This is a genomic window from Arthrobacter sp. 01T428 (genome assembly GCF_056398685.1).
This window is the reverse complement of record NZ_JBFTPW010000006.1, coordinates 57,672-114,216: the sequence shown is the minus strand read 5'-3', so window position 1 is coordinate 114,216 and position 56,545 is coordinate 57,672. Positions and strand designations below refer to the sequence as shown.

General features: G+C 64.7%; 53 protein-coding genes and 1 pseudogene (2 of these 54 only partly in view). 27 read left to right on the top strand and 27 right to left on the bottom strand.

The window, feature by feature from the left end; genetic code table 11:
* From AC1DJB_RS09175 to coaE, 5 genes are all read right to left on the bottom strand, one after another.
* Positions 1–5: the 5' end (the start) of an MFS transporter gene (locus AC1DJB_RS09175; protein ID WP_441437867.1), read on the bottom strand. It extends 1,351 nt beyond the left edge of the window; the window shows 5 of its 1,356 coding nt (coding positions 1–5); it begins with the start codon at positions 3–5; the stop codon falls past the left edge of the window.
* An 82-nt stretch (positions 6–87) separates the two neighbouring features.
* On the bottom strand, positions 88–1,122 hold the full coding sequence (locus AC1DJB_RS09170; protein ID WP_059389293.1) for a TerC family protein: 1,035 nt from the start codon (positions 1,120–1,122) through the stop codon (positions 88–90).
* Between the two features lie 179 nt (positions 1,123–1,301).
* Entirely contained in the window at positions 1,302–3,389 is a 2,088-nt protein-coding gene (uvrB, locus tag AC1DJB_RS09165) for an excinuclease ABC subunit UvrB (RefSeq protein ID WP_059389294.1), read from the bottom strand.
* A 41-nt stretch (positions 3,390–3,430) separates the two neighbouring features.
* On the bottom strand, positions 3,431–3,748 hold the full coding sequence (locus tag AC1DJB_RS09160; RefSeq protein ID WP_476910154.1) for a hypothetical protein: 318 nt from the start codon (positions 3,746–3,748) through the stop codon (positions 3,431–3,433).
* 2 nt (positions 3,749–3,750) lie between these two features.
* Positions 3,751–4,971: a dephospho-CoA kinase gene (coaE, locus tag AC1DJB_RS09155; RefSeq protein ID WP_441437866.1), complete on the bottom strand. Its 1,221-nt coding sequence runs from the start codon at positions 4,969–4,971 to the stop codon at positions 3,751–3,753.
* Between the two features lie 22 nt (positions 4,972–4,993).
* Between coaE and AC1DJB_RS09150 the strand changes: the two genes are divergently transcribed.
* Entirely contained in the window at positions 4,994–5,683 is a 690-nt protein-coding gene (locus tag AC1DJB_RS09150; protein WP_284988237.1) for an IMPACT family protein, read from the top strand.
* A gap of 181 nt (positions 5,684–5,864) precedes the next feature.
* On the opposite strand, the gene rpsA is transcribed toward AC1DJB_RS09150, so the two are convergent.
* The 4 genes from rpsA to polA form a co-directional block, all read right to left on the bottom strand.
* On the bottom strand, positions 5,865–7,340 hold the full coding sequence (rpsA, locus tag AC1DJB_RS09145; protein ID WP_284988238.1) for a 30S ribosomal protein S1: 1,476 nt from the start codon (positions 7,338–7,340) through the stop codon (positions 5,865–5,867).
* A 167-nt stretch (positions 7,341–7,507) separates the two neighbouring features.
* Positions 7,508–8,440 (bottom strand): polysaccharide deacetylase family protein, encoded by a 933-nt coding sequence (locus AC1DJB_RS09140; RefSeq protein ID WP_284988239.1) that lies wholly within the window; start codon positions 8,438–8,440, stop codon positions 7,508–7,510.
* A 45-nt stretch (positions 8,441–8,485) separates the two neighbouring features.
* Positions 8,486–9,790 (bottom strand): GNAT family N-acetyltransferase, encoded by a 1,305-nt coding sequence (locus AC1DJB_RS09135; RefSeq protein ID WP_307053002.1) that lies wholly within the window; start codon positions 9,788–9,790, stop codon positions 8,486–8,488.
* An 89-nt stretch (positions 9,791–9,879) separates the two neighbouring features.
* Positions 9,880–12,522, bottom strand: coding sequence for a DNA polymerase I (gene polA, locus AC1DJB_RS09130; protein ID WP_441437912.1), 2,643 nt, complete (start codon positions 12,520–12,522; stop codon positions 9,880–9,882).
* Positions 12,523–12,703: 181 nt separating this feature from the next.
* Here polA and AC1DJB_RS09125 point away from each other — a divergent pair, with 181 nt between their 5' ends.
* A complete protein-coding gene (locus AC1DJB_RS09125; protein WP_059389301.1) occupies positions 12,704–13,171 on the top strand; it encodes a hotdog fold thioesterase in 468 nt (155 codons plus the stop codon).
* Here AC1DJB_RS09125 and AC1DJB_RS09120 read toward each other — a convergent pair.
* The 4 genes from AC1DJB_RS09120 to AC1DJB_RS09105 all read right to left on the bottom strand — a co-directional run bounded on the left by AC1DJB_RS09120 (position 13,124) and on the right by AC1DJB_RS09105 (position 15,856).
* Positions 13,124–13,720 (bottom strand): dihydrofolate reductase family protein, encoded by a 597-nt coding sequence (locus AC1DJB_RS09120; protein WP_284988242.1) that lies wholly within the window; start codon positions 13,718–13,720, stop codon positions 13,124–13,126. The genes AC1DJB_RS09125 and AC1DJB_RS09120 overlap by 48 nt on opposite strands.
* A 36-nt stretch (positions 13,721–13,756) precedes the next feature.
* Positions 13,757–13,978, bottom strand: coding sequence for a hypothetical protein (locus tag AC1DJB_RS09115; protein ID WP_059389296.1), 222 nt, complete (start codon positions 13,976–13,978; stop codon positions 13,757–13,759).
* Positions 13,975–15,189: an inorganic phosphate transporter gene (locus AC1DJB_RS09110; RefSeq protein ID WP_059389297.1), complete on the bottom strand. Its 1,215-nt coding sequence runs from the start codon at positions 15,187–15,189 to the stop codon at positions 13,975–13,977. Before AC1DJB_RS09110 ends, AC1DJB_RS09115 begins: the two co-directional genes overlap by 4 nt.
* A gap of 169 nt (positions 15,190–15,358) precedes the next feature.
* Complete coding sequence (locus tag AC1DJB_RS09105; RefSeq protein ID WP_441437864.1) at positions 15,359–15,856, bottom strand: HAD domain-containing protein; 498 nt, start codon at positions 15,854–15,856, stop codon at positions 15,359–15,361.
* 119 nt (positions 15,857–15,975) lie between these two features.
* On the opposite strand from AC1DJB_RS09105, the gene kynA reads away from it, so the two are divergent.
* From kynA to AC1DJB_RS09065, 8 genes are all read left to right on the top strand, one after another.
* Positions 15,976–16,860 carry a tryptophan 2,3-dioxygenase gene (kynA, locus tag AC1DJB_RS09100; protein ID WP_441437863.1) on the top strand — a complete coding sequence of 295 codons (885 nt, stop codon included), beginning with the start codon at positions 15,976–15,978 and terminating at the stop codon, positions 16,858–16,860.
* Positions 16,861–16,903: 43 nt separating this feature from the next.
* Positions 16,904–18,142, top strand: coding sequence for a kynureninase (kynU, locus tag AC1DJB_RS09095; protein WP_284988245.1), 1,239 nt, complete (start codon positions 16,904–16,906; stop codon positions 18,140–18,142).
* A complete protein-coding gene (locus AC1DJB_RS09090) occupies positions 18,139–18,993 on the top strand; it encodes a PaaX family transcriptional regulator (RefSeq protein WP_332602104.1) in 855 nt (284 codons plus the stop codon). Before kynU ends, AC1DJB_RS09090 begins: the two co-directional genes overlap by 4 nt.
* Positions 18,994–19,079: 86 nt before the next feature.
* Entirely contained in the window at positions 19,080–20,165 is a 1,086-nt protein-coding gene (locus AC1DJB_RS09085; protein WP_441437862.1) for a LolA family protein, read from the top strand.
* The gene (locus AC1DJB_RS09080) at positions 20,162–21,148 is read left to right on the top strand and encodes an ABC transporter ATP-binding protein (protein ID WP_332602102.1); all 987 of its coding nucleotides are present in this window, start codon (positions 20,162–20,164) and stop codon (positions 21,146–21,148) included. The genes AC1DJB_RS09085 and AC1DJB_RS09080 overlap by 4 nt, the downstream gene beginning before the upstream one ends.
* 61 nt (positions 21,149–21,209) lie before the next feature.
* Positions 21,210–22,010: an ABC transporter permease gene (locus tag AC1DJB_RS09075; RefSeq protein ID WP_306959564.1), complete on the top strand. Its 801-nt coding sequence runs from the start codon at positions 21,210–21,212 to the stop codon at positions 22,008–22,010.
* A gap of 27 nt (positions 22,011–22,037) precedes the next feature.
* Complete coding sequence (locus AC1DJB_RS09070) at positions 22,038–22,658, top strand: L-threonylcarbamoyladenylate synthase (protein WP_059389303.1); 621 nt, start codon at positions 22,038–22,040, stop codon at positions 22,656–22,658.
* Between the two features lie 2 nt (positions 22,659–22,660).
* Positions 22,661–23,326 (top strand): alpha/beta hydrolase family protein, encoded by a 666-nt coding sequence (locus AC1DJB_RS09065; protein WP_441437861.1) that lies wholly within the window; start codon positions 22,661–22,663, stop codon positions 23,324–23,326.
* 21 nt (positions 23,327–23,347) lie between these two features.
* Here the strand turns inward: AC1DJB_RS09065 and AC1DJB_RS09060 are convergent, their stop codons facing one another.
* From AC1DJB_RS09060 to hrpB, 3 genes and pseudogenes are all read right to left on the bottom strand, one after another.
* Positions 23,348–25,525 (bottom strand): elongation factor G-like protein EF-G2, encoded by a 2,178-nt coding sequence (locus AC1DJB_RS09060; RefSeq protein WP_441437860.1) that lies wholly within the window; start codon positions 25,523–25,525, stop codon positions 23,348–23,350.
* A 113-nt stretch (positions 25,526–25,638) separates the two neighbouring features.
* Entirely contained in the window at positions 25,639–26,391 is a 753-nt protein-coding gene (locus AC1DJB_RS09055) for a M50 family metallopeptidase (protein ID WP_476910174.1), read from the bottom strand.
* 69 nt (positions 26,392–26,460) lie between these two features.
* A pseudogene (gene hrpB, locus AC1DJB_RS09050) lies at positions 26,461–29,176 on the bottom strand (ATP-dependent helicase HrpB).
* Between the two features lie 98 nt (positions 29,177–29,274).
* Between hrpB and AC1DJB_RS09045 the strand changes: the two are divergent.
* From AC1DJB_RS09045 to AC1DJB_RS09030, 4 genes are all read left to right on the top strand, one after another.
* Positions 29,275–29,460 carry a hypothetical protein gene (locus AC1DJB_RS09045; RefSeq protein ID WP_059389306.1) on the top strand — a complete coding sequence of 62 codons (186 nt, stop codon included), beginning with the start codon at positions 29,275–29,277 and terminating at the stop codon, positions 29,458–29,460.
* A gap of 207 nt (positions 29,461–29,667) precedes the next feature.
* Complete coding sequence (locus tag AC1DJB_RS09040) at positions 29,668–30,495, top strand: slipin family protein (protein WP_059389307.1); 828 nt, start codon at positions 29,668–29,670, stop codon at positions 30,493–30,495.
* Positions 30,496–30,589: 94 nt separating this feature from the next.
* On the top strand, positions 30,590–30,730 hold the full coding sequence (locus AC1DJB_RS09035; RefSeq protein ID WP_476910153.1) for a hypothetical protein: 141 nt from the start codon (positions 30,590–30,592) through the stop codon (positions 30,728–30,730).
* Positions 30,731–31,156: 426 nt separating this feature from the next.
* On the top strand, positions 31,157–31,768 hold the full coding sequence (locus tag AC1DJB_RS09030) for a DUF305 domain-containing protein (RefSeq protein ID WP_441437857.1): 612 nt from the start codon (positions 31,157–31,159) through the stop codon (positions 31,766–31,768).
* 90 nt (positions 31,769–31,858) lie between these two features.
* Here AC1DJB_RS09030 and AC1DJB_RS09025 read toward each other — a convergent pair whose 3' ends face one another.
* The gene (locus tag AC1DJB_RS09025; RefSeq protein ID WP_306959553.1) at positions 31,859–32,101 is read right to left on the bottom strand and encodes a hypothetical protein; all 243 of its coding nucleotides are present in this window, start codon (positions 32,099–32,101) and stop codon (positions 31,859–31,861) included.
* A 232-nt stretch (positions 32,102–32,333) separates the two neighbouring features.
* Here AC1DJB_RS09025 and AC1DJB_RS09020 point away from each other — a divergent pair, with 232 nt between their 5' ends.
* From AC1DJB_RS09020 to AC1DJB_RS09010, 3 genes are all read left to right on the top strand, one after another.
* Positions 32,334–33,896: a CehA/McbA family metallohydrolase gene (locus AC1DJB_RS09020; protein ID WP_476910152.1), complete on the top strand. Its 1,563-nt coding sequence runs from the start codon at positions 32,334–32,336 to the stop codon at positions 33,894–33,896.
* Between the two features lie 125 nt (positions 33,897–34,021).
* A complete protein-coding gene (locus tag AC1DJB_RS09015; RefSeq protein ID WP_476910151.1) occupies positions 34,022–35,065 on the top strand; it encodes an NAD(P)-dependent alcohol dehydrogenase in 1,044 nt (347 codons plus the stop codon).
* Between the two features lie 73 nt (positions 35,066–35,138).
* The gene (locus AC1DJB_RS09010) at positions 35,139–35,735 is read left to right on the top strand and encodes a TMEM175 family protein (RefSeq protein WP_332602098.1); all 597 of its coding nucleotides are present in this window, start codon (positions 35,139–35,141) and stop codon (positions 35,733–35,735) included.
* A gap of 12 nt (positions 35,736–35,747) precedes the next feature.
* Here AC1DJB_RS09010 and AC1DJB_RS09005 read toward each other — a convergent pair whose 3' ends face one another.
* Positions 35,748–36,506: a DeoR/GlpR family DNA-binding transcription regulator gene (locus tag AC1DJB_RS09005; RefSeq protein ID WP_059389314.1), complete on the bottom strand. Its 759-nt coding sequence runs from the start codon at positions 36,504–36,506 to the stop codon at positions 35,748–35,750.
* Between the two features lie 46 nt (positions 36,507–36,552).
* Between AC1DJB_RS09005 and AC1DJB_RS09000 the strand changes: the two genes are divergently transcribed.
* The gene (locus tag AC1DJB_RS09000) at positions 36,553–37,245 is read left to right on the top strand and encodes an NUDIX domain-containing protein (protein ID WP_476910150.1); all 693 of its coding nucleotides are present in this window, start codon (positions 36,553–36,555) and stop codon (positions 37,243–37,245) included.
* Positions 37,246–37,276: 31 nt separating this feature from the next.
* Here the strand turns inward: AC1DJB_RS09000 and AC1DJB_RS08995 are convergent, their stop codons facing one another.
* Positions 37,277–37,795, bottom strand: coding sequence for an N-acetyltransferase family protein (locus AC1DJB_RS08995; protein WP_476910149.1), 519 nt, complete (start codon positions 37,793–37,795; stop codon positions 37,277–37,279).
* Positions 37,796–37,861: 66 nt separating this feature from the next.
* Between AC1DJB_RS08995 and trxB the strand changes: the two genes are divergently transcribed.
* The 3 genes from trxB (at position 37,862) to AC1DJB_RS08980 (ending at position 41,514) form a co-directional block, all read left to right on the top strand.
* Positions 37,862–38,839 (top strand): thioredoxin-disulfide reductase, encoded by a 978-nt coding sequence (gene trxB, locus AC1DJB_RS08990; RefSeq protein ID WP_306959540.1) that lies wholly within the window; start codon positions 37,862–37,864, stop codon positions 38,837–38,839.
* Positions 38,840–39,011: 172 nt separating this feature from the next.
* Entirely contained in the window at positions 39,012–40,262 is a 1,251-nt protein-coding gene (locus AC1DJB_RS08985) for an Nramp family divalent metal transporter (RefSeq protein ID WP_059389316.1), read from the top strand.
* A 4-nt stretch (positions 40,263–40,266) separates the two neighbouring features.
* Positions 40,267–41,514, top strand: coding sequence for an APC family permease (locus AC1DJB_RS08980; protein ID WP_476910148.1), 1,248 nt, complete (start codon positions 40,267–40,269; stop codon positions 41,512–41,514).
* Here the strand turns inward: AC1DJB_RS08980 and AC1DJB_RS08975 are convergent.
* The gene (locus AC1DJB_RS08975; RefSeq protein WP_441438072.1) at positions 41,504–42,703 is read right to left on the bottom strand and encodes an MFS transporter; all 1,200 of its coding nucleotides are present in this window, start codon (positions 42,701–42,703) and stop codon (positions 41,504–41,506) included. The genes AC1DJB_RS08980 and AC1DJB_RS08975 overlap by 11 nt on opposite strands.
* 205 nt (positions 42,704–42,908) lie before the next feature.
* Here AC1DJB_RS08975 and AC1DJB_RS08970 point away from each other — a divergent pair, with 205 nt between their 5' ends.
* Together AC1DJB_RS08970 and AC1DJB_RS08965 are read left to right on the top strand one after the other, a co-directional pair.
* Complete coding sequence (locus AC1DJB_RS08970) at positions 42,909–43,298, top strand: hypothetical protein (RefSeq protein WP_059389318.1); 390 nt, start codon at positions 42,909–42,911, stop codon at positions 43,296–43,298.
* 126 nt (positions 43,299–43,424) lie between these two features.
* Positions 43,425–43,682, top strand: coding sequence for a mycoredoxin (locus tag AC1DJB_RS08965; protein WP_059389319.1), 258 nt, complete (start codon positions 43,425–43,427; stop codon positions 43,680–43,682).
* 29 nt (positions 43,683–43,711) lie between these two features.
* Here AC1DJB_RS08965 and AC1DJB_RS08960 read toward each other — a convergent pair whose 3' ends face one another.
* From AC1DJB_RS08960 to AC1DJB_RS08940, 5 genes are all read right to left on the bottom strand, one after another.
* Complete coding sequence (locus AC1DJB_RS08960) at positions 43,712–46,012, bottom strand: FdhF/YdeP family oxidoreductase (RefSeq protein ID WP_441438073.1); 2,301 nt, start codon at positions 46,010–46,012, stop codon at positions 43,712–43,714.
* A gap of 56 nt (positions 46,013–46,068) precedes the next feature.
* On the bottom strand, positions 46,069–46,845 hold the full coding sequence (locus AC1DJB_RS08955) for a lipoate--protein ligase family protein (protein WP_441438074.1): 777 nt from the start codon (positions 46,843–46,845) through the stop codon (positions 46,069–46,071).
* On the bottom strand, positions 46,845–47,648 hold the full coding sequence (locus AC1DJB_RS08950) for a thioesterase family protein (RefSeq protein ID WP_059389321.1): 804 nt from the start codon (positions 47,646–47,648) through the stop codon (positions 46,845–46,847). The genes AC1DJB_RS08955 and AC1DJB_RS08950 overlap by 1 nt, the downstream gene beginning before the upstream one ends.
* Positions 47,649–47,680: 32 nt before the next feature.
* Complete coding sequence (locus AC1DJB_RS08945; protein ID WP_476910147.1) at positions 47,681–48,169, bottom strand: DedA family protein; 489 nt, start codon at positions 48,167–48,169, stop codon at positions 47,681–47,683.
* A 72-nt stretch (positions 48,170–48,241) separates the two neighbouring features.
* A complete protein-coding gene (locus AC1DJB_RS08940; protein ID WP_059389323.1) occupies positions 48,242–48,436 on the bottom strand; it encodes a DUF1918 domain-containing protein in 195 nt (64 codons plus the stop codon).
* Positions 48,437–48,651: 215 nt separating this feature from the next.
* Between AC1DJB_RS08940 and AC1DJB_RS08935 the strand changes: the two genes are divergently transcribed.
* Positions 48,652–49,806 carry a PDDEXK nuclease domain-containing protein gene (locus AC1DJB_RS08935; protein WP_306959526.1) on the top strand — a complete coding sequence of 385 codons (1,155 nt, stop codon included), beginning with the start codon at positions 48,652–48,654 and terminating at the stop codon, positions 49,804–49,806.
* 61 nt (positions 49,807–49,867) lie between these two features.
* Here the strand turns inward: AC1DJB_RS08935 and AC1DJB_RS08930 are convergent, their stop codons facing one another.
* Together AC1DJB_RS08930 and AC1DJB_RS08925 are read right to left on the bottom strand one after the other, a co-directional pair.
* Positions 49,868–50,524: a DNA alkylation repair protein gene (locus AC1DJB_RS08930; protein ID WP_441438076.1), complete on the bottom strand. Its 657-nt coding sequence runs from the start codon at positions 50,522–50,524 to the stop codon at positions 49,868–49,870.
* A gap of 28 nt (positions 50,525–50,552) precedes the next feature.
* Positions 50,553–51,527 (bottom strand): dienelactone hydrolase family protein, encoded by a 975-nt coding sequence (locus AC1DJB_RS08925; protein WP_441438077.1) that lies wholly within the window; start codon positions 51,525–51,527, stop codon positions 50,553–50,555.
* Between the two features lie 105 nt (positions 51,528–51,632).
* Between AC1DJB_RS08925 and AC1DJB_RS08920 the strand changes: the two genes are divergently transcribed.
* The 3 genes from AC1DJB_RS08920 to AC1DJB_RS08910 all read left to right on the top strand — a co-directional run.
* Entirely contained in the window at positions 51,633–52,523 is an 891-nt protein-coding gene (locus AC1DJB_RS08920; protein WP_441438078.1) for a ribonuclease Z, read from the top strand.
* 31 nt (positions 52,524–52,554) lie between these two features.
* Positions 52,555–55,320: a PAS domain S-box protein gene (locus tag AC1DJB_RS08915; RefSeq protein ID WP_476910146.1), complete on the top strand. Its 2,766-nt coding sequence runs from the start codon at positions 52,555–52,557 to the stop codon at positions 55,318–55,320.
* 404 nt (positions 55,321–55,724) lie between these two features.
* Positions 55,725–56,545, top strand: partial view of a hypothetical protein gene (locus tag AC1DJB_RS08910; RefSeq protein WP_284988270.1) — the 5' portion only. The gene runs 172 nt beyond the window's last position; the window shows 821 of its 993 coding nt (coding positions 1–821); the start codon lies at positions 55,725–55,727; the stop codon falls past the right edge of the window.

Below are 56,545 nucleotides of genomic sequence, written 5' to 3'. Positions count from 1 at the left end.
GCCATGCCAAGAGCATATCTCCGCCAAACGCTGAGCCCCGGCCACAGTAAGGGCCGGGGCTCCGAAACGTTCCGCAGTTGACCCGTGTTAGTTGCCGCTGACTTTGTTCATGCTCTTGCGGGAATCTTCTTCGAGCCGGGCATCCAGCTTGGACTTGCTGCCCGCCGGGGTCAGGAGGCTCGCGACAACCGCCACGACGATGGTGCCGAGGATGACCGCGAGGGACACATAGGTCGGGATCTCCGGAGCCCATTCGATGTGGTGGCCGCCGTTGATGAAGGGCAGTTCGTTGACGTGCATGGCGTGCAGGACCAGCTTGACGCCGATGAAGGCGAGGATGATCGACAATGCGTGCTTGAGGTAGATCAGCCGGCTCATGAGTCCGCCAAGCAGGAAGTACAGCTGGCGCAGGCCCATGAGGGCGAAGATGTTGGCGGTGAAGACGATGAAGGCGCTCTGCGTCAGTCCGAAGATGGCCGGAATGGAGTCCACGGCGAACAGGAGGTCCGTCATGCCGATGGTCACGAAGACGATCAGCATGGGAGTGAACAGTTTCTTGCCGTTGACCGTTGTCCGAAGCTTGCCGCCGTCGAACTTCTCCGACATCGGGACAACTTTGCGGATACGGGCGATCAGCGGGTTTTCGGCACCGTCTTCCTCGTCTTCGCCGTTGTCCGTGGCTTGCTTCCACGCGGTCCAGAGCAGGAACGCGCCGAAGATGTAGAAGACCCAACTGAACTGCTCAATCACCACGGCACCCAGGGCAATGAAGATACCGCGCAGGACGAGGGCGATGATGATGCCCACCATGAGCACTTCCTGCTGGTACTTACGGGGCACCGAGAACCGCGCCATGATGATGATGAAGACAAAGAGGTTGTCGATACTCAGGCTGTATTCGGTCACCCAACCGGCGATGAACTGGCTGCCATGCTCCGGGCCGGCAAAGGCGAACATCGCTCCGGCGAACACCAAGGCGAGGGTGACGTAGAAAGCGACCCAGAGGCCTGCTTCCTTCATGGAGGGTTCGTGCGGACGCTTGACCACCAGGAGAAGGTCGACAAGGAGGATGATTCCGAGAACGACGAAGGAGCCGATCTCAAACCAGGCGGGGAGTTGCATCTAAAATGCCTTTCGCAGGTACGCCAAAACGGCGTAAGTCTCTCCGACCTGCCTGCGTCTCCATGCCCGAAGGCAACAACGCTCAAACGGCGATCCGCTAGGCCCGGCGAGGCGTCTGTGCCTTGCGTGTTGACGGACGTAGCGCTTGGGATACTCCCCTACGTAGCCCCAACTTTACCCTAAGCGTGCCCGGCGGACTGCATTTGGCGGAGTTCGCGCTTGAGGTCGCCCACCTCGTCACGGATCCTCGCAGCGATCTCGAATTGGAGCTCAGCGGCAGCCGCGTGCATCTGCTCGGTCAGCTGTTCGATCAGGCCCACGAGGTCTTCGGCCGGCGCCGCGGCCAGGCCATCTTGCCGGACCTTCGAAGCGCCCTTGCCCTTACCGGTCCGGCCGCCCTTTCCGGCTGCGGCCAACAACTCGCGGGTGTCGGCGTCTTCGCGGGCAAGCTGATCGGTGATATCTGCGATCTTCTTGCGCAACGGCTGTGGATCGACCCCGTTGTCCGTGTTGTACTTGACCTGGATTTCCCGGCGGCGGTTGGTTTCCTCAATGGCCTTCGCCATCGAGTCCGTGATCCGATCGGCGTACATGTGGACCTGGCCCGAGACGTTTCGGGCGGCGCGCCCGATGGTCTGGATGAGGGAGGTGGCCGAGCGGAGGAATCCTTCCTTGTCGGCGTCGAGGATGCTGACAAGTGACACTTCGGGCAGGTCGAGGCCCTCTCGGAGCAGGTTGATGCCCACCAGGACGTCGAAGCTGCCCATGCGGAGCTCCCGGAGCAGTTCCACGCGACGGAGGGTATCGACGTCGGAGTGCAGGTATTGGACCTTGACCCCATGGCCCAGCAGGTAGTCGGTCAGGTCCTCGGCCATGCGCTTGGTCAAGGTGGTGACCAGGACGCGTTCGTCGCGCTCCACGCGCGTCCTGATTTCGCCAAGGAGGTCGTCGATCTGGCCTTTGGTCGGCTTCACGATGACTTCGGGATCGATCAGTCCGGTAGGGCGGATAATCTGTTGGACGAACCCGTCGGCCTTGCCCAGCTCGTACTTGCCGGGGGTCGCGGAAAGATAGACGGTCTGGCCCACCCGTTCCAGGAATTCATCCCATTTGAGCGGCCTGTTGTCCATGGCCGAAGGAAGCCGGAAACCGTGGTCCACGAGTGTGCGCTTGCGCGACATGTCGCCCTCGTACATGGCGCCGATCTGTGGAACCGTGACATGGGATTCGTCAATGACCAGCAGGAAGTCGTCCGGGAAGTAGTCGATGAGGCAGTGCGGGGCCGTGCCGGAGCCGCGGCCATCGATGTGGCGTGAGTAGTTCTCGATGCCGTTGCAGAAACCCATTTGTTGCATCATCTCGAGATCGTAGGTGGTGCGCATGCGCAGCCTCTGGGCCTCCACCAGCTTGTTCTGGCCTTCGAGGACCTTGAGCCGCTCCCCGAGCTCGTTCTCGATGGCGGTAATGGCGCGGGACATGCGTTCCGGACCGGCGACATAGTGCGAGGCCGGGAAGATGTACATCTCGGTTTCCTCGCGGATGACGTCGCCCGTTACCGGATGCAGAGTATAGATGTTCTCGATCTCGTCGCCGAAGAACTCGATGCGCAGGGCCAGCTCTTCGTACATGGGGATGATCTCCACGGTATCTCCGCGGACCCGGAACGTGCCGCGGTGGAAGTCCATGTCGTTGCGGGTGTACTGCATGCCGACAAACTTGCGCAGGAGATCGTCCCGGTTCATTTCGGCGCCCTTGGTGAGCGTGACCATCCCGGCGATGTATTCTTCCGGGGTGCCCAGGCCGTAGATGCACGACACGGTAGCCACAACGATGACATCCCTGCGGGTCAGCAGCGCGTTGGTGGCCGAGTGCCGCAGCCGCTCCACCTCCTCATTCACGGAGGAGTCCTTCTCGATGAAGGTATCCGTCTGGGGGACGTAGGCTTCAGGCTGGTAGTAATCGTAATAGGAAACGAAGTACTCCACCGCGTTGTTGGGCAGCAGCTCCCGGAACTCGTTGGCGAGCTGCGCGGCCAAGGTCTTGTTTTGGACCATCACCAAGGTGGGCCGCTGCACTTGTTCGATCAACCAGGCGGTGGTGGCACTCTTGCCCGTACCGGTGGCGCCGAGCAGGACGACGTCTTTCTCGCCGTTGTTGATCCTTTCGGTCAGCTCGGCGATTGCGGCCGGCTGGTCACCTGCCGGCTTGAATTCGCTGATGACCTCAAAAGGCGCGACCACACGGTTGATCTCCTGGGCAAGACTCATGAATCCAATGTACCCCCGCCCGCGGACAGTTACTGTCCGCGTTATCCGGTGGAACCGTCACCTCCGCCTGGCCTGGTCCAACCGTCGTCGAGTCGCCCCATGATGGAACGGAACATCTTGACGGCGAACCACACTCCTGCCCCAAGCCAGGCGGTCCATGCCAACCAGAAAGCTGTGCCCGGCACGAGGACGCGCCACGTCGCCGGCTGCGTTCCAGCGACGAACTCCTCGCGGCCGCCGGCAAGGAACCACAGCAGCGCGGCCCCGGCAATGAGGACGACGCCGCCCCACGCCAACGCACGAACGGCGCCGAGCCGCTGTCCCTCAAGGTGCGGCGTGATTCTCCGTTTCGGGGCCATGCCTAGCCTTGCGCCATGGAGTACGACGGCGGCTGCCAACCGCTGCTGCTGGCCCAGGCATCCATGAGCGGCCACGCGACCTCGGTGAACCAGGGCTCCTTGGCTTCCGCATACGCCAGGGTCCGGCCGTCACCGGCGTACTGCGCGGCAAGCTCTTGCTTCAGGGCCGCATACATTGCCACGGCCTCGGGGTTGGCGCGGAGCCAATCCCGGAACAACAACGCATAACGCCAGCCCGGGCTTCCAAGCACCCGGACATGGACATTGGCTGCCCGCCCGGGGTCCGCGTTGGCATGGAAGCGCTTTTGCCAAGCCGATGGATCCAAGTCCGGTGGCTTGGGTGTGTCACGGGCAGAGGCCTCCCGCAACGGGAATCCTGCCTCACCCAAGACCCCCGCTATCCGGTCTGCGGCCTCAAGCGAGGACACATTGACCTGCAGGTCGATGATGTCTTTTGCAAGAAGGCCGGGTACCGACGTCGAACCGATGTGGTCTGCGCCCAACACCTCCGGGGATGCCCGCCGGATCCGGGCAAGCAGCCGCCCGGCCTGGGCCGGCCAGTCGGGGTTTGGCGGCCGCAATACAGGTCCGCCGGCTCGTGGGGCCGGACGGCCCGCCGCGAGGTTGCGGGCAAACGGCACCAATCGTTCTTCCCAGAGGGTTTCCACCAGCTCGGTGACTTCCTCCACGGTTCCGGAGTTTTCCAACACGATGTCGGCCGCGGCCAGCCGTTCCTCCCGGCTGGCTTGCGCGGCCATCCGGGACACCGCGTCCTCCGCTGTCATGCCTCGGATCTCCGTCATGCGCCGGATCCGTTCCTCGTCCGGCGCATCGACGACGAGCACCAGGTGGAAGCTGCTGCCCTGCCCGGTTTCGACCAGGAGTGGAATATCCTGGACGACGATGTCGCCGGGTTTCGCGGTCGCGAGCATCGCCGCAGCCTTCTCCCTGACCCGGGGATGGATGATCGCGTTGAGCGCTTCGCGGCGATCCAGCTCGGCGAAGACGATCGCGCCGAGGCGTGCCCGGTCAAGGCGCCCCTCGGCGTCGACGATGTCTTTACCGAACTCGGCCACGACGTCCGCCAAGCCCGGAGTGCCCGGCTCCACGACCTCGCGGGCCAGCGCGTCGGCGTCGATCAAGACAGCGCCCAACTCCCTCAGCCGGGCGGACACGAGCGATTTGCCGGAGGCGATCCCGCCGGTAAGTCCAATCTTCAGCACCCCTCCACACTAGACTGGGTCGGTGGCAGAACAGGAAGAAAGCCGGGCGACCGCGTACACAACATTGGCGCCGGGAGACGATTTCCGCCACGAACTCGAGATCAAACGTTCGCGCTTCATCACGGTGCTGCGCCGCGCTTCCGACGAGGACGCCGCCCGCGCCCTGGTGGCGGAATTGCGCAAGGAATTCCATGACGCCCGGCACCACTGCTCGGCATTCGTCCTCGGTCCGGACCGCGTCATCCAGCGGTCCAACGACGACGGCGAACCCTCCGGAACAGCTGGCATCCCCATGCTTGAGGCGCTCATCAAACGCGAGACCTTGCCTGGGGTGGCTGACCTCAGCGACGTGAGCGCCGTCGTCGTGCGCTATTTCGGTGGGATCCTCCTGGGCGCGGGCGGACTGGTCCGTGCGTACTCCGAATCGATCTCGGCCGCGCTGGACTCCGCTCCCCTGGTCCAGCGCCGCCGCCTGCGGATGTGCGACATCCCCGTGCCCCACCAAGCGGCCGGGAGGCTGGAAAACGATCTGCGCTCCGCGGGCTACGTCATGGCCGAAACTAGCTACGAGCCCTCGGAGACAATCCTGCGCGTGGCGCTACCCGATGATCCTGGCGCAATCGCGGACGCCGGTGAGCGGCTGGCATCCCTGACCGGCGGCGCCTCGGGCCTCCAGTTGCGGGGAACGGAATGGGTCGACGTCCAGGCCTGAGCACTCGCGCTAGGGACATGCCCTCCCCTGTCCCGTGGGGAGCCGGGCAAGAGGGACGCGGGTGAGAGGCACAGGCAAGCAGGCAACCAGTGCAAGGGGGTTAAACAAAACGGCTCCTGCGATTCGTGAATGAATCGCAGGAGCCGTTTTGATCCGGCCCGGAAACCCGGGCCAGTGGCAATTAGTTGCCGGTCAGCTTCTCGCGCAGAGCGGCGAGTGCCTCGTCGGATGCCAGGGTGCCCGCGTTGGACTCGGTGGCAGCCGGCTCGGAGGAGTAGCTGGTGGTGCCGGAGTCGCTCTCGCCGGAAGCGGCAGCAGCGGCGTCGTCAGCAGCGTGCTGGGAAACCTGCTTCTTGTGAGCCTCCCAACGTGCCTGGGCGTCAGCGTACTGCTGCTCCCAAGCGGCGCGCTGCGTCTCGTAGCCCTCGAGCCATTCGTTCGACTCGGGGTCGAAGCCCTCGGGGTACTTGTAGTTGCCCTCTTCGTCGTACTCGGCGGCCATGCCGTACAGAGCCGGGTCGAACTCGGTGCTCTCAGCGTCAACGCCCTCGTTAGCCTGCTTGAGGGAGAGCGAGATGCGGCGGCGCTCGAGGTCGATGTCGATGACCTTGACGAAGAGCTCGTCGCCAACGGAGACGACCTGCTCAGCAAGCTCAACGTGGCGGACAGCCAGTTCGGAGATGTGAACGAGGCCTTCGATGCCGTCTTCGACGCGGACGAACGCACCGAACGGAACCAGCTTGGTGACCTTACCCGGAACAACCTGGCCGAGGGCGTGGGTGCGGGCGAAGGTCTGCCACGGGTCTTCCTGCGTGGCCTTGAGGGACAGGGACACGCGCTCGCGGTCCAGATCCACTTCGAGAACCTCGACGGTGACTTCCTGGCCAACCTCCACAACCTCGGACGGGTGGTCGATGTGCTTCCAGGACAGCTCGGAAACGTGAACGAGGCCGTCTACGCCGCCAAGGTCCACGAATGCACCGAAGTTGACGATGGAGGAAACGACGCCGGGACGAACCTGGCCCTTTTCCAGCTTGTTGAGGAACGTGGAGCGAACCTCGGACTGGGTCTGCTCGAGCCATGCACGGCGGGAAAGAACAACGTTGTTGCGGTTCTTGTCCAGCTCGATGATCTTGGCTTCGATCTGCTGACCGATGTACGGAGCAAGGTCGCGGACGCGGCGCATCTCGACGAGGGATGCGGGCAGGAAGCCGCGCAGGCCGATGTCGAGGATAAGACCACCCTTGACAACCTCGATGACGGTACCGGTGACAACACCGTCTTCTTCCTTGACCTTCTCGATGTCGCCCCAGGCACGCTCGTACTGAGCACGCTTCTTGGAGAGGATCAGTCGGCCTTCTTTGTCTTCCTTGGTGAGCACCAGGGCTTCGACCTGATCGCCAACGGAGACGACGTCCCCGGGGTCAACGTCGTGCTTGATGGAAAGCTCGCGGGAAGGGATGACACCTTCGGTCTTGTAACCGATGTCGAGCAGAACTTCGTCGCGGTCAACCTTGACGACGATACCTTCGACGAGGTCTCCGTCGTTGAAGTACTTGATGGTGGCGTCGACAGCTGCGAGGAAGTCCTCAGCGGTACCGATGTCGTTGATCGCGACTACGGGGGTACCGGGCTTCTCGGTGGAGGTGATGGTCATGTAGTAGGGGCTCCGTTGTGGATAGAGTATCGGTCAGGCAAACCGCCCGCTTCCCGTTGCCGGTCCGCAGGACACGGCAAAACGCCGGGTCATCCTGAATTGTGGATTGTAAATTTGCGCGCACGTAGTATGCGCCCGTTCATTCTAGTCGTTTGCCTCAAGGAGGGTCAAAGCGGCAGCGTGTCACCAAGCCGCGCGAACGTCACGCCACGGTCCAGCAGGCCCGGAAGGGCGCGGGCATAGCCCTCCGCGGTACCGCCGGCGGGCTGGTTGAAATGCGAGATCACAATCTGGCCGGCGCCGTGACCTGCGGCAATTTTCCCCACTTCGCCCGCGACCGTCGGTGCCGGGAAGGTCGCGCCGCCGTCGCCGTTCACCGTGAAGCTCACGGGTACCAGTCCGAGGGCATTGGTGATCGCCGCCGCGACGTCGTCGTAGTAGGCGGTTCCGGCCCGGAAGAAGCGTGGGGCTTTGCCGGAAAGCCGCTCCATGACCTCTTGGTTGCCCATGATTTCGTCATACACTTCACCCGCATTGGCGGTGCCCGGGATTCCGTACGCCGAGCGTCCGTTGACCGATAGGGGCTGGTGCCGGAAGCCGTGGTTGCCGAGCTCGAACAAAGGATCGGCCGCGAGCTCGGCCGCCAGCCCGGGATTGGCCTTGATCCACCGGCCATTGACGAACAAGGTGGCGGGAACGTTGAGCTTGCGGAGGGTCTTGAGCAATCGTTGATCGCAGTCCGAGCCTTGGGGGCCACCGCAAGCATCGAACGTGAGGACCGCATGCGTCGACGCCGTTTTCGAGACCACGCCGGGGACCCCAAGACCCCATTCGACGGGCTTGCGCGCGGAAAATTCAGCTACAACCTGGGACCTCGACGGCGGCACCGGCCGCGTTTCGGGCACCACCGGATTCTGGCCGGCCTCGTCCACGACCGGCGTTGAAACCGTTGCGGGGCGTGGCGCGGGGGCGGCTGCCGGTTGTTGGGCGCAGGCCGCCAGGCCGGTCATCGCGAGTCCGGCGGCAGCCGCCAGCAAGGACCGCCGGCCCGGCAGCCCTGATGGGCCGGAGGAGTGGCCCCCCGGCTGGAATTCCCCCATGGAATCCTCTTCTGTTGTAGATCGAGTGTGTGGGTGGAGATGCGCCTAGAAGTGCGTCAGGCAATGGGCTGGACGTTCGACGGCGAACATGTGCCGGGCAGCCAATGCTGCTCCTGCCGTGTGCTCGCGGATCCGGCCAGCCGAAGCCAAGGTTACAGGATTGACGGCACCCAAATAGACAGACCCCAAATCGGTGACGTCCATGCTCAGGTCAGGGCTCCCGCCATCCGCCGCATTGACGGTGACAACGCCGCCGTCGGACGTCAATTCCCAGGTACCGTCGGCAAAACCGAGCGCATCCCGGATCTGCAGGACCAACCGTCCATCGGCGCCGTAGCGGCGGGCTGACAAGGCTGCAGGGACGTCCAGGACGCGCAACCACAACATGTCGCGGTAGTCGGAAGACGCAATGCAGCGTCCGTCCTCGAGCGCCCATACGAGGGGGTCTTCAACGGGAGCGTCGGGCCAGGAGACCTGTTCGACGAGATCGATGCTGCCCAGGAATTGCCACAGTTCCAGGTACGCGGAGTCCGTCGCGGCGACAAGGTCCACGATTTCCACCGTGTACGGCTTGGTGTCCCAGCCGGCGAACTTGTATGACACGTAGCCGTCGATGATGCCGTCCGGTGCATAGTGGAGCGCACATTTGATGGCCTTGTCTTCGCTGCCGTCGCGAGTCATCGCCCCGGACACGTGATGGCGGTAGGAGTCCTGCCTCACGATGGACCCCGGCGTACGGTGGTGGACCTGTTCGAATACCTCGGGCGCTAGGTCCAGGAGGACGCGTGGATCGGCGATCTCCACCCGGCCAACGGGCTCATGACGGATGCGGAACTTCGGACCGGTGTCCACCTTGATGCTTCGCTCGAAGGTCGCGACGCCGAAACCGAAGCGGCCGTAAATGGACGCTTCGGATGCGGTCAGTGCGGCCATGGCGAAGCCGCCGTCCTTGGCATCGGCGAGGTCGGCGGTCATCATCCCGCGCAGGATCCCATGCCGCCGGTGCGTTCCGCGCACGGTGACCGCGGTGATCTGGCGCGTCCGCAGCTCTTCGCCGAAGCCAACATTCAGCTTGTTTTCCAGCGTTCCAAATGTCGCCACCGGAAATCCCGGGTTGAGCGCATGCAACGGAGGTTCTTCGTTGACGTAAACACCGGTCAACTCACGGTTGTCCGCTTGGTACATCGCGAGAATCTTGTCGATGAGCTCATCGCTACGCTGCTCGTCATGGAATCCGAAGCCGACGGCGCGGAGCCAATCACGGGCTTGTCCGTAGTCCGGGTTCTCCTTGCCGACGGAACGAAAGCGCTTGACGTTGTACTTTTCGTTTGTTTCCTTGGGATCAGCCACCTCCCGAGCCTAGCCAGACAGCATGGGGGCACGCCACCATATCGGCGGCGTGCCCCCATGCAGAACGGCTATAGAGGCCGGCGGGCCCGCTAGTGCCCGGCGTCGTACCAGCTGGAGCCGACGCCTACCTGCACGTCGAGCGGTACCGTGAGCTGGGCCGCCGTCCCCATTTGTTCGGTGACGAGCTTTTCGACGGCTTCGCGTTCGCCGTGGGCGACCTCGAGGACGAGTTCGTCGTGGACCTGCAGCAGCATCCTGGACTTCAGCCCCTGGCTGGTCAACTCGGCCGAAACGCCGAGCATGGCCCGCTTCATGAGGTCCGCCGCCGAACCCTGGATCGGCGAGTTCAGTGCAATGCGCTCGGCGATCTCGCGGTGCTGGCGGTCCGTGCTGGTCAGGTCCGGAAGATAGCGACGGCGGCCTTCGATCGTGGCGGTGTAGCCGTCGATCCGGGCCTGCTCCACCACGCCGCGCAGATAGTCGCGCACGGCGCCGAAGCGGTCGAAGTAGTCCTTCATGAGGGTCCTGGCTTCGTCGACCGAGATTTCCAGTTGCTTGGACAGGCCGAACGAGGTCAGTCCGTAGGCCAACCCATAGGACATGGCCTTGACCTTGGAGCGCATGGCACTAGTGACGTCTTCCGGTGCCACGTTGAAAATGTGCGAGCCCACATAGCGGTGCAGGTCCTCGCCGTCCTTGTACGCCTGGATGAGGCCTTCATCGCCGGACAGGTGGGCCATGATGCGCATTTCAATCTGCGAGTAGTCGGCAGACAGCAGGCATTCGTAGCCCTCACTGACAACGAAGATTCCGCGGACCCGCCGGCCTTCCTCGCTGCGCACCGGGATGTTCTGCAGATTGGGGTTGTTCGAGGAAATACGCCCCGTGGCCGCGACGTTCTGCGCGTACGTGGTGTGGATGCGGCCGTCCTCAGCCACCGATTTCTTGAGGGTCTCCAGCATTTGGGCCAGCTTGGAGGATTCCCGGTGGGCCATGAGCTGCACCAGGAACTCGTGGCCGGTCTTCTCCAATAGGGCCTTCAGCGAGGCGGCGTCCGTCGTATAGCCGGACTTGATCTTCTTGGTCTTCGGCAGGCCGAGCTCTTCGAAGAGGACGGTCTGGAGCTGCTTGGGCGAGCCAAGATTGACCTCGTGGCCGATCGCGGCAAATGCTTGCTCCTGGGCGTTGTCGATCACCTTCGCCAGGTCCGCGAGCTGTTCGTTCAGGCGTTCCGTGGAGATGGCAATGCCCGACAGTTCCATCTGGGCCAGGACCCGTGCGACCGGCAGCTCCAAGGTGGTCAGGAGCGCCTCGGCCTTGCGTTCGGCGAGCTCGCTTTCGAAGTGCTTGCTCAGTGTGTGCACGACGGCGGCCTGCTGGACGAGCGCGCTGGCGGCGGCCCCGTCCGGCCCATCACCAAGATCGAGTTCCAGCTGGCCGGCTTGTACAGCCGCAGCCGCGACGGTGATCCTCAGGTGGTGCTGGGCGAGCTCGGCGAGTTCGTAGCTGCGGCGGTCCGGCTGGATCAGGTAGCCCGAAATGGCAGTGTCGTCCACCACGCCTTCCAGGCCGAGTCCACGGTGGTTCAGGGCCTTCAACGCGTCCTTGAACTCGTGCATGACCTTGGCTTCTTCGGGGTCTTGAAGCCACTTGGCAAGGACGGCATCGGCCGCCGCGTCCAAGGATGACAACTCGATGTAGGCCGCCCCGTTGGCACGCACGATGGCGAGGGCAGAGGCGTCGTCACCGATCCGCCCGGGAACCAACTGCACGGCGACGGCGGCACGGCTCCCCGTACCGGCGGCGAAGAACTCCTCCAGGGCGGCGGCGTCGTCCAGGATCTTGTAGTCGGGCGCGTCGATGGTTTCGGGGGGCGCGCCAGCGGTGTCGTCGCCATAGAGTGCGAACAGCCGGGCGCGGAGGGTCTTGAATTCAAGGGTGTCGAAGAGAGTCTCGACCTCCTGGCGGTTCGGGCGCGGCTCCTCGAGTTCCGCGAGCGTCACAGGGAGCTCAAGGTCTTTGAGCAGCTGGTTGAGGCGGCGGTTCCGCTTGACGGCGTCGATGTTTTCCCTGAGGGCTCCACCGACTTTGCCGCCGATCGAATCCAGATTCTCCAGAATCCCTTCGAGGCCGCCGTACAGGTTGATCCACTTGGCCGCGGTCTTGGGGCCGACGCCGGGAACGCCGGCGAGGTTGTCGGCGGACTCCCCTACCAGCGCGGCGAGATCGGAGTAGCGGGACGGGGGAACGAAGTACTTTTCTTCGATCGCTGCCGCGTCCATGCGGGGAATATTGGAAACACCCTGTTTCGGGTACAGGACGAACACGTTGTCCGTGATGAGCTGGAAAGCGTCACGGTCCCCTGAAACCAGGAGGACTTCGTAACCTGCGGCCTCTCCCCGGGCCGCGAGTGTGGCAAGAATGTCGTCTGCCTCGTACCCGGGCATCTTGATGGTCTTGATGCCCCACGCTTCCATGACTTGGTCGATGAGATCGATCTGCCCGCGGAATTCCTGCGGCGTCTCGTTGCGGCCACCTTTGTATTCGCTGTACTCCGCCTTGCGGAACGTCGTGTCGTCCGAGACGTCGAAGGCCACCGCAACGTGGGTGGGCTTCTGGTCCTTGATGAGGTTGATCAACATCGAGGTGAAGCCATGCACGGCGTTGGTGTGCTGGCCCGAGGATGTGGCGAAGTTCTCCGCCGGCAGGGCATAGAACGCCCGGAACGCCATCGAGTGACCGTCGAGGACCAGGAGCCTCGGCCGGCCACCGGCCGCCGTGCCCGCAGTGGTTGTTGAAGGGTCTGGTGCCGTTGCGGTGGCAGTTGACACTGCGCTTGCGGTTGCCGTTGACGTTGCCGTTGGAACTGAGTCCGGTTTGGTTGTTTCGCTCACAGGTGCCAGCCTAGTTGCCATGATGGACAATTTCACGCCGGGCCCGTTCACCGACGAACTCAATGCGGCCGGCGTTCCGCAAGAGTTGCATGGTTGGCTTTCCCGCTATGGCGTGGGTTCCCTCGTAACGAAGATGGGCATCAAGTTCCTGGAACTGAGCCCTGAACGGACCGTTGCCACCATGCCGGTCGAAGGCAATACCCAGGTTGCCGGCATCCTCCACGGCGGAGCCCACGTGGTCCTCGCCGAAACCCTGGGCTCCTTCGCGGCAGCCCTGCATGCCGGAGCCGGGCGCCACGTGGTGGGAATCGAGGTGGGCGCAACCCACCATCGCTCCATTGCGAGCGGCCTGGTCACCGGCACTTGCACGGCCATCCACTTGGGCGGCACGCTCGCCACCCATGAAATTGTCATGACCGACGATCACGGCCGGCGACTCTCAACTGCCCGGATCACCAACATGATCCGGGAGAACAGGGCCCGCTGAACCGGCACGCGCGGGGAACCTGTAGCGCACCTCTACTGCCGCGCTACCCAGGGTGCGGGAGGAGACCAACTCGAGCGGCGCCGTCGGGCTTTCAACAGGCAACAAGCGCTTGCCGGAACCCAAAGCGACCGGGATCAGGGTGACAATCATCTCGTCCAGCAGGCCGGCCTTGGCGAACTGGGCCACGAGGTTACCGCCGCCAACCAGCCACACGTTCTTGTCGCCGGCGTCGGCAATCAGGTCCGGCGCGAATTCCTCAACCTCGCCACGGACGAATGTGACGTCCGCGCCGGGCGGCGCGGCGTATTCGCGGTGGGTGAAGATCCAGCATGGAACACCTTGGTAGGGCCACTTGCCCGGTTCGTGTTCCATGAGCCAGCGGTACGTTTGGCCGCCCATGACAATGCAGCCGATGCCCGCCATGAAGTCTTCATAGCTTTCGGTGACGCCCTCGGCCTCTTCGAACTGGAGCAGCCAGCCAAGATCGTCTTCTTTCGTGGCGATGAACCCGTCAAGCGAGGATGCCACGTAGTACTGGAAATCCGCCATGGCCCCACCCTACCCATCAGGCAGCAGCGTTCACAGCTACTTCGAGAAGTACGGAACGATCAGGTAGATCCCGAAAAGCACGGCGATTCCGCAGGCCGCAAAACAAGCGTAGGCGAGCGACCGGACCATGCCCGGCGATTTCTGCCGGGCGTCGCCCGCGATGGCGGTGAGGCGGACACCGAGCGAATACAGCACGACGAGGAGAACGGCCGCCACAAGGGTCGCGCCGGCTACCTCCACCAGATCAAACCACTTCATGCCTGGATGTCCTTACTCGCGCTTTTGCTCAGGTTCTGTTTTCTAGCCTTCTTCTTGCGGAAGCGGACTGCGGTGCCGGCTTCCTCGACTTCGACGGCGTTGTGGTGGCCCACGTGCGATTTCCTCGAGTAAATGAACATGTAGACGACGACGGCGGTGCCCACGACTGCGGCGATGACCACGCCGACGGTACCGGTGCCGATGAGGAACGCCGTCAAAGCGCCCACGATTGCGGCCGCAGGGAGGGTGAAGAGCCAGCCGGTGGCGATGCGCCCCACCGTTCCCCAGCGCACCGTGGTGCCCTTGCGTCCGAGTCCCGAGCCGATGACCGAACCGGAGGCCACCTGCGTGGTGGAGAGCGCGAAGCCGAGGTGGGAGGAAGCGAGGATGGCTGATGCCGTGCTGGCTTCCGCGGAGAAGCCCTGGGCTGGCTTGACGTCGGTCAGTCCCGAGCCCATGGTCCGGATGATGCGCCAGCCACCCGCATAGGTTCCGATGGCGATGGCGAGTGCGCAGGCCCCGATGACCCAGAGCTGCGGGCCGCTGCCGGCCGGCTGGGTTCCGGCGGCGATCAGGACGAGGGTGATGATGCCCATGGTCTTTTGCGCGTCGTTGGTACCGTGGGCCAAGGCGACGAGGCTCGAGGTGAAGATCTGGCCGGTACGGAATCCGCCGCGCTTCTGGGTCAGCTTGTCGCCGGTTTCGGGGTCATGCCGGGACGTCAGGAGGTAGGCCAGCTTTGTGCATAGATAGGCCACGGCACCGGCGAGCAGTGGCGAGAAGACGGCCGGAAGAATCACCTTCTGGAGCACGGTGTCGAAGTTGACGGCGTGGAATCCGATGCCGACGATCGCAGCGCCGATGAGGCCGCCAAAAAGCGCGTGCGAAGAACTGGACGGCAGCCCCTTGAGCCACGTGAACATGTTCCACAGGACGGCCCCCATCAGCCCGGCGAAGATGATCTCCGGCGTGATGTGGATACCGTCCGTGCCCTCGCGGATCAGGCCGCCCGAAATGGTCTTTGCCACTTCGGTCGAGAGGAACGCGCCCACGAGGTTGAGCACCGCGGCCAAGGCAACAGCCGTCTTGGGTTTGATGGCACCCGTGGCGATCGGAGTCGCCATGGCGTTCGCAGTGTCGTGGAAGCCGTTGGTGAAGTCAAAAAATAAGGCCAGCGCTATGACAAGCGCGACCATGAAGGTGATTCCCACCTGGTGCCCAATCTGCAGAGTCGATGATGCGCAGTTCCACTTCCCCGGGGCCTGCCCAACAAAAAACAGTTCAGCACGCGTTCATCTGACTGTACTGGCGGAATTAACTATGGCGGGCGTGAAACCTTAAGAATCTTACGTGCCATTGCCGGCATGGCCAAACATCGAATCATCCAAGGAATTGCCGAACAGCCGCGATATCGCTGCGTGACAGGCCCCGCCGCGGATCCGGTGAGATCCACAGCACACGGTTGCCGAGGAACTCGGCCCAGGACCGGGCAGCGGCTTCATGGTCCAGCTGATCGTCCATCCACACGATCCGTTCGGCTCCGGACTCCTGGACGTCCTTCTGCAAGACGTCCAGCTTCCACCAATCGGCAGTCTGGTCCCAACCATCGCTGGTCAAGACGGGCCAATGCTCGCCGTGGAGACCGATGGCGGGGCATAGGAACCCGGGCGCGAGCCGCTGCCACGTGGTCAACCATACAAACCTCGCCGCGGGGTGGGCGGCCAGGTCATTGAGTTCGTCAACCAGTTCGGAGGCGTAGACGACGTCCAGGATTCCGGCGTCGGCGATTTTCCATTCCGTACCCCAATCGGTGAAGCCCAGGGGACCGAAGGGGTTCACCACGCCGTCGACATCCAGATACAGCGACACGGTGGTCATGCAGCCCCCTCCCGGATGTGCCAACAAAGCCAGCGTAAGGCAAGCGCTTTGGAACGCCACCGGGACCGTCCGGAAATTCACTATCTTGACGTTCGTCACATAAGTGATAATCTCAATGCATGGAAAACCGCACCGGCCACTCCGAAGAGACCATCAGGGCCCGAGGGATCAGGCCCATCGAGGATTCGGTCCGCACCGACTTCAGCCAGGCCATGTCCTATGGCGGGTATCTGGACCTTGACCGCCTCCTCACGGCCCAGCACCCGTTGAGCACCCCGGAACACCATGACGAAATGCTGTTCATCATCCAGCACCAGACCAGCGAACTGTGGCTCAAGCTAATCCTGCATGAGCTTCTTGAAGCCCGCCGGCTCCTTGATATGGACAACCTTGCCAAAGCCCTCAAATGCATCGCACGCGTCAAGGCGATCCAGCGGACCATGACCGAGCAGTGGTCTGTCCTGGGCACGCTCACTCCCCGCGAGTATTCCGAATTCCGGCGCTTCCTGGGCAGTTCGTCAGGCTTCCAGTCCCACCAGTACCGCGGCGTCGAGTTCCTGCTGGGCAACAAGAACCGCGGCATGCTCCGGGTCTTCGAGAGCGATCCGGCGGCGCACAGCCAGCTCAGTACCCTCTTGGAGGAGCCGACCCTTTACGACGCCTTCCTCGCAGTGCTGGCGCGGGCCGGTTATGCCGTTCCGGCCGAAATCCTTGAACGTGACACGAGCGAACCGTGGACGTTCCAGAAGGATCTGGTACCGGTCTTCCAGGAGATCTACGAATCGGAAGCCACGCCATGGGGCTTTTACGAGGCCTGCGAAGACCTTGTGGATATCGAGGACAACTTCCACGCGTGGCGCTTCCGCCACCTGCGTACCGTGCAGCGGACCATCGGATTCAAGGTGGGCACGGGAGGCTCCTCCGGCGTCGACTTCCTCAAGCGGGCCCTTGACCTGACTTTCTTCCCGGAGCTCTACGCCGTCCGCACCGAAATCGGCAACTGAACATCAAATTCCAAGAAACCCCATCGCTTTCTTCAGGAGAGACATGAACAGCGTGCAACAAACGCAACGGCCGACGTCGGCAGAGCTCGACGCCGCGGATCCCCTCGCCGGGCAGCGTGAGGCCTTTTACGCCCCGTCGGACGGCCAGCTCACGGCCTACCTTGACGGGAACTCGCTCGGCAGGCCGCTCAAGGCGACATCGGCGAAGCTCGCGTCCTTCGTCGAGGACGCCTGGGGCAGCCGCCTTATCCGCGGCTGGGACGAACAGTGGATGGATGAGCCCACCGCAGTGGGCGACCGCATCGGCGTCGTGACCCTGGGCGCGGCCGCCGGCCAGGTGACCGTGGGAGACTCCACGTCCGTGATGCTCTACAAGCTCATCCGGGCAGCGGTCGACGCCCAAGCGGGCCGCGATGAGATTGTGGTGGACCGGGACAACTTCCCCACGGACCGTTTCATCATCGAGGGCATCGCCGCGGAGAAGGGCGCCACCATCAAGTGGGTCGCTTCCAACCCGGCCAGCGGCGTCCGGACCACGGACCTCGAGGGACTGCTCAGCGAGCGGACCGCCGTCGTCGTACTCAGCCACGTGGCATACCGTTCGGGTTTCCTGGCGGATGCCGCGGCGATCACCGCGATGGTCAAGGAAGCCGGAGCACTCATGCTCTGGGACTTGTGCCACTCGGTAGGCTCGGTGCCCCTCGAACTGGACGCCTGGGGTGTGGACCTTGCTGTTGGTTGCACCTACAAATACCTCAATGGCGGCCCGGGCTCCCCCGCGTTCGCGTACGTCAACGCGTCGCAGCAGGACCGACTGCAACAGCCGATCTGGGGCTGGATGGGCGCCGACAACCCCTTCGGCATGACGGAAAGCTACACCCCGGCCCGTGGGATCCGCAGCTTCATCACCGGAACTCCCCCGGTGCTGGCCATGCAGCCGCTCAAGGACATGGTTGAGCTGATCGCATCAGTGGGCATGGATGCGGTGCGGGAGAAGTCCATCAAGCTGACGGAGTACGCAGTCGCCTTGGCTGAGGACATGCTGGCCCCCCTCGGCGTCGAGATTGTCAGCCCGCGCAACACCGCAGAGCGTGGCTCGCACATCACGGTGGACCATCCCTTGTTCGGCGAGGTGACCCGGACGCTTTGGGAGCGGGGTGTCATTCCGGATTTCCGTCCGCCGCACGGATTGCGGATCGGGCTCTCGCCGCTCAGCACCAGCTACGCGGAGGTTGAGCTGGGAGTGACCGCCATCCGGGACGCCCTGACCGAACTCCTGTGAGTGCCGTCCTCGACGACATGGACTCCCGGCCCGGGAGTACCACGTCGTTGCTGCGGACCGTCATCGGCTTATACCTGCGCGATGCCGGCGGATGGATGTCCTCAAGGCACATCATCGTCCTCATGGAGGCCCTTGGCGTGACCGCTGCCGTGTCCCGAACGGCCTTGTCACGGTTGAAAAAGAAGGAAATCGTCCTTCCTCAGCTCCGTGAAGGTGTTCCCGGCTTCGCCGTCACCGAGGGCGCCGCCACGATGCTTGCCCGCGGAGACCGCCGGATCTTCAACCCCCGCCTGATGTCCCCCGCGGACCGCTGGTGCCTCGTGTCCTTTTCCATTCCGGAAACGGAGCGGGAAAAGCGGCACCAATTGCGGCGGAGATTGCACTGGATCGGCTGCGGCACGGTGGCAGCAGGGCTGTGGATCTGCCCGGATTCGCTCAGGGTGGAAGTGGAGGAGATCCTCGAGGACCTGGGGTTGCGCGGAATGGCCACGGTGTTCGTGACGGACACCCCCTTGGTGGGCGGCAGCCTCCGCGAGGCCGCATCCGCATGGTGGGACCTGGACACCGTGGCAGAACTGCATCGCGACTTCATCCGGCATCATGGTTCCGCGGCGGACGACGGCGGCCAAGACAGCGGTTCCGACGGCGGCCCGGCCTCGGCCGAAACCTTCGCCCGTTACGTCCGTTGCATCGACCGCTGGCGGATCATTCCGTACCTTGATCCGGGGCTGCCGGCGGAATTCCTTCCCGAGGATTGGCCGGGCATGGCGGGAATCGCCTTGTTCGAGCGCTTGGGGGCCGCCTATTCACGGCCCAGCGCGGACTTCGTGCGGAGGACGCTGGAAGCTTAGGGGCCAAGAACGGGTGATCACTCCGGGCAGCAGGCGTACGCTGGAAGCATGAACTTCGCCGATGGTGGATGGTTCGCGAGGTTGTCATGACCCGTCCTTGGTTGCGTTGGTTGCCGGCCGCGCTGGTTCCGGTAGCCCTTGCTGCGGCGGCCCTCGCTGGTTCCTACCAGGCGGGAGCTGCGACGAGCCTGCCTCCTAAAACGGCAGAGGAAGTCATCGCGATGATCGGCCGGGCCGACGTCCATGCTTTGTCCGGAACCCTTCAACAGAGTTCCGATCTGGGACTCCCCCAGCTCCCCTCCGTCGGGCCAACGGCAACCCAAGGCCCCGCTTCGGTCATGGAACTGTTGAGCGGATCCCACACGGTCCGGGTCTACCTGGACGGCCCCGCCAAGGCCAGGTTCCAGGTGATGGACATGCTCGCCGAGCGCGACCTCGTCCGCAACGGCAACGATCTCTGGCTCTACAACTCGGCCGACAACAGTGCGGCGCACATGACGATGCCCGCCGAAACGGCCCGCGCTGCGGCCCCGCGCGCGACGCCGACTCCCGGAGCGATCACGCCTGATGTCGTCGCGCAGCACTTCCTCGCCGCCGTCGGGCCTACAACAGACGTGACCGTGGGCGACGGAACCACGGTGGCCGGCCGCACGGCCTACCAACTGGTGATCAAGCCGCGGAGTACCGGCACGCTGGTCGATTCCGTGACAATCGCCGTCGACTCCGCCTCCGGCCTGCCGCTCGGCGTCGAGGTGCGGGCACGGGGCCAGGCCGCGGCGGCCTTTTCGCTCGCGTTCACTGACGTGAGCTTGTCGGCGCCCGACGCCGCCCTGTTCAGTTTCACTCCGCCCCGCGGTGCCGCCGTGGAAGAGAAGGCAACCCCGCAACCGCGTACCCTCCCCGGTAAGACCGGGCAAGCACCGCAGGTAAAGGCAACCGGGGGCCGGCCAACAGTCACGGGAACCGGCTGGGACGCAGTGATCGCCATGCCCTCGGGGACCGTGCCCGCCGATGTCCGCTCGGCTCCGATGGTGGCCCAGCTCACCCAGCCGGTAGCGGGCGGCCGTGCAGTGACCACCAGCCTGGTAACTGTCTTGATGCTCGACGACGGCCGCGTCTTCGCGGGAATGGTGCCACTTGAGCGGTTGCAGGCCGCAGCCGCCACGAAATGACGGAGGCATCCCCGCCGGCTGAACTGGCGATAGAGACGCAAGGCCTCAGCAAGCGCTTTGGTCACCGGGCCGCCGTCGAGGGCGTCGACTTGGCGGTTCCGCGCGGTTCAGTCTTTGGCTTCCTCGGTCCAAATGGCTCGGGCAAGACCACCACCATCCGGTTGCTGCTTGGATTGGCGGCCGCCACGAACGGCCGCATCCGGGTTCTGGGTGGCGATATGCCGCGCCAACTGGCAACGGTCCTGCCCAATGTGGGCTCGCTCGTGGAAGGCCCGGCCTTCTACCCTTTCCTGTCCGGGGCGGCGAACCTTCGGCGATTGGACAGCGCCGATCTTCACGCATCCCCGCGGACCAGGGCCGCACGGGTGGATGAAGCGCTCGAGAGGGTGGGGTTGTCCCATGCCGCGGGCAAAAAGGTGCGCGCCTATTCGCTCGGGATGAAGCAGCGGCTGGGAATTGCACATGCCCTGCTGCGGCCGAGGGAACTGCTTGTCCTCGATGAACCCACCAACGGCCTGGATCCGCAAGGGACCCGGGAGGTGCGCGGCCTGGTCCGCTCCCTCGCCGCCGGGGGCACCACCGTGTTCGTCTCCAGCCACCTCCTCGCGGAAGTGGAACAGATGTGCACCCATGTGGGTGTCATGAGCGTAGGCAAACTCGTGGCGCAAGGAACCCTGCACGAACTGCGCGCCGCGGGAACGGCCACGATCCGGCTCCACACGCCCGATATTGAGGCCGCTGTCCGTGTCCTCTCCAGGCTGGGCCTGCAATCGGAACTGTCAGTGCCGCTGCCCGGATCGCACGGTGCCGATGGCCAGAGCCTCGTCAGCACCGGCCCGCCGGGGTACGGGGTGGCTCCCGAGGCGATCGTGGCTGCCCTCGTGTCCGACGGCGTCCGGGTGCGGGGCTTCGGCGTGGAGGACGCCAGCCTGGAGGAGCGCTTCGTCTCCCTGACCGGAGAGGGTTTCGACATTGCCGGCTGAACGCGGAACCGAATCTTTGCCCGGCCAGCCAGCGGCCCGGCCATCAAGCTCGTGGTCACTCATGGCCTCGGAGCTCTCGGTGCTGTTCAGGCGGCTGCGGACATGGGCCATGCTCCTCGCGCTCGCGGCGATCCCCATCCTCATTGCCGCGGCGGTCAAGCTGAGCTCGCATCCCGTGGCGCCAGGGCGTGGTCCGCCGTTCCTTGATCGCATCACCCAGAACGGGCTTTTTGTCGGCGTCACGGCAATGATCGTCTCCGTGCCCTTGTTCCTTCCCCTCACCATCGGAGTGGTGGCAGGCGACACGATTGCAGGAGAAGCGAACCTTGGCACGCTCAGGTACTTGCTCGTCGCCCCGGCCGGACGCGTCCGCCTCTTGTTGATCAAGTACGCGTCCGCCGCGGCTTTCTGCCTGGCAGCGACCCTTACGGTGGCCGCCGCCGGTGCGCTGGCCGGCGTCGCGCTCTTCCCGGTAGGTCCCGTTACCCTGCTCTCCGGCGACACGATCGGCGTCGGCGAATCAGTGGTGCGTTCCCTGCTGATAGCCGCGTACATTGCTGTGTCACTGTTGGGGCTCTCCGCCATCGGGCTGGCAATATCCACCTTCACGGACGTGCCGGTCGGGGCCATGGCCGCAACGATCGTCCTGTCCGTGGTGTCACAAGTGGCCGACAACCTGCCGCAATTGGAGTGGCTGCACCCGTGGCTGTTCAGCCACTACTGGTTGGGTTTCGCCGACCTCTTGCGCCAACCCATCTCGTGGACGAGCTTCGGCGACAATGCCCTGCTGCAGGCGGCCTACGTCGTGGCGGCCGGCGCGTTGGCTTATGGCAAGTTCACCAGCAAGGATGTCCTGTCCTGAAGCACGGCCTGCCCGTAAGCTCGTGGCATGGCAAGATTCTTCGATGTCCACCCGCAGGACCCCCAACCACGCGCAATTGCCCAGGTGGTGAATATCCTCCAGTCCGGCGGGCTCATCGCCTATCCCACCGATTCCTGCTACGCGCTCGGCGCACAAATCGGCAACAGGGAAGCCCTCGACCGGATCCGCTCGATCCGGCAGCTGGACAGCAAGCACCATTTCACCTTGGTCTGCAAGGACTTCGCGCAGCTCGGTCAGTTCGTCATGATCGACAACGATGTGTTCCGAAGCATCAAGGCCGTGACGCCGGGTAGCTACACGTTCATCTTGCCTGCCACCAAGGAAGTCCCCCGCCGCCTCCTGCACCCCAAGAAGAAAACGGTAGGCGTGCGGATTCCGGACCATAATTTTGTCCAGGCCCTCCTGGCCGAACTGGGCGAACCGCTACTTTCCAGCACCTTGCTGCTCCCCGACGAGGAGGAGCCGTTGACCCAAGGCTGGGAGATCAAGGAACGCCTGGACAATCTGGTGGAAGCCGTGATCGACTCCGGCGACACCGGCGCAGAGCCCACCACGGTGGTGGACTTCTCGAGCGGCACCGCGGAAGTGGTCAGGCGCGGCACCGGCGATCCCTCCCGATTCGAGTAAGCATGCATACCGCCGAATCCCATGTCACGATCGACGTCGACGGCACACCGATCTCCGGTATCTACGGCCGGCCGGACAACCCGGTCGCGACCCTCGTTCTCGCCCACGGAGCCGGGGCGGGCATGGAGCATCCGTTCCTGGGCGGCCTCGCGCACGCTTTGAACGACGACGGCGTCGCGACCTTGCGCTTCAACTTCCCCTACCGGGAAGCCGGCAAGAAGTTCCCCGACCGGCCTCCCGCGGCTATCGCGGCCTGGCGGGCCGTCATGGCGGAAGCCGCGTCCCGTTCGGAGGGAGAACCGCTGTGGGCGGCCGGCAAGTCCTTCGGTGGACGCATGGCGTCGATGGCAGTGGCCGAAGGCATGCCCGCCGAGGGACTCATCTATCTCGGCTACCCGCTGCACCCGCCCGGAAAACCCGAGAAGCTCCGTGATGAGCACCTTTACGGGCTCACGCTGCCGATGCTCTTCCTGCAGGGCACGCGGGACACTTTCGCGACGCCCGAGCTGCTCGAAAACGTGGTGGCCCGGATCGGCCGCGCCGCCACCATCGAGTGGTGGGAGGGCGGCGACCATTCCTTTGGCCGCGCGGGAGTCAAGAAGAGCGCTTCGGAGGTGGGGGCCTCATTGGCACCTCCCGTTTCAGCGTTCCTTCGCAAGAACCGCTGACCTGGAAGGAGACTCTGAGCCTCAGGCTTTCGCCGAGGCGACGGCTATGCCGGGCGGCAACGGCTCGTGCCGCAAGTACTCCCGGCGGAATCGACCGCTGCCCGCCGTCAGTCCCCGCAGCACGATCGCGTACCGCAGCAGTTCCTGCTCCGGCACTTCGGCGCTGATCTCCGTGCGCTCTCCGCCCACGGATGTCGTCCCGGTGACGCGCCCGCGGCGGGAGGACAGATCGCTCATGACCCCGCCCACGTGCTCGTCGGCCACAAGGACCGTCACGGCCGAAATCGGTTCGAGCAGTTGAATGCTGCCCGCCGCGGCGGCTTCCCGCAAGGCCAAAGCGCCAGCGGCCTGGAAAGCCGCGTCCGATGAATCGACGCTGTGGGTCTTGCCGCCCACCAGGATCACCCTGATGTCGACCACCGGGAAACCTGCCCGCACCCCCTTGCTCATCTGGGCCCGGACGCCTTTCTCGACCGATACAACATACGTGCCGGGGATGACCCCGCCAACAATCCTGTCCACGAATTCGAAGCCTCCCCCGCGTTCAAGGGGTTCCACTTCGATATCGCAGATCGCGTACTGTCCGTGGCCGCCGGATTGTTTGACATAGCGTCCGTGGCCCGCGGACTGGGCGGCAAAGGTCTCCCGGAGCGGGGTAATGACATCCACGGTCTGCAGCTTCACCCCCTGCTCGCGCAAACGGTCCAGGACTGCCTCCGAGTGGGCCTCGCCCATGCACCACAGGACCAGCTGGTGCGTCTCGGAGTTGCGCTCCACCCTCAGGGTCGGATCTCCCGCCGCGACCTTGGCCAGGCTCTTGGACAGCGCGTCTTCATCGCCGTGCGAGGCTGCTTCGATCGCCACAGGCATCAGCGGCTCGGGCATGTCCCAGGTTTCCACGAGCAGTGGAGCCTCGCGCGCGGAAACCGTGTCTCCCGTTTCGGCGCTCGCCACCTTCGCCAGCGCGCAAATGTCTCCGGCCACGGCGAACTGCACCGGCCGCAGGCTTGAGCCCAACGGGGAGTACAGGTGGGTGATCCGCTCGTCGCTGTCGTGGTCGGGGTGCCCGCGCTCAGCCAGGCCGTGTCCACCCACATGCACGGCAGAGTCCTCTCGCAGCGTCCCTGAGAAGATCCGGACAAGGCACACCCGTCCCAGGAACGGGTCAACAGTAGTCCGCACCACTTCGCCAAGGAGCGGACCGTCCGGATCGCATGCCAGGGGTTCCAAGGGTGTCCCGCCCAGGTCAGTCACCGTCGGGAGGCTTCGCTCGGTCGGAGGCGGAAAGGCGCGGGTCAGCACTTCCAAGAGTTCGGCCGTGCCGACTCCGGTCACGGAAGAGCTGGCCAGGACCGGAAAGAACGTCCCCCGGACGATCGCGGTCTCCAGATCTTCCACGAGGGTATCGATGGGGACGTCCTCGCCGCCGAGGTACCGGTCCATCAAGGTCTCGTCCTCGCTCTCGGAAATGATGCCCTCGATGAGTTCCCCCCGGACACCTTCCGCGCCGGCCAGTTCGGCCGCTGTCGCCGCCCGGACCGCGGGCCGTGGTTCCCCGGGGGTGTACTCCGACACCGAGCCCGAAAGCAGCCCGAGCACTCCGGAAACAGCGTCCGCGTTGCGGACCGGCAAATGAAGGGGAAGGACAGAATCGCCGAAGGCGGACCGGCATTCGGCCAGGACGGCATCGTAGTTCGCCCGGGGATGGTCAAGCCGGCTGATGACCACGGCCCTGGGCATGCCAACGCGCTCGCATTCACCCCACAGGGCGGTGGTTCCGGCGTCGACGCCGTCAACGGCCGACACTACGAACAGCGCCGCATCCGCGGCACGCAGCCCCGCGCGCAGCTCTCCCATGAAATCGGCGTAGCCCGGGGTGTCGAGAAGGTTCACTTTGATGTCGTCGAAGACCAAGGGCGCCGCGGACAGCCCGATGGATCGCTGCTGGTGGATGGCCGTCGCTTCCGAGTCGCTCACGGTGGTGCCATCCACGATCGAACCCATGCGGTTCACCACCCCGGCAGCGTAAAGGAGTGATTCGAGCAGCATCGTCTTTCCCGCGCCCGAGCGGCCAATCAGGACGACGTTGCGGATGTTTTCGGGCCGATCGGCTGGCGCCGAGGACGGGTCCGCCCGTCGAAGATCGGGGTTGGTCCGGTTCGACCCCTTCGTCGCACTGCCTGGGCCTTTCACCGACATGAGCACCTCCTGGAGTAGAAGCCGAATCCCCCGCGTCCTTTGCTAACCGATTCCACACCCTGGACTGGCGCACGGCAAGAGCAATCGACCCAGTCCGTGCCGAAACCGCAGCCTTAGGAGAGCATGCCCCACACCGTGCGAAGGGAAAACACCGCGCTTGCTGCGATGACAACGGCGAAAGCCACGAGCCACAGCAAGGACGGCACCCCCGTGGACCGCGCCAGGATGTAGGCATCCGACGACGCGAGCCGGTCGCGCCGACGGGTGTGGACCGAAGCCACCTTGAACCAATCCCGCACGGCGCCCACCTCGAGGGCTATGCCAAGTCCGAGTACCACATGGCTTACCGTCGAGGGAGTGGCGAACATGACAAGCAACTGGGCAATCGCGGCACTGAGGAGCGCCACGAAGATTCCAGTGAAGTTCCGCAGAAAGATCAGTGCGAGCAGCAACACCAGCGCGCCGACGGACATGGCTGCCCCGGACCGCCCTGCCGACACGGACCAGATGAGCGCCACGCCTACCACCGCGGGACTCGGATATCCCCAGAACCCGGACCAGGCTGCGCCGAATTTCCCGCGCCCGCTGCTCAGGAACTGTCCGGAGTGGTCCAGCCCGATCCGGAGCCCGTGGACGACCCGCCCCGTCATGAGGGCAGCGAACGCGTGGCCCAGTTCATGCACGAAGGTCACATAAAGGCCAAACCAACGCCAGGTGGCGCGCGGGATGCTCAGTACGACGGCAGCGGCCAGGATGCCCAGCACAACAGGGGTCGCAAGGTTCGGGACCTCTTGTGTGGTGAATCCCCGCAGCACGGCCTGCCACCAGTCGTTGGCAAGGTCAGCGGGACGCAATTCCATGTTCATCACCGTGGCATCCTAAAGAAAAAGCCTGTGAACGCCTCCCAGCCAGCTGGAACCACCGGCAAGCCGGGGTCACATCTTCCGCTTGGTCTTGGCCGTTGCTGGCGCTGTCCACGGGTCCTCGGGCCAGGGATGCTTCGGATAGCGCCCGCGCATCTCCGCACGGACCTGGGCGTACGGGCCGGACCAAAAAGAGGCCAGGTCATCTGTCACGGCCAGCGGTCGCCTGGCCGGAGAAAGAAGGTGGAACAGCACCGGCACCCGTCCGCCTACCAAGCGCGGCGTCGCAGCCCAGCCGAAGCACTCCTGCAACTTGACCGCCACGACCGGCCGGCCGCCGTCGTCGGCAACGTCCGGATAGTCGATCCGCACCCGGGAACCGCTCGGCACCTCAAGCCATTCCGGCGCCAGCTCACCGAGCCGGGCCGCCTCGGGCCACGGCAAAAGCCGCCGCAACGGCTCGGCCAGGTCGATCCCGTTCGTCGCAGCGCCTCCTGCGAGCGCTTCGAGCTCCGGTGCCAGCCACTTCTCCAGCCTGGCCAGCAAGGCGGGCTCGGAGACGTCCGGCCATGGATCGCCCAGTTCCCTGTGCAGCAAAGCCAGTCGCCGGCGCAAGGTATCGGCTGCCGTCGACCAGCCAATGGTCCCCAGGCCTTCTTTCGCCAAGGCGCGGGCTACGGCAGCGCGACCGTCGTCGATGGTGGGCCGTACGGGCGTCGACGACAGCAGAATCGCACCCAGCCGCCGTTCCCGCCTGGCGGTGACGCGGCCCCGCGTGAATTCGGCTTCCACCGTATCGCTCAGGAGGTGGCTGGCGGCAGCTTCCGCCGCATCCGCCGCCAAAGGTGCAGCGGAACGGATGACGGCGCCAGTGCCTGCCGCATCCCGGCCGTCCGCACGGGATACCTCGGCCACAGCGAGCCAATCGTGGCCGGCGAGCGGACTGCCCGCCGGCAGCCCGGCACGTGTTCCCGACGTCAGCAGGTAGCGTTCAGGGCCGGTGCCTGGAACGCTGCGCGCAACACGGTCGGGGAACGCAAGCGCGACCACGAACCCCAAGGCTTCGGCAGGACTCGCCAGTGAAGGCAGGCTCGGCGGTGCGGTCAGGGAAGGCCCGACGCCGGATCGCTCCTGGCGTGCGATCGCCTCCATGCGGCGGACATCCTCGGCCCAACGCCGGGCCGCGGGGTCCTTGCCTGCCCGGAGTGTGGCCAGCAGGCGCGTCAAGTCAGCTCCGGGAGCCCGTTGATCCCCTGCCACGAGGGCGACAGCCTCGGCAGCCGCCCGGTGCCCGACAGTGGCGGCACCATCCAGCAATGCGCGGGCCAGTCGTGGATCGGCGGGGATCCGGGCCAGGGTCTTCCCCACGTCCGTGGCAAGTCCGTCCGCGTCGATGGCGCCAAGTTCCCGCAGCACTTCAATGGCATCGTCCATCGCGCCTTGGGGCGGGGAGTCCGGAAGTGCGAGCCCCCGGCCACCCGGCGATCCCCAACACGCGAGGACGAGCGCCGCGCCCGTCAGGTCGGCGGCCGCAATTTCCGGTGTGGGGTGGGCCGGTGCGGCGCCGTATGCTTTGTGCTCGTAGCAGCGGACCACGCGCCCTGGCCCTTGGCGTGCCGCGCGTCCGGCGCGTTGTTCGGCGGAGGCACGGGAGCAGGAGACCGTGACCAAGCCGGACATGCCGCGGCCGGCGTCACGCCGCAGTTCACGGGACAGCCCCGCGTCGATGACCAGCCGCACTCCCGGAACGGTCAGGGAGGATTCGGCCAGGGCTGTCGAGACGATAATCCGGGGAGATCCGCCGGGCTCCCGGCCGGAGACCGCCCGGTCTTGTTCCGCCGGGCTTGCCTGGCCATGAAGCTCCAATACCTCCACGTCCCTGGCCCTCGCAGCCAGTCTGGCGCGCAGCCGGGACGCGACGTAGGAGACCTCCCACGCACCAGGAAGGAACACCAGGGCGTCGATGTCCGGATCAGCGGCGAGGGTGTCCGTGTACGACGACGCGGCAGTGTCCGCCACATGGTCCAGGAAGGCGCGGGTCACGCCGCGTCCGTCCAACCGTGGACCTGCCGCGGCCGCCCAGTCCACCGTCAAGGGATGCAGCGCGGACGGACAGTCGACGACGGGTGCCGGCCCGCCGCCGTCGTGCTTTCCGCTTGTGCCTTCTCCGGCGCCTCCAATCAGCGCGGCAAACCGTGGCGCGTCGAGGGTTGCGGACATCGCGACGAGCGTGAGGTCCTCCCGCAGCTCACGGACTTCGATGAGCATTCCGAGCAACAGGTCTGTCTCCAGGCCGCGCTCGTGGACCTCGTCCAGGATCACGGCACCGGCGGTCTCAAGCCCCCGGATCCGCGAGCAGGCGGCGCAGGAGGATTCCAGGAGTCACGAACTCGATCATGGTCCCGGGGCCCGCCTGGCTTTCGCCGCGGACCGTGTATCCGACCCGTTCGCCGAGCCGGCTGCCGTCGAGAGCGGCGAGGCGCCGTGCCGCTGAGCGCGCGGCGACCCGCCGTGGTTGGGTCACGATCACCCGGGGGCGCTGCCTTCCAGTCACCGCGCCGGCCGCGCCGTCGGCGAGCAGGATGTTGGCAAGCAAGGGCGGCACGAGCGTCGTCTTGCCGGTCCCCGGGGGCGCTTGCACGACGGCGGTTCCTGCCGTTCCCCTTGTATCGAGGGCTTTGGCGAGTTCCCCCAGCGATTCTCCGAAGACGAGTCCCTCGCCGATGGTGTCCAGGTCGAAAGGGCGGTATGCGAGCGCGGCATTCCGGGGAACGGGTGGGGATTTCACTCCTCCATTGTGCCTATAAGCGGATCAGCCGTTGAAAGGTGGACTGCTTGCCGAATCGGGAGGACTATTAAAGGGCAGTTGCTAGAAGGAGGTCTGTGATGTGCTACGGCTACAACAAGGATTTCCGGCGGGACACCAGGAAAGATGCCTCACAGGAACCCGAGGAACGCCCTGAGCCCAAGGTCGACGCGAAGGACTTCATGTTCTGGGCCTTCCCACGCCGCTACCGTGAGTTCAGGAACGATCCGGAGCCGGTTATCGACCGGACCCGCGAAAGGGTCTAAGCCACGAAATTGAGAGGAACGTCCCAGAGGGCGTTCCTTTCATTTGTGGCCCTACAACTCGGCGATTCCAAGGTATTTACTGGAGATACAACGTAAGCGGGTTCGCCTGCCTCGCTGCGGAAAGTGGGCTCCCTTTTCCCTCCACTGCCACCGAAGGATCTCCGCCATGAACGCATTAGCACTTAGCGACGAAGCCGGTGTGCGGCCATGACAGCGGACGCCATCACCTGGCTGATTGTCTTGATTGTCCTGCTGGTCATCTGGTTTGCGATGGCCGTCCACATTGTCACGCAGTATGAGCGCGGTGTCCTGTTGAGGCTTGGGAGGATCCAGGGCCTCCGGACCCCGGGCCTTGTGATCATCATCCCGTTCGTCGACCGCCTGAGGAAGGTCTCCCTGCGGATCGTCACCATGCCGATCCAGTCCCAGGGCATCATCACCCGGGACAACGTCAGCCTGGACATTTCCGCCGTCGCGTATTTCCGGGTGGTGGACGCCATCAAGTCCGTCCTGGCCATCGAAAACGTCTACGCCGCGATCGACCAGATCGCACAAACCACGCTGCGCAAGGTGGTGGGTCAGCACACCCTCGACGAAACGCTCGCAGAAACGGACGTCATCAATGCCAACATCCGCCAGATCCTGGACGGACTCACCTTGGAATGGGGCGTCGAAGTGACCCTCGTGGAACTCAAGGACATCCAACTGCCGGACAGCATGAAGCGCGCCATGGCCCGCCAGGCCGAGGCCGAGCGTGAAAAGCGCGCCAAGATCATCGCCGCCGAAGGCGAGTCCCTGGCCGCTGCCGCGCTGGGCATGGCCTCTGACACCATGATGGCCCATCCACTGGCCCTGCAGTTGCGCAACCTGCAGTCCATGGTGGAGATCGGCGTGGACAAGAACACCACGGTCGTCTTCCCGGCTCCCTTGATGAGCACCATCGGCGAACTCGGAGCATTCCTGGCCCGCGAAGCCGCCGCCGCGAAAGCCGCGCAACCACCAAGGACCATGACAGGACGGACGATGGCAGGGTGAGTGCGGCAGAATGAAACTGAACGGCGCCTATACTCGTTGAAGCCGTCGTAAAGCCCGCGAACCGGGCGCACCAAGCTACGGAAGGAGGAAGACCATGACCGACCCCTCACGGGGCCGCGCCACCGCCTTCCTCCTCCGCACGGGCCTGTTGGCAGGACTGCTCGCGATCATCGGCGGAATCGTCGGGATGCATGTCATGGCGGGTGGGCACAGCATGCACGCCACCCCGCTATGAGCCAGTCCGCCGTCGTGGGCCCCGCCACTGTCATCGGCCCGTCGCACATAGTTCAGCACGCGGATTCATCTCCGGCGCAGTCGTGTCCAAGCCCGGGCACGTGCACCACGATGTCGGCCCTGCACGCCGTCTGCGTCCCCGCTCCGGGCCATAACACCCTGACAGCACCCCTACCAGGTGTCCCGCCCTACGCCAATGCGGGCACGTCAGAGGCCGGTACCCTGGTCTCCGGATATTCGCATCGCCCGGGTAGTCCTTCCCCGGGCGATCTCTGCATCAGCCGCACGTAAAATCCACCGCCGCACCGGGCTGCCGGCCCGCTGCACAAGACTCCACCCTGACGCGCCACCCCACACAGTGGGCTTGCTGTGCGTGTCCCACGCAGCCGCGCTTCTGCAGGCTGATTGATTGAAGGACCCCAAAACCATGAGAAAAAACCTGACCCTCGCCACCTTTACCGTGGCCACAGCAATCGCGCTCGCCGGCTGCTCGGCCGGAACCGGCGGCAGCAGCATGCCGGGAATGGACCACGGAAGCGCCTCTTCGTCTGGTTCGGCCGCATCCCCGGCCGCGGCGATCGCGGGAGACCATAACGCGGCGGATGCCGAGTTTGCCCGGATGATGATCCCCCACCATGCCCAGGCCGTCCAGATGAGCGACGTCATACTCGCCAAGAACGGCATCCCTGCCCAAGTGACTGCGCTCGCCGGCAGGATCAAGGCAGCCCAAGGCCCGGAGATCGAGAAGATGACCGGCTGGCTCAAGGACTGGAACGAGCCCGCGGGGATGTCGGGCGGCCACACCATGAACGGAATGGTGGACAACGAGGACATGACGAAACTCGAGGCCGCCCAAGGCCGGGATGCAGCCAGGCTGTTCCTGACCCACATGATCGCCCACCACCAAGGGGCCGTGGCCATGGCGCAGAAGGAAGGCACCGACGGTAAGAACGCCGATGCCCTCAAACTCGGCAAGGACATCGTGACGGCGCAGGAGGCCGAGATCAAGGAAATGCAGGAGCTGTTGGGCGCGCTGTAGTCACAAGCACCCTCCAGACCACACCGCCGGCCCACCTGTTTTTTCCAGTGTGGGCCGGTGCCTGCGGCTTGGGTTACGGCGTCCCCGGGGCTAGGCCGTGACGCTGACGGAGGTTCCTTCCGCCGCGAACAGCGCCTCCGCCACATCTTCCCTGAGGTGGTAGTCCCTGGCTTCGATCGGATACAGGGAACCGCTGACCACGTAGTACCCGCGGCCCTCGCCCGGCCCGCCGGCCGCGGCATCAATAGCGGCGATCATCCCCGGTTCCAGGGGCTTTTCTTTGCCTGCCTCGCGCAATCGAGCGAGGTCTTGGGCTTCAAGGCGACTGATCAAACCCGGAATATCGCACATCTAAAACACCGTCCTGTTCGGTACATGGGAATGGTTGCGCCGTCGCCCCAGCCCTTGGTGCATGCCAAGAACAGTAAGGCCGGGCATGGCTCGTGGCAAGGGCCAATTGACGACGGGTCCACTGAATGGACTCCGCTTGCTGACGCTCCCGCCTTCATGCTGCGTTCTTGGTTCCGTTGCCTACTGTTCAGTAACGGTGTGCAACATCGAGTGAGTGACTTCACCATGCAAAGCCCATTCGGGCGACAATGTCTCCTTTTCCTCTACCCGGCGCGGCTTCCTGGCCGCCGCACTGACCGGCGCGGCTCTGACCCTGGCCCCGGTTTCGTTCGCGGCAGCCGCTACCGGAACCAGCAAGAGCAAGACGATCACCGGCCATCTGGATCCGGGAGCAGCGGACTTCGTCTATTTGCCGATCGAGGTCCCGGCCGGCGTCAACAAGATCAGCGTTTCGTACACCTACAGCAAGCCCCAGGTGGCCTCCGGACTTCTCACGAACGCCTGCGACATCGGAATCTTCGATGAGAAGGGTACCGACCTCGCCGGGAAGGGATTCCGCGGCTGGTCCGGTGGTTTCCGCACCGAATTCAGCATCAGCGCCGGCGACACGACGCCGGGTTACCTGCCGGGGCCGATTGGGAAGGGCACGTGGAACGTCGTTCTTGGCCCGTACCAGGTGGCCGAGCAGGGCCTTGACTACACGGTGAACGTCACGCTTGAGTACGGACCCGACGTCGCCCCTTTCAAGCCCCAGTATCCGCCGCAGCAGGTTGCCGGCCGCGGCGCAGGCTGGTACCGCGGGGACGCCCACCTGCACACCGTCTACTCGGACGGAAAGCGCACGCCCGAGGACGTCGCAGCCGGCGCCCGCGCCGCGCGCCTCGACTTCATGATCTCGACGGACCACAACACGCCGGCATCGCACGGCGGCTGGGGGCCGCTTGCCGGCAACGACCTGCTCATCCTCACGGGCGAGGAAGTCACCACGCGCAACGGCCACTACCTCGCGCTCGGCCTGGAGCCGGGCGAATGGATCGACTGGCGCTACCGTGCCCGCGACAAGGGGTTCGAGCAGGAAGCCCAGCGGATCCACGCCTCGGGCGGAATTGTTGTTCCGGCTCACCCGTACTGCCCGTATGTCGCCTGCCGCTGGAAGTTCGGCTATGACGACGCCGATGCGGTTGAGGTATGGACGGGCCCGTGGACCCTGGACGACGAGTCCTCCGTCAACACCTGGGATTCGATGCTCGCGCACTCCGTCCGTACCGGTGGCCGGTGGCTCCCGGCGATGGGCAACAGCGACGCCCACAGCGTCCCGCAGGTCATTGGCTTCCCGCACAACGTGGTCAACGCCGCAGCGTTGTCCCGCGAAGCCCTGCTGGACGGCATCCGCAATGGCCGGAACTGGATCGCCGAGTCGGCTGACGTCTCGGTGGACTTCCAGGTCACGTCCGGCGGCAAGAGCGCGACCGTGGGCGAGCGGCTCAACGTCGCGGCAGGTGCCCCCGTCACGGTGACGGCGAAAATCGCCGGCGTGCCGAACGGCGTCGTACGCTTCATCACGGATGAAGGACAGACCCAGCAGGTCACCCTTCCCGCGTCGGGCCAGGGAACGAGCACCTGGGTCACCACCCCGCAGCTCGCGGCTTACGTGCGCGTTGAGGTCCGGCATCCGAAGATCGACGGAACATCCGGCAGCGGCACGGAGATGGGAACAGTCACCCCGCTCGGTCCCATGGCAGCGCTGACGAACCCGATCTTCCTCGGCGCCAGCTAGTCCGCAACGGATCCCATTCCGTTGAGGGAGTCCCTGCCAGTACCCCTACCAGCAGGGACTCCCTCACGTCGGAATTCTCCTGTTGGATGGATAGTGCCAATCCTCCGTCCACCAACAGGAGAATAATGCTGACCGTCAATGCTTACGCAGCCCCGTCCGCAAGCGAAGCCCTCGCACCGACCACCATTGAGCGCCGCGACGTCGGCGCCCACGACGTGCTCATCGAGATCAAGTACGCGGGCATCTGCCATTCAGACATCCACACAGTCCGCGGCGACTGGGGACCGCAGTCCTACCCGCTCGCCCCCGGCCACGAAATCGCCGGAATCGTCACCGAAATCGGCTCCGACGTGACCCGCCACAAGGTCGGCGACCGCGTCGGCGTCGGCTGCATGGTCAACTCCTGCCGCGAATGCGAGAACTGCCGCAAGGGCGAGGAGCAATACTGCCTGAAAGGCATGACCGGGACCTACGGCGCCGTTGACCGCGACGGCACCATCACCCAAGGCGGCTACTCAACCCACGTCGTCGTGACCGAGGACTTCGTGGTGCGGATCCCCGAAGGGATAGCGCTCGACGCCGCCGCTCCCCTGCTGTGCGCAGGCATCACCACCTATTCGCCTCTCCGGCATTGGGGTGCCGGACCGGGCAAGAAGGTCGGCGTGGTCGGACTCGGCGGGCTGGGCCACATGGCCGTCAAGCTCGCGCACGCCATGGGCGCCGAGGTGACGGTGCTGTCCCAGTCGCTCAAGAAGATGGAAGACGGCCTGCGTTTGGGCGCGGACCAGTACTTCGCCACGAGCGAGCCGGCCACCTTCGAAAAGCTCGCGCGGACCTTCGACCTGATCATCAACACCGTCAGCGCCCCGATCGACATCAGCTCCTACCTTCAGTTGCTGGCGCTCGACGGCGCGCTGGTGAACGTGGGCGCACCGGCGGAACCGCTGCCGGTCAACGCCTTCGCACTCATCGGGGGCCGGCGTTCGTTCGCCGGATCGGCGATCGGGGGCATCCGGGAGACCCAGGAAATGCTCGAGTTCTGCGCCGAACACGGGCTGGGGGCCGAGATCGAAGTCATCCCGGCCGAGAAGATCAACGACGCTTACGAGCGGGTCCTCGCCTCCGATGTACGGTACCGCTTCGTCATTGATGCCTCCACGCTGGGCTAGGCGGGAAGGGCGGGCGTAATCTCTTGGCCGCGGGAGTCCGCAGCAACGATGATGTCCCCATGAAGGCAATGCGATGAACAAGAACCGGCTTGAGGCATTCAGCGACGGCGTCCTCGCGATCGTCATCACCATCATGGTGCTTGAGCTGCGGGTGCCCGCGGAACCGACATGGCATGCCTTGCTGAGCGTCTTTCCCACATTCCTCAGCTATTTGCTTAGTTTCGTCTACGTGGGGATCTACTGGAACAACCACCACCACATGATCCATCTGGCGGATCGGGTCAACGGCCGAATTCTCTGGGCGAACCTGCACTTGCTGTTCTGGATATCCCTCTTCCCGTTCAGCACACGTTGGATGGATGAGTCGGGCTTCGCCGAGGTCCCGGTGCTGGCTTACGGCTTCAACCTGCTTTGCGCCGCCGTTGCCTACTACGTCCTGCAGCAGTCGTTGATCCGGCGCCAGGGCCGGCAGGGTGCGCTGGCCCAGGCGATCGGCCGGGACTGGAAGGGGAAGACGTCGCCGCTCATCTATGTGGCCGGCCTTGGCCTCTGCTTCCTCCATCCTTTGCTCGCCGTCGCCGCGTACACCGTCGTGGCCATGATCTGGCTGGTTCCGGACCGGCGCGTTGAACACTTCGTCACCCGTGCACACGAGGATCGGTCCGGGTAGGGGCAAGCCCGGTTATCCAGCGCCCACAAGGGCGATGCCAAGGCGCGAGAGCTCCCCCATGGTGGGATCGTTCGCTGGCGCATCGGTAATAAGGCCGGCGACGCTGGCGAAAGGCAACACCGAGTAGCGCGAAACGGCCCCGATCTTCTCGGCGCTCGCGAGGACGTACGTATCTGCCGCACGGGCGGCGAGAGCACGCTTCATGGCGGCTTCGTCGGCGTCGGCGGTGGTGAGTCCGTGGACGGGGTGGATTCCGGTGACACCGAGGAAGAACAACTCGGCGGAAACGGCCTGGGTGGCCTCGACCGCCGCAGCCCCGCAGGTCACGGCAGAGTGTTTGAACAAGCGGCCCCCGAGGAGGAACACCTCGATGAGGGGATGCTCGACAAGCGCCGAGGCGATGGTCGGACTGTGGGTAATCACAGTGCAGTCGAGCTCCGCCGGCAGCGCGTGGACCACCGCGAGGGTGCTGGTGCCGCCGTCGAGGATCACGGCGGAACCCGGCTGGATCATCGAAGCGGCGCAGGCAGCAATGCGCCCCTTGCTCTCCGGCTCTACCGTAGCGCGGGTGGCATAGTCGGCGATCGCAGGAGAAGCCGGCAGCGCACCGCCGTATACACGCTGGCAGAGCCCGGCCGCGGCAAGCTCGCGCAGATCGCGGCGCACGCTGTCTTCGGACAGGCCGAGTTCACGGGCGATGTCTTTGGCGATCACCTTGCCATCGGCCGCAAGCCGCGAGAGGAGAAATTGGTGCCGTTCGGCAGCAAGCATGCGCGTTCCTTCCTGATGTTGCACGATCATGCACTATTCTAGCGGGATGACTCCGAGAATCGATGCCCCTCCCACGACGTTGCGTCCTGGAATTGATGTCCCCGACCACCGCGGCCGCACCGGCCTCGACCAGGCCGGCCGGGGCCTCGACCGCAATCCCGCCGTGGTGGTGCGCGACGTCGAAGTGACTTCCGACGGTTGGCACGTGCTGCGTCGCACCACCTTCGACTACCGCCGCAGGGACGGCCGATGGGTCACCGAGCAACGCGAAAGTTACGATCGAGGGAACGGCGCGACGATTCTGTTGTACGACGCCGGCCGGGGCACGGTTCTCCTCACCCGGCAGTTCCGCTTCCCGGCCTATGTCAACGATCATCCGGACGGCATGCTGATCGAGGCTGCCGCCGGATTGCTGGACGACGACGATCCCGAAACGGCCATCCGGCGCGAGGCAAGCGAGGAACTCGGCGTCGACGTCGGAACGCTGCGGCACGTCTTCGACGCATACATGAGCCCCGGATCTGTCACCGAACGGCTGCACTTCTACGTCGCGCCCTACACCCCGGCGGACCAGACAGGCCCCGGCGGCGGAGTAGCCGCGGAGGGCGAGGACATCGAAACCATCGAGATTGCCTTCGCCGACGCTCTCGCCATGATCAACGACGGCCGGATCGTGGACGGAAAGACGATCATGCTCCTCCAGTGGGCGGCCCTCAACCACCTCTGCCAAGTGCCATAAGCCACCCTCGGCCCCCCTCAGGCCGCGCTGCTCAGACCCGGCGTGAGCGCCGCTCAAGCAGGAGCGTGTCGCGCCATTGGCCGGCAAGGGGCCCTGTGCTCATGCATGCGATGCGTTCGCGACGGCCAACAATGGTGAATCCGTTGGCCTCGTGAAGGCGGATGCTGGCCTGGTTCTCGGGGAAAATGCTCGACTGGATGGTCCAGATGCCGTGCTCTTCGGTCGACGCAGCCAGCGTTTTCAACAGCAGGCCTCCAACACCCCGTCCGCGAGCAGAACCGGCGACATAGACGGAATGTTCGACGACACCGGCATATGCCGGGCGCGCAGACACAGGGGAAACAGCAGTCCACCCCACCACGAGGCCGGATGCAACAGCGACGAATCGGTGATCGGGAAGGCGGCCCGCGTTGAACTGCTCCCAGTCCGGGGCTGCCGCTTCAAAGGTTGCCTGCCCGGTCTCGATACCCTCCGTGAAAATCGCACGGACCGAGGGCCAATCCCCGGGATTCATGGGCCGGATCAGGACGGCTCCGGCTTCGCTGAACATTCACCCATTATGCACATGGATTGACGAGCCCTTGATTGAATCCCCCGACCTTGTTGCACTTGTCCCATGAGCAAAGAACAACTGATCATCATTGGATCCGGCCCCGCCGGTTACACCGCGGCAATCTATGCCGCCCGGGCGGGCCTGAGCCCCCTCGTCCTTGCTGGATCAGTCACCGCCGGCGGCGCGCTGATGAACACCACGGAGGTGGAAAACTTCCCCGGATTCCCCGCCGGAATCCAGGGACCCGAGCTCATGGATGGCCTGCAGGAACAAGCCGGGCGCTTCGGCGCGAAGATAGTGTTCGACGACGTCACTCAAGTCCAGCTGGCCGGGCACCTCAAGCGCGCGGTCACCGGCTCCGGCGACACCCACGAGGCACCGGCCGTAATCCTAGCGACCGGTTCCGCCTACAAAGAACTCGGCTTGCCCGAAGAGAAGAGGCTGAGCGGACACGGCGTTTCATGGTGCGCCACATGCGATGGCTTCTTCTTCCGCGAACAGGAAATCATCGTGGTGGGGGGCGGCGACTCCGCCATGGAAGAGGCGATGTTCCTGACCCGGTTCGCGAAGACCGTGACCGTCGTCGTCCGTAGGGAAGAGCTAAGGGCCTCCCGGATCATGGCCCAACGGGCCAAGGACAATCCGAAAATCCGCTTCGCATGGAACTCGGCGATCACGGCGATCCACGGCGACGCCAAGGTTACCGGGGTTACCCTGGCCGACACACGATCCGGTGAATCGCGTGAACATGCGGCTACGGGCATATTCGTGGCCATTGGACATGTCCCGCGAACGGACCTTGTCGCAGGACAGGTGGAACTCGACGCCGAGGGCTACATCAAGGTGGATTCCCCCACCACTGTTACCAACCTCTCCGGAGTCTTCGCTTGCGGCGACGCCGTGGACCATCGCTACCGCCAGGCCATTACGGCCGCCGGCACGGGTTGCGCCGCGGCCCTGGATGCCGAACGGTACCTCGCCGCACTCGATGACGCGGACAGCATCGCCACGGCATTGGTGGAAGAACCCACCCACGCCTGAGCCGCACCCAACTAACTAGCAGTAAGTGTCGTTTTGAGGGCTCAAAGCGACACTTACTGCTAGTTAGTTGGGCAAAGCGCGAGCTTATCAAGCTGCACCTAAAAGCTACTTTTCGGTATGCCTAACTTAACGGTATCCTCATCATGTCCGTATCCCCGCTGTTGAGGAAACCATGGCTGCCACGATTGTTGAGCGACCGGCGAGCAAACCCCGGTGGAAGTCCCGGCTGCTCCTGTTGGGGCCGGCTTTCGTGGCTGCGATCGCCTATGTCGATCCGGGCAACGTCGCGGCAAACCTCACCGCGGGAGCGAATTACGGCTACCTCCTCGTGTGGGTCCTGGTAGCGGCGAACATCATGGCGGTCCTGGTGCAGTACCAATCGGCGAAACTTGGTTTGGCCACCGGGCACAGCCTTCCTGAGCTCCTGGGCAAACGCTTGGGAACCCACCGTCGCAGACTGTTCTGGGTCCAGGCGGAGGTCGTGGCCGGGGCTACCGACATGGCCGAAGTCATCGGCGGAGCCGTGGCCCTCAACCTCCTCTTCGGACTGCCACTTCTCATGGGCGGCATCATCATCGGAGTGGCTTCCATGTTGCTCCTGGCGCTCCAGTCGTCACGGGGCCAGAAGTCCTTTGAATACGCCATCATGATGCTCTTGGCCGTCATCGCCGTTGGTTTCGTGTCGGGTCTCTTCGTCAATCCCCCGGAGACCGGTGGCGTATTGGCGGGTCTGGTGCCGCGATTCGAGGGCACGGACACTGTCCTTCTTGCCGCGAGCATGCTCGGCGCCACGGTCATGCCGCATGCGATCTACCTGCATTCAGCCCTGGCCCGCGACCGGCATGGTTTCTCGGAGGACCCCGCTGAACGGACGAGGCTCATCAAGATCACACGCGTGGACGTCGTGGGGGCTTTGGTGCTTGCCGGGGTCGTGAACATCGCCATGCTCCTTTTGGCCGCGTCCAGCCTGCGGGGAGTCGAAGGAACCGACACGATCGCCGGTGCCCATGCAGCTGTGACATCTGCCCTTGGTCCGATCATCGGCGTGGCTTTCGGTATCGGTTTGCTTGCCTCAGGCCTCGCTTCAACGTCCGTCGGATGCTACGCCGGAGCAACGGTCATGGGCGGGCTCCTTAAGATCCGAATACCCCTACTGCTCCGCCGGGTGGTTACGCTGGTCCCGGCGCTGGTCATTCTCGGCGCGGGCATCGAACCCACGCTGGCACTCGTGCTCAGCCAAGTCCTGCTGAGCTTCGGCATTCCTTTCGCCTTGATTCCGCTGATCCGGCTCACCGGCAAGCGCGAGGTCATGGGCATCCACACGGATTCCACGCCATTGAGGATTGCCGGGTGGACCAGCGCTGCACTGATCGTGGGACTCAACTGCGTCCTCATCGTCCTGACAGTCACGGGGAAGTCCTAGGCCCATGAGCAACCCCCAGGGCCTGGCCCGTCGGCTGGGTACCTTCGACGCGGTCGTGATCGGATTGGGCTCGATGATCGGCGCCGGCGTGTTCGCCGCCTTCACTCCTGCCGCTTCCGCCGCAGGATCAGGGTTGCTGATCGGGCTCGTCATCGCGTCGACTGTGGCATTCTGCAACGCGACGTCCTCCGCCCAGCTCGCCGCCGCGTACCCGACGTCGGGCGGAAGCTACATTTACGGCCGTGAACGGCTGGGACCCTGGGCCGGATACCTGGCCGGTTGGGGATTCGTCATCGGCAAGACCGCCAGCGCGGCGGCCATGGCCATGACATTCGCCGCCTACGCAGCCCCTCCCGGGTGGGAACGTCCCGTGGCCATCGCCGCCGTCGTCGTCCTCGCCGCGGTGAACTATCACGGGGTGACCCGCACGGCTGGCCTGACCCGCATTCTGGTTCTCGCAGTGCTGGCGGCCCTCGCCGTCGGGGTGGCAGCGTGTTGGGGCGGCTCTGCCCCGTCTCCGGCCAACATCCCCGGGGACGGACTGCTTGCGCACGGCTGGTACGGGATCCTCCAATCCGCAGGGTTGCTGTTCTTCGCCTTCGCAGGCTACGCGAGGATCGCCACGATGGGAGAGGAAGTCCGGGACCCCCGCCGGGCGATTCCGCGTGCCATCGGGATCGCCTTGGGCATCGCCGTCGTCATTTACGCCATCATCGCCGTGACTCTCCTTGCCGCGCTCGGCCCGGACGGTGTGGCTGCCACCCCGACGCCGCTCGCTGCCGCGGTCGGAGCCGGGACCTTAGCCTGGGCCGTCCCGGCGGTCCGCGCGGGAGCCGCCGTCGCCTCCCTCGGTGCACTGTTGGCCCTCATCGCGGGCTTGGGCCGGACCACCCTGGCAATGGCCAGGCACCACGACCTGCCGCACTGGCTCGCCGCCGTCCACCCCCGGTACCGTGTCCCGCACCGGGCCGAGGTCACTCTCGCCGTCGTGATCTGCGTGATCGTCGCGTTCGCCGACTTGCGCGGCGCGATCGGTTTCTCCTCGTTCGGCGTCCTCATCTACTACCTGGTCGCCAATATTGCGGCGTATACCCAACCGGCCGAAGACCGCCGATACCCCAAAGCGCTCCAGGTGTTCGGAGCCCTGGCCTGTGTGGTCCTCGTGAGCACGCTCCCGCCGCTATCGGCGGCCGTGGGCGTCCTCATGTTCGCGGCAGGCATCCTCCTGCGCGTCGCGAGGCTCAAGCGATAGCGTCATGGGTTGGCGCAGGGCCAGCAGGAAGTTCCTTCGGCAGCGTTCGCCGCGACGGCCGCCCGGCCAGGACAATGACTACCAGCGCCAAGACCGTGAGTGCGGCGCAAGCCGCGAAGATGCCCTGGTAGCCGAGCGCCGTCGTCGATCCCAAGGCGATGATGGGGCCCGAGACGATAGCGCCGACGCGCCGCGTGTTGGTGTAGAGCCCGGAAGCCAGGCCGGGACGGGGAATCAGCCGCTGGAACAACGTCAACCCCACGCCCGCCACAATCCCGAAGAACCAGGCATTCAGGACCTGGAGCGCAATCAGGGTGGCGGGGTTGGAGACAAAGGCCATGCCCGCGTAGTAGGCGATCCCGGCCACGCATCCGGAGGCGATGAGCGCCCGGCTGGAGTAGCGGCGCGCCAGCCGCCCGATCAGGAAGAGCGCAGGTATCTCAAGCGCGGCCGACACGCCAAGCGCGATGCCCGCCCAGATGACATCCACACCGAGCCCTTGGGTCACGAACAGGCTCATGATGGACACAGCGGCGCTGTTGGTGGCCTGCAAGGCGACAAAGGCGAAGACGACGGCAGCGACCCCGAATTTCGAGAACGGGTGCCCATCCTCTTCGGCATGGGCCTTGGGACGATTCTCGTCGGAGGCAGCGCGCCGTCGGGAAATCATGGCAGCAGTCGTGGTGACGTTGAGGACGGCCACCACACCAAGCGCGAGCAGGATGGCCCGATTGCCCAGCGCGCCCATGATGAATGTCGCGAGGGGCGGTCCCGCGACCCAGGCGAAAGAGACAATCGCGCGGGTGTTCATCACGTCGCTCATTCCGGCGCCTGAGTGCCTGAGGTGGGCGAACAAGAGCGAGCTTCCGACCCCTGCCGGGCCGCCAAGGACTATCAAGCCCACGACGGCGAGCGGCAGCGAAGTGCTCATGGCCAGGAGGGTGGACAGCGCCAGGGTCAGGACGCCACAGGCCAGCATGGGGCGCAAGTAGTCGTTTGCACGGTCGGCATACGCCGGCACAAGAAGGGAAGCGACGAAGCCGCTGGCATTGTAGACCGCGAGGACCCACCCCACCTCGGCCGGGGTGGCGTTGAAGAGCGCCACCAGCAGGAGTGCCAGCGCGGGGTTGAGAAACGCGAACTGGAACCCCCACAACAGCGCCGCAGACGGGACGAGCAATCGCTTCATGCTTCCATTCGGGTTATCCACGCCCTCAACCCTAGAAGCCTTCCCGGCCGTGAGGGAGGCCCTGCCGGTACCTGTATCGGCAGGTCTTCCGGCTGGTCAAGACGGATTTTGGCCGCGGGCCCGAGAGGATCCGGCCGGCGGCGGGGCTCTGACAAAACCCGAATCAGGGGTGGACGGCGGAGGTCGCACAGAGCAGGATTGAGCCATGAGCATCCATGAGGCACTTCTGAAGCAGGCCAGCGTAACCGCCACGGAAGCCACGCTCGTGGCGAAGTTCGAGATCGAGGGCAACATCCCTGGTTCCGGCGCCTATGTCGTAGGCCTGGTCGCGGCGACTCCGGACTATTCCTCTCAGCGAAGACTGGGTATCGAGTTCATGAACGGGGAGGCGATCGCCTTCTTCTCCTTTAACCACGACCAAAGCGCCGAAGAGAACTACGACCTGAAGGGTGTTGAGCACTCGGGGAACACTATTACCGGCCATTTCCCCCTCTCGGCGATCAACGGCCTTGGCAAGGGACATGTGATGACGGCCTTCAGTGAAGCCGACGGCCGTGAGTTCCAGTCCGGCGTCACCGTCGAAGAGTCGCTCTAGGACCGCGCGCCCAAATCCATGACCGATTCGCCCTTGCGTGTCATGTGACACATGCGCGCGAAGGAATAGTGCCTGCCGGGTTACCGTTGATGCGAGTAGTTCAAAACAACGACGGCAGGAGAATCCGTGGACTTCACCCCCGAATCCGGCACCATCACTATGTTCTCGACCACTTGGTGCGGTTATTGCAACCGCCTGAAGAAGCAGCTGGACGCCAAGGGCATCGGCTACAACGAGATCAACATCGAAGAGGTCGAGGGCACTGCCGAACTCGTGGAGAAGCTGAACGGCGGGAACCAGACCGTCCCCACGGTCCTCTTCCCGGACGGAACCGCGGCCACCAACCCGTCCGCAGCCGAGGTCGAAGCGCGCCTCGCCGCCTGAACCTCCAGAGCTGGGTTATCCGGGCTGAGTTATCCCGGTGGTGCGGCTGGTTCCAGGCGCACCACCACGGACTTGGACGCAGGAGTGTTGCTGCCCTCGGCGGTCGAATCCAGCGGTACAAGGACGTTTGCCTCCGGGTAATAGGCAGTCACGCAACCGCGGGCCGTGGGGTACGCGATCAACCGCAGCTGGCGCAGGACCCTGTCCACGCCGTCGTCGGCTTCGCTGTGGACGTCCACATAGCCGCCGTCGGCAAGGCCCAGGTCAGCCAGGTCGTCGCTGTGCGCAAAGAGCACCATGCGGCCCTTCTTCACGCCGCGGTAGCGGTCGTTCATGCTGTAGGTGGTCGTGTTGAACTGATCGTGGGAGCGCACCGTCTGGAGCAGCAGGCGCCCCTCCGGGACATGGATGGTCTCAAGGTCGTTGACAGTGAACATCGCTTTCCCGGTGGCGGTGGGAAACTTCCGCTCGTCCCGGGGGTCGTGGGGCAGGACGAAACCGTCACGGCTCCGGGCTTTCTTATTGAAGTCCTCGAAGCCAGGCACCACGTGGGAGATGTGTTCGCGCACTGAGTCGTAGTTCGCTTCGAAACTTCGCCAGTCCACAGGGACTTTGTCGCCGAGTACCGTGGCGGCCATGCGGCATACGATCGCCACTTCGGACAAGACTTTGTCCGAAATCGGCTCCAGCCTTCCCGCCGAGCGGTGAACCGCGCAGACGGTGTCCTCGACGGTGACGAACTGCTCTCCGCCGGCCTGGCGGTCTATTTCCGTACGGCCGATGGTCGGCAGGATCATCGCTTGCTCCCCCACCACGGCGTGGGAACGGTTGAGCTTCGTGGAGATCTGGACTGACAATCGGGTCTTGCGGACGGCCGCCTCGGCAGCAGTGGTGTCAGACATTGCGTGCACGAGGTTTCCACCGAGCGCTACGAGCACCTTGATCCTGCCGTCCCGCATGCCGCGGATGCTGTCCACGGAATCGACGCCGGGGTGCCGCGGCGGGTCGAAGCCGAATTCCTGCTGCAGGGCGTTGAGGAATGGTTCGGGCATCTTCTCCCAAATGCCCATGGTGCGGTCGCCCTGGACGTTGCTGTGCCCACGGATCGGCGACGGTCCGGCGCCGGGTTTGCCGATGTTTCCACGGAGCAACAGCAGGTTGACGATCTCCTTGATGGTGGACACGGCCTTCTTGTGCTGGGTCAGGCCCATCGCCCAGGTGATGATGACTTTCTCCGCACGCAGGTAGCGGGATGCGAGCTCGTCGATTTCCTCGGTCCTTAGGCCCGTCGCGGCAAGGACGTCCTTCTCGTCCAGCTCGTCGATGTGGGCTTGGAACTCTTCGAGTCCTTGGCAGTGCTCCTCGATGAACGCATGATCGAGTACCGCCCCCGGCGCTGCCTTCTCCGCGTCCAGAACCCGCTTGGAGACTGCCTGAAGCAACGCCATGTCTCCTGCGAGGCGGATCTGCAGGAACTGGTCCGCCAAGTCCGTTCCTTTGCCCACCAGCCCACGGGGACGTTGCGGGTTCTTGAAGTTGATGAGTCCGGCTTCGGGGAGCGGGTTCACCGCCACAATGCTGGCACCAGCGAGTTTTGCCTCCTCCAACGCGGTGAGCATCCGGGGGTGGCAGGTCCCCGGGTTTTGGCCCATGATGATGATCAAATCCGCCTTGGCGAAGTCCGTGTAGCTGACGGCGGACTTTCCGACGCCGAGCGTCTCACCGAGGGCAAGCCCCGTGGACTCGTGGCACATGTTCGAGCAATCGGGCAGGTTGTTGGTTCCGAACGCCCGGACGAAGAGCTGGTAGACAAACGCGGCTTCGTTGCTCGTCCGCCCGCTCGTGTAAAAGGTCGCTTCGTCAGGCGATTCCAGGGCGTTCAGCTCACGGGCCACAATCCGGAACGCATTGTCCCAACTGATGGAACGGTAGTGGCTGGAACCCGCGGGTTTGTAGACGGGTTCAACGAGCCTGCCCTGCTGTCCCAGCCAGTATTCCGAGCGCTGGGCGAGGGATTCGACGTCGTTCTCGTCCCAGAAACCGGACGGAACCTTGAGCGGATCAGCCTCCCACCCGACGGCCTTCGCACCGTTCTCACAGAACTCGGCCAGCTTCCGCTCGGGAGGATCCGGCCAGGCGCAACTCATGCAGTCGAAGCCGTCCTTCTGGTTCATGGCCAGCAAGGACTTCCAAGTGCGGGACGGCCCCATCTGGCTCACCGCACGCGGCAAGGAGTCCACCAGGCTGGGCAAACCCGCGGCCGATCGCTTCGGCGGTCCAACGGTGAGGTCCGCATCGGAATCGTGAACAACCGATGGCTTCTTGTCCATTGTTCTACCTCGGTCCACTTGCTTGTGGCCTCAAGCGTAGTCCTGGCAGTATTCGTCTACAACGCCGTGCTGGTGCTCGTCACGGGGAGCAGGCTCTGGAAATCGCCGTCGACGAGTTCGGCATATTCCGCGTAAGCCGCGACGACGGCTCCCTCCACCGTGGGTACGTCCAGCTGCGGCAAGAGGTCGTTGGCCGCCCCGGCAGTGGCTGGGTCCCACTCGAGTCCGAGGGCGCCATAGCTGGCAGTGAGGACTTCGCGGATGGGCGCCGAGTTCTCGACGACGATCACCGAACTGAACAGCCATCCCCCGGAGACAACCCTCTGGGCGGTCCCGACCAGCTTGATCTGGTGCGTTGGAAAATCGGGGTCCAGGCCGTGGACGCTGAACTCGCCCGGGCAGTACTCCCCGGGGATCTCCCCGACGGCGGCCTGCACCCCGACGCGGCGGAGCGCACCCGCGAGTATCTCGCCAAAGAAGGAGAATCGGGCCTTCGCCCCGGCAATCGCGTCGGCGTGAGGCTCCACATGGTCGATCACCAGGGTGCCCCGGTGGTATGCCGCGGCACGCCCGCCCGCCTTGCGGATCAATGGTTCGAAACCCAGGTTCCGGCAGGCCTCGGACGCGCCCTGGAATCCCGGCAGCTTGGCATCGCGTTGCCCGAACGCCACCGTAGGCCGGGGCCTGTACATTCGGAGCGTCGGGCCGAGCAGCCCTCTGCGGGCACGGTTGAGGAGTTCGATCCCGAAGTCCAGGTCATCGGCGACTCCGAGGGATTCTTCCTGGCGCACTACCGTCAGCGTGCGCTGTGTCCGGGCGAGGTCCTCAACCATCAGCTCTTCCTCAGCGTGAGGATCTGCTCCGCGCGGCCGAAAGGGCCACTGATGTCGTGAAGCACGGTGGATGTGAGGCCGATGCCGTCGTTTCCGAAGGAGACCATATTGTCCAGGCCCAGCCATTCGCCCGCAGGTTCGCGGTACATGTGGATCTGCAGGTCAAGGTTGGGGAAGATGTAGCTGTTCTTTCCGGGTGAAACGCGCGCGGCAATACCGTTGGCTGTGTCCACGAGTCCGACCAGCCGCGCGAGATCGCGGCTGTCCGCAGCATCGGTGAGCGGATGCTCCGTGCGGATCCAGACTTTGCCGGAGCCTGCCCGGTGTCCTTCCGCTATCCGCATTTCGAGCGACCGGATGTAGCCACCCGGCCATACGCTCGCGCCGTCCCACGGCTTGCATTCGTCCGGGGCCGGCATTTCAACGTCTTCTATGGCGGCGACGGCACTCGTGTCGCTGGTCGCCATGCGCCAGGCGGTGGCACGGATAGCCACGCGTCCTGCCGCCGAGAGTTCCGCCTGGATCAATTCAATCGTCCTGCCGGGGCGGACCGTGGCCGTGGTGATGTCGAATTCGCCGCCGGGGATCAATCCGAGGATTTCGTAGCTGAGGCGGGCCATCCGGACGTCGTCGCGCGGCTCGTGGCGGAGCAGGGCATCAGCCAGGATGCCCGATGCAGGCGCCATGTGCTGCTCGTGCGGATTCCACGCCCCCTGGGCGTGGATGGTTGAGCGGAAGCGCCCATTCCCGAGCGATTCGTAGTAGAAGTCGCCTTCCGCAAGGTCCGGAAGCTCAATACTCAACGCCTGCCCTTTCGCCGGTCCGGTAATGGAACTCAGACCACTGTATCTTCTGGCGCCACAGCCGTCCGACGCCGACGCCGCATGACCAGGCAGACCGCCAATCCGGCAAGGATGAGGAACAGGAGCACGGCGGCAAATGGGGAGGCCGCCATGACGGCGAGCCACGCAACTATCGCCGCGAGGCCGATGGTCGCGTAGACGAGGGCCCAGATACCGGAGCCTACTATCGCCGCAGGGAGATACCGGCTGAGTGGCATTCTCGCAGCCCCCGCGGCCAGGTTCACGGCGGTTTGGAGTCCGATAGTCAGGAAGGTCAGCACGACCGCGTAGGGACCAAAGCGCTGAATCATGGCCTGCGCTTTGCTTGCTTTGGGGCGATGCAAGGCGCGTGCGAACCGCGTGCGTTCCATTCCGGCCGCTGCGCCGCGGCCGATCCAGTATGTCGCGTTGACCCGGACCATCACGACGGCGAAGAGCGCCGCAAGCGCCACTTCAAAGGGCAGGTCGAGGATCTGGTCCACGCGCGCCCTCCCCGGTCTCCTTCACAGCTAAGTCTTACCTTAGCTCACGACGAAAGACGGCCGGGCGGGCGGCTACGAGCTGCCGCCTGTGCGATCGATCGTGAAATCACCACCCGGATACAGGATGGTCTCGTGGCCATCGTCAAAACGGACGAAATACGGCGGCGCACCATTTGCGCCGCGGACTTCAATGATCTCGCCGTGCCGGTCGGACGCGCCGACCGTCCTGCCATGAATGATGATCCGATCTCCCTGGGCTGCTTCCACAGGAACCACCTCCCAGCATTCAGATTACGAGTGTTGGGCCGTCGTGGGAACAGGGTGCAGGCGGCCCACCCAGCCGGCTGAGCGGTGGCACGTCCCAGCTCCTAGATTGTCAGCCCTCTCCCGTACGTTCGACGAAATGGTCGCCGAACCGGTCGCCATGCGCCCACGTCGCCCAACCGCCTAAGAAGCCCAACCGCCTAAGAAGAGGACAGCCAGTGCGAAGCCAAGAACTGAAACCGGAACAGACCACGACGGCGGCGGAAGCCGCGGCGTCGTTCGCTGCTCCCCCGGCGCGCACCTCCATGCCGGACTGGTACCCCGAGCTGCTTGCCAGTGTCTCCAAGGAAGTCGGCACGGGACGTTCACGGGCCATTTCCGCGGCGAACAAGGCGCTGCTTGCTTCCTATTGGTCCATCGGCAGGCAATTGGCGCAGCGGGAATCGGAGCAAGGCTGGGGCTCGAAAGTCGTCACCCGCCTGTCGGCAGACATACAAACCCGGTTTCCTGGATCCAAGGGATTCTCGCCAAGGAACCTCCGCTACATGAAGACTTTCGCCCAGGCTTGGCCGGAGTTCCCAATGTTGCAAGTGCCGCTTGCAACATTGCCCTGGTACCACCAGATCGCGCTGCTTGAGAAGCTCGACGACGCCGCGACCCGCCTCTGGTACGCGGCGGCCGCCGTCGAACACGGATGGTCGCGCAACGTCCTTGCCCATCAGATCGAAACGCGCCTCCATGAGCGCTCCGGGCAAGCAATAACCAACTTCAGCACCACCATGATGCCGGCGGACTCGGACCTAGCCCAACAAGCTACCAGGGACCCGTATGTGTTCGACTTCGTCGCCATGACAGACCGCCGCAACGAGCGGGAACTGGAGCTTCAACTCGTCCAACATGTGGAGAAGTTCCTCCTGGAACTGGGCCAAGGCTTCGCCTTTGTCGGCGAGCAGGTCCGGCTGGAAATCAACGGCGACGAGTTCTTCGCCGATCTCCTCTTCTATCACTTGAAGCTCCGCTGCTACGTAGTGATCGAGCTTAAGGCGGTGAAGTTCGAGCCCGGGTTTGTCGGCCAGCTAGGCATGTACATGTCGGCCGTGGACGATCTCCTGGCGCATCCCGATGACAAGCCAACCATCGGCCTCCTGCTCTGCAAGGAGAAGAACAACGTGGTGGCCGAGTACGCCTTGCGGGGAATCAACCTGCCGATCGGTGTCTCGGAATGGCAGAGCAAAATCATCGAATCACTGCCAGAGGAACTCGCCTCGAGCCTTCCAAGCATCGAACTCCTCGAGGCCGAACTGGCCGATGAACGGGCGAACGTCGCGTCCAAGGGACGCGCGCCTGCCGTGGAGGCTCAACCCAATCCGTGAACAGTGGCCCCGGCGCTGGGGCAACGAGCTCAAGCTACTGGCGGTTCAAGGGACTGGCGGCTCAAGGGACTGGCGAGGGGAACTGCAGCTCAGGCCGTCGCTTGGCAACGTCGTTGAGAACGGTGGAGACCGCTTCCCTGACCACCTCCGCTTCGGCGCCCATTTCCCGAGCGGCGTCCAGCGCCATGGTGGCGTGGCGCACAAACGCTTCCCAGCCGCCTCCACCGCCACGGAGCGCCCGCAGGGGCGACATCAGGGCAGCGCGGCATAGCCACTCGTCATGCTCCCGCACCCATCGATCCATCACGCTTCCAGCCCGCGCCTTGGCTTGCCCTTCCAGTCCGGCGATCAAAGGTCCGATCACGTCCACCGCGAGCGGATCTACGAGTTCACGCAGCCTTCCCTCGCGGACAAAACCCTCAAGGCGCGTCAGATCGGTATTCGTCAGCAGATGGACCTTGGACTGCAGAAGGACGATTGCCGCGAGCCGGCGTTCGAAAACGGGAACCTCCCACAATTCCGAACTCAAGGCAGTGACCTCGTCATGTTCGAGTCCCGGGTGGCGGCGGAGGGCATCGCGGACTGTCCCACGGATAGCGCCGATCGACGATCCGTAATGCTGGAGCCCGTTTCCCAGCCGTGCCTGGGCCTGCTCTGCACGGATCCACGAGCCTTCACGGCGCAAGGCCTCATCGATGAACTCGCCGGCGTCACTCATCCGAACATTCTTTCGCAATACTGTCCGTTCAGACGTACTCGCCGAACCAGGCCAGCATGTCCTGCCAGGCGGCTGTCGCCTGCGTTTCGTTGTACCGCTCGCCGGTGTCGTTGTGGAAGGCATGGTCGACGCCGGGATAGACAGTGAGCTGGTGGCGGACGTCGGTGGCTGCGAGCGCATCCCGAAGTGCCGGCATTGCGCCGGTGATGCGCTGGTCGAGTTCGGCATAGACGCCCAAGACGGCAGGTTTGATGGATGGGACTTTATCCAGGTCGGGGGCCGGTCCGTAGAAGGCCGCTGTGGCTTTCAACCTGGGTATCTCGGTGGCGGATTGCCAGGTGATGCCGCCGCCAAAACAATAGCCGTTCATGGCGATCCGCTCGCCATCCACGAAATCCAGTGATCGGAGGTAATCGAAGGCCGCGGAAAAGTCGGAAACATGGCGCTCAGCTCCCGCCCGTGTCAGCGCCCCGGGCACGGCGTCGGGATCCATGCCCGGTGTGCCTCCCTCCCGGCTCAGGAGATCCGGCGCCAAAGCAACGTACCCGGCCTTGGCGAAACGGCGGGCCACGTCCTGGATGTGCGGGGTCAGTCCGCGGTTCTCGTGGCAGACAAGGACCGCGGGTCCCGCACCGGCCCCGTCGGTCCTCGCAAGGTAGGCGCTGATCCCGGTTCCGCCGGAGGGGAACCGGACGGTGGCCGTCACGAGGCCGGACGCGCCCTCAGGTACGGAAAGCGGGCTCTTCGCCCCCGGTACTGGCCCGGAAGCCGCCGTCGTTGCGGGCCGGGCGGCCGAGGCCTCGGGGCTTGGCATGGGATCGGTGCCTAGCGGAACCTCATCCGGAGTGCATCCGAGCTGCAGCATCGTCGAGGAGGCGGCAGCCATGCTCCCGGTGATAAATGCGAGCCGGCGAATGAAGGCTCGCTGCGACATGTCTCCCGAGCGGTAGTCGTCGAAGAATTCCTCGACCAGGTACTTTTCAAATTTCCCGAGCTGGATCATGGAAGGCCTCCTGAGTCTGCCGCATATCCTCCTCCCACGACCGTTACCGGGCAAGGGCGCCCTGGATGATGGGCGTAGCCGCCAAGTAATGAGACACTCGGTTCCATGCGTGAATTCGTGGTTCTCGGCACCGCCTCCCAGGTCCCGACCAGGACCCGCAACCACAACGGATACGTGCTCCTTTGGGATGGCGAGGGCCTGCTCTTCGATCCTGGCGAAGGTACCCAGAGGCAGATGATCCAAGCCGGCGTCTCGGCCAGCCAGATCACGCGGATCTGTATTACCCATGTCCACGGCGACCATTGCTTCGGGCTGCCGGGCGTGCTTTCGCGCATGGCCCTGGACCGGGTGGAGCATCCGATCCACCTGCACTATCCTGCATCCGGTGAGGACATGGTCCGCGCCCTCGTCGCTGTCGCGTCGCCCGGCGTCGACCTTCGGCTTCATCCGCACGGTGGTCCCGGTCCCATCGCCGAAGGGGTCGAGGTGCGCTCGCTGCTCCATCGGATCGAGACCTACGGCTATAGGGTTGTGGAGCCCGAGGGCCGCAGCCTCCTGCCGGAGCGGCTTGCGGCGGCCGGGATTACCGGATCCGATATCAGCCTCCTGCAACGGGACGGGAGCCTGGGCGGTGTGCGCCTGGAAGACGTGAGCGTGCCGAGGCCCGCGCAGAGCTTCGCCTTCGTGATGGACACGGCGCCGTGTGACGGCGCTGGGGAACTCGCCAACGGTGTGGACCTTCTTGTGGCTGAGTCCACTTTCAGCGACGACGACGGCGACCTCGCCGCGCAGTACCGCCACCTCACCGCCGGGCAGGCCGGGGCATTGGCTGCCACCGCCGAAGCGGGCATGCTCATCCTGACCCATTTCTCGTCGCGCTATCCCGACGTCGGACTGCTCGCGGAGCAAGCCCGGGCGCGGTCCGGCGGGGCCTCCGTCATGGCCGCGAACGACCTCGACCGGGTTCCCTTCCCGAAACGGCAGCGGTGGTTGTAGGCTTGTCATCCATTCAGCTCTGGGGGCCGAAATGACAAACGAAATGCGGCCGCTGGATCAGTTCGGCTTTTTTGACGGCCTGGTCGAGGCCGTACCGGACGCCTTGCTGGTGATCGACGCAGACGGTCAGGTCACGTTCGGCAATGCCTATTCAGAGCAGCTCTTCGGTTATTCGCGTAGCGAACTGCTGGGCAAGCATTATGAGGTGCTGCTTCCGGCGCGGTTCGAGGGCCAAGGCGGCGCCATCCGGGACCTCTTTGCCCGTGATCCGGGAATACGCCGGGCCGGGACTGACCTGAAACTGTTCGGCCGCCACCGCGACGGCGCCGAGTTTCCCATTGAGGTCAGCTTTGCTCCCCTCGGCGTCGGACCGGCCATGCAGCTCGTTGCCTCTATCCGCGAAGTAAGTGACCGCGTCCGCGTTGATGCCGAACTCCGCGATGCCCTCTCCCTTCTCAGCGCTACCCTTGAGTCCACGGCCGATGGCATCCTGGTTGTCGCGGCGGACGGGACTATCGCGGGGGCGAACGAGCGCTTTGCCGAGTTGTGGGGCATCCCCGCGGATCTCCTGGAGTCGCACGACGACGGCCGGCTGTTGGCTTTCGTCCTCGACCAGCTCACGGATCCCGACGGGTTCATAGGCAAGGTCCAGGAACTGTACGCCGATCCGGGGGCGGAGAGCCTGGACATGTTGGAATTCCGTGACGGGCGGACGTTTGAACGGTATTCCCGGCCCCAACAGGTCGGGGATGAGATCGTGGGACGGGTCTGGAGTTTCCGCGACGTCACTTCCCGTCAGCGCGCACAGGACCAGGCGCGGGAGGCACTCGCCCAAGTGGAGGGCCTGGCCGCAATTGTTGAGTCTTCGGCCGACGCGATCATCGGCATGACCCCCGCGGGCGTCATCACCAGCTGGAACCCTGGGGCGGAGAAACTGTACGGATACACTGCCGCTGAAGCGACCGGGCAGAGCGTACAGCTCCTCATTCCGGACTACCTCCAAGCCGAGGACGAGGTGTTCACCGCCGTCCAGAATGGTGGCCAGGCCCGTAGCTTCGAGACGGACCGGATGCGCAAGGACGGGTCCATCGTGCCTGTGTCCCTCACGGTCTCCCCGATCCGCGGCGACCACGGAGTCACCGGAATTGCGAGCATCGGGCAGGACATTACCGCCCGGCGTGCCGCCGAAGCGGACCTGTTGGCAGCCAGGGAGGCCGCCCTGGAATCGAGCAGGTTGAAGTCCGAGTTCCTCGCGACGATGAGCCATGAGATCCGCACCCCCATGAACGGGGTCATCGGCTTGACAACGCTGTTGTTGGACACGCCGCTGGATGAAACGCAACGCAAGTACGCCGAAGGGGTCCAGACCGCTGCCGGAGCTCTATTGACCCTGATTAACGACATCCTGGACTTCTCGAAGTTGGAAGCGGGGAAGATCGACCTGGACATCACGCCCTTCGATCCGCAGGACGTGATGGAGGAAGTGGCGTCTCTCCTGGCCGAAGCAGCCCAGGGCAAAGGCTTGGAACTCATCGCGTACTGCCACCCCGATGTTCCCGCGCAATTGGCCGGTGATGCCGGCCGGATCCGGCAGATCCTGTTGAACCTGGCTTCGAACGCCGTAAAATTCACCGCGTCCGGTGAAGTTGCCATCCGGGTAACCATCGCAGACAAAGACGCAAGAACAGCGCTTGTTCGATTCGAAGTCAGCGATACCGGCATTGGTATCGACGCCGCGGATCACCTGCGCTTGTTCGATTCGTTCTCCCAAGCAGATGCATCCACCACGCGTCGGTACGGTGGAACCGGGCTGGGGTTGGCCATCTGCCGGCGCCTGACGGAAGTGATGGGCGGGGACATCGGCTTGACCAGTACCCCTGGTGAGGGAAGCACGTTCTGGTTCTCCCTCCGATTGCCGCTCGCCAAGGAACCCGGGCGGGTTCCCGCCCGCACTGTCCCTGGCCCACTGGCGGGTCTGCGCGTGTTGGTGGTCGACGATAATGCCACCAACAGGTTGGTGTTGGAATCGCAATTGAACACATGGGGGCTGCGACCGGACCCGGTTGCCGACGCGCGTACGGCGCTCGACCGGTCACGGAAGGCAGCCGCCGCAGGGAAACCCTTCGACATTGCCGTGCTCGACATGTGCATGCCGGACATGGACGGCCTCGAGCTTGCCCACGAGCTCTCGAAGGACCCAGGCTTGCGGGGCATCCGCCTTATGATGCTGACCTCCGCGTCCCAGGTATCCAAGCCCGATATGGCCGGCGCGGGAATCAGCGAATGGCTCACGAAACCCGTACGCGGTTCGGAACTCTACGACCGGCTTCTGCGGCTGGCAGCGGGCAATGCGGCGACCGGACCGGCGTCCGCACTTGCACGGCCACCGAGGCCGGACAGGCCCTCCAAAGGTAGGATCCTCGTGGTGGAGGACAACGCGGTGAACCAGCTCGTCGCCTGCGAAATGGTTGCCAAGCTGGGCTACGAAGCCGAGGTCGCTGCCGATGGCGCCGAGGCCGTCTCCGCCATCGCCGCCCGCTCCTATGCGGCTGTGCTCATGGATTGCCACATGCCCGTCATGGACGGCTTCGAGGCCACCAGGAGCATCCGGGTGCAGGAGAACGGCTCTGTCCGCCTGCCCATCATCGCCATGACCGCAGGAGCCCAGGACGAAGACCGCGAGCGCTGCCTCGCAGCCGGCATGGATGATTACCTCAGCAAACCAGTCGATCTGGCCGGCCTGGAAGAAGCCCTCAATCGGTGGGTTCCCCGTGCGGTCCCTTCATCGGGCCTTTGATCACGGGGTGCTTACGTAGGATTCTCCGCGTGTTCGGCAGCCCGTGCCTGGAAAACGAGTAGGCGGCACTCGTGCCTCCGGGCCGGGAAAGATGTTGAATTAATACAGGAACACATCCGCGGCTTGAAACAGACCAGCCGGCCCTCCGGGACCGGCGCTGGACGGGGCCGACGGCGGGAGTGCCCCTGGAGCCCGGGGCTCGGGGCGCTCTACCCCAGACGCCGCCGGCCCCCCGGGTGCCCAAGGGAACGCCCTTCGCCACATCGGGTTTGTGCGCCGTCTGTTCTTTTTCCGTGCCGGCCGGAGCACAATTGAGAAATGTTGGACCGTGGGCGGTGCGGCATGAAAACCTCTCCCGCTGTCCCGGCCCTCCTTTCATCAGCCTCTTGTGAAAGGACACCGAGATGTTCCAGCCAAGCAAACGACTCACAGCGTTGGGTTCTGCACTCGTGCTGTTTCTGGCAATGTCCGCGGTGGCGTCGTGTTCCGGGCCAAGCGGTACGCCTTCCCCGGCCACGTCGAACGGGCCCCTGACAGGGCCGACGTCGGGATCTGCCCCGCCGACTGCTACCCCGACGGCGACCACGGACGCCGCAGAGTTCTGCGGGGCCGGGTCCGCCATCCACTACGACCGCTCGGCCTTCCAGCCGGCGCCGAGGATTGACAACAAGTGGTTTCCACTGAAGCCCGGCATGCAGTACACGACCAAGGGCATGGTGAAGAGTGCCGACGGCACCACCGAGCGCACGGTGGTCCACTCAGTGACCGGACTGACAAAAGTGATTGACGGCGTGAAGACCCTCGTGATGTGGGACCGTGACTACTACGACGGGCAGCTCGTGGAATCCGAGCTGGCCTTCTTTGCCCAGACGGAAAAGGGAGCTGTCTGGCTCTTCGGGGAGTACCCGGAAGAGTACGAGAACGGCACTTTCACCGGCGCGCCCCGCACTTTCATTCACGGCATTTCCAAGGCCCAGGCAGGGATCGCCATGCAGGATCAGCCGGTGACCGGTACCCCGGGGTACGTCCAAGCCCACGCACCCGATGTGGGCTTCCTGGATTGTGGAACTGTCTTCAAGCAGCATGAGCGGGTATGCGTACCGGCCGCGTGCTACGACGATGTGTTGACCGTTGATGAGTACAATCCGCTGGAACCGTCCGTTGGCCACCAGCAAAAACTCTATTCAGCGGGCACGGGGCTGGTGAAAGTGACAGCGGTTGGCGG

What these genes read in the sequence shown, in the direction of transcription:
- AC1DJB_RS08925 (WP_441438077.1), bottom strand. Translation starts at nt 51,527, where the DNA reads ATGATCCAGCTCGGGAAATTTGAAAAGTACCTGGTCGAGGAATTCTTC.
- AC1DJB_RS08920 (WP_441438078.1), top strand. Translation starts at nt 51,633, where the DNA reads ATGCGTGAATTCGTGGTTCTCGGCACCGCCTCCCAGGTCCCGACCAGG.
- trxB (WP_306959540.1), top strand. Translation starts at nt 37,862, where the DNA reads ATGAGCAAAGAACAACTGATCATCATTGGATCCGGCCCCGCCGGTTAC.
- AC1DJB_RS09070 (WP_059389303.1), top strand. Translation starts at nt 22,038, where the DNA reads ATGGCAAGATTCTTCGATGTCCACCCGCAGGACCCCCAACCACGCGCA.
- AC1DJB_RS09170 (WP_059389293.1), bottom strand. Translation starts at nt 1,122, where the DNA reads ATGCAACTCCCCGCCTGGTTTGAGATCGGCTCCTTCGTCGTTCTCGGA.
- AC1DJB_RS09000 (WP_476910150.1), top strand. Translation starts at nt 36,553, where the DNA reads ATGACTCCGAGAATCGATGCCCCTCCCACGACGTTGCGTCCTGGAATT.
- AC1DJB_RS08930 (WP_441438076.1), bottom strand. Translation starts at nt 50,524, where the DNA reads ATGAGTGACGCCGGCGAGTTCATCGATGAGGCCTTGCGCCGTGAAGGC.
- AC1DJB_RS09030 (WP_441437857.1), top strand. Translation starts at nt 31,157, where the DNA reads ATGAGAAAAAACCTGACCCTCGCCACCTTTACCGTGGCCACAGCAATC.
- AC1DJB_RS09105 (WP_441437864.1), bottom strand. Translation starts at nt 15,856, where the DNA reads ATGACCACCGTGTCGCTGTATCTGGATGTCGACGGCGTGGTGAACCCC.
- AC1DJB_RS08970 (WP_059389318.1), top strand. Translation starts at nt 42,909, where the DNA reads ATGAGCATCCATGAGGCACTTCTGAAGCAGGCCAGCGTAACCGCCACG.
- AC1DJB_RS08980 (WP_476910148.1), top strand. Translation starts at nt 40,267, where the DNA reads ATGAGCAACCCCCAGGGCCTGGCCCGTCGGCTGGGTACCTTCGACGCG.
- AC1DJB_RS09160 (WP_476910154.1), bottom strand. Translation starts at nt 3,748, where the DNA reads ATGGCCCCGAAACGGAGAATCACGCCGCACCTTGAGGGACAGCGGCTC.
- rpsA (WP_284988238.1), bottom strand. Translation starts at nt 7,340, where the DNA reads ATGACCATCACCTCCACCGAGAAGCCCGGTACCCCCGTAGTCGCGATC.
- AC1DJB_RS09060 (WP_441437860.1), bottom strand. Translation starts at nt 25,525, where the DNA reads ATGTCGGTGAAAGGCCCAGGCAGTGCGACGAAGGGGTCGAACCGGACC.
- AC1DJB_RS09005 (WP_059389314.1), bottom strand. Translation starts at nt 36,506, where the DNA reads ATGCTTGCTGCCGAACGGCACCAATTTCTCCTCTCGCGGCTTGCGGCC.
- AC1DJB_RS09065 (WP_441437861.1), top strand. Translation starts at nt 22,661, where the DNA reads ATGCATACCGCCGAATCCCATGTCACGATCGACGTCGACGGCACACCG.
- AC1DJB_RS09035 (WP_476910153.1), top strand. Translation starts at nt 30,590, where the DNA reads ATGACCGACCCCTCACGGGGCCGCGCCACCGCCTTCCTCCTCCGCACG.
- AC1DJB_RS09080 (WP_332602102.1), top strand. Translation starts at nt 20,162, where the DNA reads ATGACGGAGGCATCCCCGCCGGCTGAACTGGCGATAGAGACGCAAGGC.
- kynU (WP_284988245.1), top strand. Translation starts at nt 16,904, where the DNA reads ATGAACAGCGTGCAACAAACGCAACGGCCGACGTCGGCAGAGCTCGAC.
- uvrB (WP_059389294.1), bottom strand. Translation starts at nt 3,389, where the DNA reads ATGAGTCTTGCCCAGGAGATCAACCGTGTGGTCGCGCCTTTTGAGGTC.
- AC1DJB_RS09015 (WP_476910151.1), top strand. Translation starts at nt 34,022, where the DNA reads ATGCTGACCGTCAATGCTTACGCAGCCCCGTCCGCAAGCGAAGCCCTC.
- AC1DJB_RS09115 (WP_059389296.1), bottom strand. Translation starts at nt 13,978, where the DNA reads ATGAAGTGGTTTGATCTGGTGGAGGTAGCCGGCGCGACCCTTGTGGCG.
- AC1DJB_RS09085 (WP_441437862.1), top strand. Translation starts at nt 19,080, where the DNA reads ATGACCCGTCCTTGGTTGCGTTGGTTGCCGGCCGCGCTGGTTCCGGTA.
- AC1DJB_RS09040 (WP_059389307.1), top strand. Translation starts at nt 29,668, where the DNA reads ATGACAGCGGACGCCATCACCTGGCTGATTGTCTTGATTGTCCTGCTG.
- AC1DJB_RS09120 (WP_284988242.1), bottom strand. Translation starts at nt 13,720, where the DNA reads ATGGCGGATTTCCAGTACTACGTGGCATCCTCGCTTGACGGGTTCATC.
- AC1DJB_RS09140 (WP_284988239.1), bottom strand. Translation starts at nt 8,440, where the DNA reads ATGGGGGAATTCCAGCCGGGGGGCCACTCCTCCGGCCCATCAGGGCTG.
- AC1DJB_RS09055 (WP_476910174.1), bottom strand. Translation starts at nt 26,391, where the DNA reads ATGAACATGGAATTGCGTCCCGCTGACCTTGCCAACGACTGGTGGCAG.
- AC1DJB_RS08975 (WP_441438072.1), bottom strand. Translation starts at nt 42,703, where the DNA reads ATGAAGCGATTGCTCGTCCCGTCTGCGGCGCTGTTGTGGGGGTTCCAG.
- AC1DJB_RS09075 (WP_306959564.1), top strand. Translation starts at nt 21,210, where the DNA reads ATGGCCTCGGAGCTCTCGGTGCTGTTCAGGCGGCTGCGGACATGGGCC.
- kynA (WP_441437863.1), top strand. Translation starts at nt 15,976, where the DNA reads ATGGAAAACCGCACCGGCCACTCCGAAGAGACCATCAGGGCCCGAGGG.
- AC1DJB_RS08915 (WP_476910146.1), top strand. Translation starts at nt 52,555, where the DNA reads ATGACAAACGAAATGCGGCCGCTGGATCAGTTCGGCTTTTTTGACGGC.
- AC1DJB_RS09125 (WP_059389301.1), top strand. Translation starts at nt 12,704, where the DNA reads ATGATGGACAATTTCACGCCGGGCCCGTTCACCGACGAACTCAATGCG.
- AC1DJB_RS08995 (WP_476910149.1), bottom strand. Translation starts at nt 37,795, where the DNA reads ATGTTCAGCGAAGCCGGAGCCGTCCTGATCCGGCCCATGAATCCCGGG.
- AC1DJB_RS09045 (WP_059389306.1), top strand. Translation starts at nt 29,275, where the DNA reads ATGTGCTACGGCTACAACAAGGATTTCCGGCGGGACACCAGGAAAGAT.
- AC1DJB_RS08955 (WP_441438074.1), bottom strand. Translation starts at nt 46,845, where the DNA reads ATGGTTGAGGACCTCGCCCGGACACAGCGCACGCTGACGGTAGTGCGC.
- AC1DJB_RS08985 (WP_059389316.1), top strand. Translation starts at nt 39,012, where the DNA reads ATGGCTGCCACGATTGTTGAGCGACCGGCGAGCAAACCCCGGTGGAAG.
- polA (WP_441437912.1), bottom strand. Translation starts at nt 12,522, where the DNA reads ATGGCGTTCCGGGCGTTCTATGCCCTGCCGGCGGAGAACTTCGCCACA.
- AC1DJB_RS09010 (WP_332602098.1), top strand. Translation starts at nt 35,139, where the DNA reads ATGAACAAGAACCGGCTTGAGGCATTCAGCGACGGCGTCCTCGCGATC.
- AC1DJB_RS08960 (WP_441438073.1), bottom strand. Translation starts at nt 46,012, where the DNA reads ATGGACAAGAAGCCATCGGTTGTTCACGATTCCGATGCGGACCTCACC.